At 63.5% G+C, this 55053-nt stretch carries 61 protein-coding genes and 1 pseudogene (1 of these 62 only partly in view); 39 read left to right on the top strand and 23 right to left on the bottom strand.

Translation table 11 applies throughout. From position 1 onward, the window contains the following. The 4 genes from L6Q21_RS15050 to L6Q21_RS15035 all read left to right on the top strand — a co-directional run. Positions 1–167, top strand: partial view of a hypothetical protein gene (locus L6Q21_RS15050; protein ID WP_108130986.1) — the 3' end only. It extends 598 nt beyond the left edge of the window; only the last 167 of its 765 coding nucleotides appear in the window; its start codon lies beyond the left edge, outside the window; its stop codon occupies positions 165–167. Continuing rightward, positions 164–1288, top strand: a complete 1125-nt coding sequence (locus L6Q21_RS15045) for a hypothetical protein (protein WP_108130987.1) — start codon at positions 164–166, stop codon at positions 1286–1288. The genes L6Q21_RS15050 and L6Q21_RS15045 overlap by 4 nt, the downstream gene beginning before the upstream one ends. Positions 1289–1353: 65 nt before the next feature. Continuing rightward, on the top strand, positions 1354–3270 hold the full coding sequence (locus L6Q21_RS15040; RefSeq protein WP_237831573.1) for an AAA family ATPase: 1917 nt from the start codon (positions 1354–1356) through the stop codon (positions 3268–3270). Next, positions 3215–3979 carry an AAA family ATPase gene (locus L6Q21_RS15035; protein ID WP_237831572.1) on the top strand — a complete coding sequence of 255 codons (765 nt, stop codon included), beginning with the start codon at positions 3215–3217 and terminating at the stop codon, positions 3977–3979. The genes L6Q21_RS15040 and L6Q21_RS15035 overlap by 56 nt, the downstream gene beginning before the upstream one ends. 6 nt (positions 3980–3985) lie before the next feature. On the opposite strand, the gene L6Q21_RS15030 is transcribed toward L6Q21_RS15035, so the two are convergent. Both L6Q21_RS15030 and L6Q21_RS15025 read right to left on the bottom strand, forming a co-directional pair. Then, a complete protein-coding gene (locus L6Q21_RS15030) occupies positions 3986–5755 on the bottom strand; it encodes a recombinase family protein (RefSeq protein ID WP_237831571.1) in 1770 nt (589 codons plus the stop codon). 13 nt (positions 5756–5768) lie between these two features. Beyond that, a complete protein-coding gene (locus tag L6Q21_RS15025) occupies positions 5769–5981 on the bottom strand; it encodes a glycosyltransferase family protein (RefSeq protein WP_237831570.1) in 213 nt (70 codons plus the stop codon). A 297-nt stretch (positions 5982–6278) separates the two neighbouring features. On the opposite strand from L6Q21_RS15025, the gene L6Q21_RS15020 reads away from it, so the two are divergent. The 5 genes from L6Q21_RS15020 (at position 6279) to L6Q21_RS15000 (ending at position 10958) form a co-directional block, all read left to right on the top strand. Beyond that, complete coding sequence (locus tag L6Q21_RS15020) at positions 6279–6578, top strand: type II toxin-antitoxin system TacA family antitoxin (protein ID WP_237831569.1); 300 nt, start codon at positions 6279–6281, stop codon at positions 6576–6578. Between the two features lie 3 nt (positions 6579–6581). Beyond that, positions 6582–7109 carry a GNAT family N-acetyltransferase gene (locus tag L6Q21_RS15015; protein ID WP_237831568.1) on the top strand — a complete coding sequence of 176 codons (528 nt, stop codon included), beginning with the start codon at positions 6582–6584 and terminating at the stop codon, positions 7107–7109. 188 nt (positions 7110–7297) lie between these two features. Further along, positions 7298–8521, top strand: coding sequence for an ABC-three component system protein (locus tag L6Q21_RS15010; RefSeq protein ID WP_237831567.1), 1224 nt, complete (start codon positions 7298–7300; stop codon positions 8519–8521). Next, on the top strand, positions 8518–9006 hold the full coding sequence (locus L6Q21_RS15005) for a three component ABC system middle component (RefSeq protein ID WP_237831566.1): 489 nt from the start codon (positions 8518–8520) through the stop codon (positions 9004–9006). Before L6Q21_RS15010 ends, L6Q21_RS15005 begins: the two co-directional genes overlap by 4 nt. Next, a complete protein-coding gene (locus tag L6Q21_RS15000) occupies positions 9003–10958 on the top strand; it encodes a DUF3732 domain-containing protein (RefSeq protein ID WP_237831565.1) in 1956 nt (651 codons plus the stop codon). The genes L6Q21_RS15005 and L6Q21_RS15000 overlap by 4 nt, the downstream gene beginning before the upstream one ends. Positions 10959–11163: 205 nt before the next feature. Here L6Q21_RS15000 and L6Q21_RS14995 read toward each other — a convergent pair whose 3' ends face one another. From L6Q21_RS14995 to L6Q21_RS14965, 7 genes are all read right to left on the bottom strand, one after another. Continuing rightward, entirely contained in the window at positions 11164–12951 is a 1788-nt protein-coding gene (locus L6Q21_RS14995; protein WP_237831564.1) for a recombinase family protein, read from the bottom strand. Between the two features lie 13 nt (positions 12952–12964). Further along, entirely contained in the window at positions 12965–13192 is a 228-nt protein-coding gene (locus tag L6Q21_RS14990; protein ID WP_237831563.1) for a hypothetical protein, read from the bottom strand. Positions 13193–13343: 151 nt separating this feature from the next. Then, positions 13344–14231, bottom strand: coding sequence for a LysR family transcriptional regulator (locus L6Q21_RS14985; protein WP_237831562.1), 888 nt, complete (start codon positions 14229–14231; stop codon positions 13344–13346). Positions 14232–14368: 137 nt separating this feature from the next. Beyond that, positions 14369–14992, bottom strand: a complete 624-nt coding sequence (locus L6Q21_RS14980) for an ATP-dependent Clp protease proteolytic subunit (protein WP_272492468.1) — start codon at positions 14990–14992, stop codon at positions 14369–14371. Between the two features lie 45 nt (positions 14993–15037). Next, the gene (locus L6Q21_RS14975; protein WP_237831561.1) at positions 15038–15397 is read right to left on the bottom strand and encodes an SRPBCC family protein; all 360 of its coding nucleotides are present in this window, start codon (positions 15395–15397) and stop codon (positions 15038–15040) included. After that, entirely contained in the window at positions 15394–15708 is a 315-nt protein-coding gene (locus tag L6Q21_RS14970) for an ArsR/SmtB family transcription factor (protein ID WP_025292337.1), read from the bottom strand. The genes L6Q21_RS14975 and L6Q21_RS14970 overlap by 4 nt, the downstream gene beginning before the upstream one ends. Positions 15709–16769: 1061 nt before the next feature. Further along, positions 16770–17069, bottom strand: a complete 300-nt coding sequence (locus tag L6Q21_RS14965) for a DNA -binding domain-containing protein (protein WP_237831560.1) — start codon at positions 17067–17069, stop codon at positions 16770–16772. 359 nt (positions 17070–17428) lie between these two features. Between L6Q21_RS14965 and L6Q21_RS14960 the strand changes: the two genes are divergently transcribed. The 22 genes and pseudogenes from L6Q21_RS14960 (at position 17429) to L6Q21_RS14865 (ending at position 32954) form a co-directional block, all read left to right on the top strand. Continuing rightward, positions 17429–18067 carry a DNA methyltransferase gene (locus L6Q21_RS14960; RefSeq protein WP_418895832.1) on the top strand — a complete coding sequence of 213 codons (639 nt, stop codon included), beginning with the start codon at positions 17429–17431 and terminating at the stop codon, positions 18065–18067. A gap of 71 nt (positions 18068–18138) precedes the next feature. After that, the gene (locus L6Q21_RS14955) at positions 18139–18429 is read left to right on the top strand and encodes a hypothetical protein (RefSeq protein ID WP_237831559.1); all 291 of its coding nucleotides are present in this window, start codon (positions 18139–18141) and stop codon (positions 18427–18429) included. A 268-nt stretch (positions 18430–18697) separates the two neighbouring features. Continuing rightward, positions 18698–18946 (top strand): helix-turn-helix domain-containing protein, encoded by a 249-nt coding sequence (locus tag L6Q21_RS14950; protein ID WP_237831558.1) that lies wholly within the window; start codon positions 18698–18700, stop codon positions 18944–18946. Positions 18947–19068: 122 nt separating this feature from the next. Next, on the top strand, positions 19069–19329 hold the full coding sequence (locus L6Q21_RS14945; RefSeq protein WP_237831557.1) for a DNA -binding domain-containing protein: 261 nt from the start codon (positions 19069–19071) through the stop codon (positions 19327–19329). Between the two features lie 137 nt (positions 19330–19466). Next, entirely contained in the window at positions 19467–19787 is a 321-nt protein-coding gene (locus tag L6Q21_RS18260) for a transcriptional regulator domain-containing protein (protein WP_418895830.1), read from the top strand. Next, positions 19741–20229 (top strand): DUF2285 domain-containing protein, encoded by a 489-nt coding sequence (locus tag L6Q21_RS14940; protein ID WP_237831556.1) that lies wholly within the window; start codon positions 19741–19743, stop codon positions 20227–20229. Before L6Q21_RS18260 ends, L6Q21_RS14940 begins: the two co-directional genes overlap by 47 nt. Positions 20230–20364: 135 nt before the next feature. Then, positions 20365–20646, top strand: a complete 282-nt coding sequence (locus L6Q21_RS14935; protein WP_237831555.1) for a helix-turn-helix transcriptional regulator — start codon at positions 20365–20367, stop codon at positions 20644–20646. Positions 20647–20664: 18 nt separating this feature from the next. Next, a pseudogene (locus L6Q21_RS14930) lies at positions 20665–21486 on the top strand (replication initiator protein A); the annotation flags it as partial. A 278-nt stretch (positions 21487–21764) separates the two neighbouring features. Then, positions 21765–22283 (top strand): DUF2840 domain-containing protein, encoded by a 519-nt coding sequence (locus L6Q21_RS14925; protein WP_237831553.1) that lies wholly within the window; start codon positions 21765–21767, stop codon positions 22281–22283. Beyond that, complete coding sequence (locus tag L6Q21_RS18035; protein WP_255696929.1) at positions 22280–22402, top strand: hypothetical protein; 123 nt, start codon at positions 22280–22282, stop codon at positions 22400–22402. The genes L6Q21_RS14925 and L6Q21_RS18035 overlap by 4 nt, the downstream gene beginning before the upstream one ends. After that, positions 22381–23022, top strand: coding sequence for a hypothetical protein (locus L6Q21_RS14920; RefSeq protein WP_237831552.1), 642 nt, complete (start codon positions 22381–22383; stop codon positions 23020–23022). Before L6Q21_RS18035 ends, L6Q21_RS14920 begins: the two co-directional genes overlap by 22 nt. Before the next feature lie 391 nt (positions 23023–23413). Further along, positions 23414–24394 carry a P-type conjugative transfer ATPase TrbB gene (gene trbB, locus L6Q21_RS14915; RefSeq protein ID WP_237831551.1) on the top strand — a complete coding sequence of 327 codons (981 nt, stop codon included), beginning with the start codon at positions 23414–23416 and terminating at the stop codon, positions 24392–24394. After that, on the top strand, positions 24391–24723 hold the full coding sequence (locus tag L6Q21_RS14910) for a TrbC/VirB2 family type IV secretion system protein (RefSeq protein ID WP_237831550.1): 333 nt from the start codon (positions 24391–24393) through the stop codon (positions 24721–24723). Before trbB ends, L6Q21_RS14910 begins: the two co-directional genes overlap by 4 nt. Beyond that, positions 24723–25004, top strand: a complete 282-nt coding sequence (locus L6Q21_RS14905) for a VirB3 family type IV secretion system protein (RefSeq protein ID WP_237831549.1) — start codon at positions 24723–24725, stop codon at positions 25002–25004. The genes L6Q21_RS14910 and L6Q21_RS14905 overlap by 1 nt, the downstream gene beginning before the upstream one ends. Before the next feature lie 10 nt (positions 25005–25014). Continuing rightward, positions 25015–27453 (top strand): conjugal transfer protein TrbE, encoded by a 2439-nt coding sequence (trbE, locus tag L6Q21_RS14900; protein ID WP_237831548.1) that lies wholly within the window; start codon positions 25015–25017, stop codon positions 27451–27453. Then, entirely contained in the window at positions 27450–28211 is a 762-nt protein-coding gene (gene trbJ / locus L6Q21_RS14895; RefSeq protein WP_237831547.1) for a P-type conjugative transfer protein TrbJ, read from the top strand. The genes trbE and trbJ overlap by 4 nt, the downstream gene beginning before the upstream one ends. Before the next feature lie 11 nt (positions 28212–28222). After that, positions 28223–28507 carry a putative entry exclusion protein TrbK-alt gene (gene trbK-alt / locus L6Q21_RS14890; RefSeq protein WP_237831546.1) on the top strand — a complete coding sequence of 95 codons (285 nt, stop codon included), beginning with the start codon at positions 28223–28225 and terminating at the stop codon, positions 28505–28507. Positions 28508–28510: 3 nt separating this feature from the next. Continuing rightward, on the top strand, positions 28511–29872 hold the full coding sequence (gene trbL / locus L6Q21_RS14885; RefSeq protein ID WP_237831545.1) for a P-type conjugative transfer protein TrbL: 1362 nt from the start codon (positions 28511–28513) through the stop codon (positions 29870–29872). Further along, complete coding sequence (trbF, locus tag L6Q21_RS14880; RefSeq protein WP_237831544.1) at positions 29869–30558, top strand: conjugal transfer protein TrbF; 690 nt, start codon at positions 29869–29871, stop codon at positions 30556–30558. The genes trbL and trbF overlap by 4 nt, the downstream gene beginning before the upstream one ends. After that, complete coding sequence (gene trbG, locus L6Q21_RS14875) at positions 30555–31511, top strand: P-type conjugative transfer protein TrbG (RefSeq protein WP_237831543.1); 957 nt, start codon at positions 30555–30557, stop codon at positions 31509–31511. The genes trbF and trbG overlap by 4 nt, the downstream gene beginning before the upstream one ends. A 65-nt stretch (positions 31512–31576) precedes the next feature. Then, a complete protein-coding gene (locus L6Q21_RS14870) occupies positions 31577–32698 on the top strand; it encodes a TraB/TrbI/VirB10 family type IV secretion system protein (protein ID WP_237831602.1) in 1122 nt (373 codons plus the stop codon). Between the two features lies 1 nt (position 32699). Next, a complete protein-coding gene (locus L6Q21_RS14865; RefSeq protein WP_237831542.1) occupies positions 32700–32954 on the top strand; it encodes a DUF2274 domain-containing protein in 255 nt (84 codons plus the stop codon). Here L6Q21_RS14865 and L6Q21_RS14860 read toward each other — a convergent pair. The 3 genes from L6Q21_RS14860 to L6Q21_RS14850 form a co-directional block, all read right to left on the bottom strand. Next, positions 32949–33896: a LysR family transcriptional regulator gene (locus tag L6Q21_RS14860; RefSeq protein ID WP_237831541.1), complete on the bottom strand. Its 948-nt coding sequence runs from the start codon at positions 33894–33896 to the stop codon at positions 32949–32951. The two genes, L6Q21_RS14865 and L6Q21_RS14860, sit on opposite strands and share 6 nt — an antisense overlap. Positions 33897–34114: 218 nt before the next feature. Then, positions 34115–34504 carry a tautomerase family protein gene (locus L6Q21_RS14855; protein WP_237831540.1) on the bottom strand — a complete coding sequence of 130 codons (390 nt, stop codon included), beginning with the start codon at positions 34502–34504 and terminating at the stop codon, positions 34115–34117. A 30-nt stretch (positions 34505–34534) separates the two neighbouring features. After that, the gene (locus tag L6Q21_RS14850; protein ID WP_237831539.1) at positions 34535–35203 is read right to left on the bottom strand and encodes an FMN-dependent NADH-azoreductase; all 669 of its coding nucleotides are present in this window, start codon (positions 35201–35203) and stop codon (positions 34535–34537) included. Positions 35204–35449: 246 nt separating this feature from the next. Here L6Q21_RS14850 and L6Q21_RS14845 point away from each other — a divergent pair, with 246 nt between their 5' ends. Then, positions 35450–36304: a LysR family transcriptional regulator gene (locus L6Q21_RS14845; RefSeq protein ID WP_237831538.1), complete on the top strand. Its 855-nt coding sequence runs from the start codon at positions 35450–35452 to the stop codon at positions 36302–36304. 52 nt (positions 36305–36356) lie between these two features. On the opposite strand, the gene L6Q21_RS14840 is transcribed toward L6Q21_RS14845, so the two are convergent. Together L6Q21_RS14840 and L6Q21_RS14835 are read right to left on the bottom strand one after the other, a co-directional pair. Then, on the bottom strand, positions 36357–38126 hold the full coding sequence (locus tag L6Q21_RS14840) for a cytochrome c biogenesis protein DipZ (protein ID WP_237831537.1): 1770 nt from the start codon (positions 38124–38126) through the stop codon (positions 36357–36359). A gap of 76 nt (positions 38127–38202) precedes the next feature. Then, a complete protein-coding gene (locus tag L6Q21_RS14835) occupies positions 38203–39216 on the bottom strand; it encodes an alpha/beta fold hydrolase (protein WP_237831536.1) in 1014 nt (337 codons plus the stop codon). A gap of 435 nt (positions 39217–39651) precedes the next feature. On the opposite strand from L6Q21_RS14835, the gene L6Q21_RS14830 reads away from it, so the two are divergent. Together L6Q21_RS14830 and L6Q21_RS14825 are read left to right on the top strand one after the other, a co-directional pair. After that, entirely contained in the window at positions 39652–39918 is a 267-nt protein-coding gene (locus tag L6Q21_RS14830) for a type II toxin-antitoxin system Phd/YefM family antitoxin (protein WP_237831535.1), read from the top strand. After that, positions 39918–40340, top strand: a complete 423-nt coding sequence (locus tag L6Q21_RS14825) for a type II toxin-antitoxin system VapC family toxin (RefSeq protein WP_237831534.1) — start codon at positions 39918–39920, stop codon at positions 40338–40340. Before L6Q21_RS14830 ends, L6Q21_RS14825 begins: the two co-directional genes overlap by 1 nt. A 31-nt stretch (positions 40341–40371) precedes the next feature. Here L6Q21_RS14825 and L6Q21_RS14820 read toward each other — a convergent pair whose 3' ends face one another. After that, a complete protein-coding gene (locus L6Q21_RS14820; RefSeq protein ID WP_237831533.1) occupies positions 40372–40560 on the bottom strand; it encodes a hypothetical protein in 189 nt (62 codons plus the stop codon). Between the two features lie 325 nt (positions 40561–40885). After that, positions 40886–41776, bottom strand: coding sequence for a LysR family transcriptional regulator (locus L6Q21_RS14815; RefSeq protein ID WP_237831532.1), 891 nt, complete (start codon positions 41774–41776; stop codon positions 40886–40888). A gap of 174 nt (positions 41777–41950) precedes the next feature. Here L6Q21_RS14815 and L6Q21_RS14810 point away from each other — a divergent pair, with 174 nt between their 5' ends. After that, the gene (locus L6Q21_RS14810; protein WP_237831531.1) at positions 41951–42427 is read left to right on the top strand and encodes an MFS transporter; all 477 of its coding nucleotides are present in this window, start codon (positions 41951–41953) and stop codon (positions 42425–42427) included. Then, positions 42361–43203 carry an MFS transporter gene (locus tag L6Q21_RS14805; RefSeq protein ID WP_237831530.1) on the top strand — a complete coding sequence of 281 codons (843 nt, stop codon included), beginning with the start codon at positions 42361–42363 and terminating at the stop codon, positions 43201–43203. Before L6Q21_RS14810 ends, L6Q21_RS14805 begins: the two co-directional genes overlap by 67 nt. Before the next feature lie 284 nt (positions 43204–43487). On the opposite strand, the gene pnp is transcribed toward L6Q21_RS14805, so the two are convergent. From pnp to L6Q21_RS14775, 6 genes are all read right to left on the bottom strand, one after another. Further along, on the bottom strand, positions 43488–45785 hold the full coding sequence (pnp, locus tag L6Q21_RS14800; protein ID WP_237831529.1) for a polyribonucleotide nucleotidyltransferase: 2298 nt from the start codon (positions 45783–45785) through the stop codon (positions 43488–43490). Between the two features lie 167 nt (positions 45786–45952). Then, entirely contained in the window at positions 45953–46222 is a 270-nt protein-coding gene (gene rpsO / locus L6Q21_RS14795) for a 30S ribosomal protein S15 (RefSeq protein WP_237831528.1), read from the bottom strand. A gap of 10 nt (positions 46223–46232) precedes the next feature. Continuing rightward, entirely contained in the window at positions 46233–47126 is an 894-nt protein-coding gene (gene truB, locus L6Q21_RS14790; protein WP_237831527.1) for a tRNA pseudouridine(55) synthase TruB, read from the bottom strand. Then, the gene (locus L6Q21_RS14785) at positions 47123–47890 is read right to left on the bottom strand and encodes a YbaY family lipoprotein (RefSeq protein ID WP_237831526.1); all 768 of its coding nucleotides are present in this window, start codon (positions 47888–47890) and stop codon (positions 47123–47125) included. Before L6Q21_RS14785 ends, truB begins: the two co-directional genes overlap by 4 nt. Next, positions 47887–50688: a DNA polymerase I gene (gene polA / locus L6Q21_RS14780; protein WP_237831525.1), complete on the bottom strand. Its 2802-nt coding sequence runs from the start codon at positions 50686–50688 to the stop codon at positions 47887–47889. The genes L6Q21_RS14785 and polA overlap by 4 nt, the downstream gene beginning before the upstream one ends. Before the next feature lie 53 nt (positions 50689–50741). After that, positions 50742–51782, bottom strand: a complete 1041-nt coding sequence (locus L6Q21_RS14775; protein ID WP_237831524.1) for an aspartate-semialdehyde dehydrogenase — start codon at positions 51780–51782, stop codon at positions 50742–50744. Positions 51783–51974: 192 nt separating this feature from the next. On the opposite strand from L6Q21_RS14775, the gene gspN reads away from it, so the two are divergent. Next, positions 51975–52751 (top strand): type II secretion system protein N, encoded by a 777-nt coding sequence (gene gspN, locus L6Q21_RS14770; RefSeq protein ID WP_237831523.1) that lies wholly within the window; start codon positions 51975–51977, stop codon positions 52749–52751. Positions 52752–52792: 41 nt separating this feature from the next. After that, complete coding sequence (locus L6Q21_RS14765; protein WP_237831522.1) at positions 52793–53377, top strand: HdeD family acid-resistance protein; 585 nt, start codon at positions 52793–52795, stop codon at positions 53375–53377. A gap of 25 nt (positions 53378–53402) precedes the next feature. Here L6Q21_RS14765 and L6Q21_RS14760 read toward each other — a convergent pair whose 3' ends face one another. Next, a complete protein-coding gene (locus L6Q21_RS14760; RefSeq protein WP_237831521.1) occupies positions 53403–54461 on the bottom strand; it encodes an AI-2E family transporter in 1059 nt (352 codons plus the stop codon). 76 nt (positions 54462–54537) lie between these two features. Between L6Q21_RS14760 and L6Q21_RS14755 the strand changes: the two genes are divergently transcribed. Continuing rightward, positions 54538–54921, top strand: a complete 384-nt coding sequence (locus tag L6Q21_RS14755) for a GtrA family protein (protein ID WP_237831520.1) — start codon at positions 54538–54540, stop codon at positions 54919–54921. Positions 54922–55053: the final 132 nt, after the last annotated feature.

The raw sequence follows: 55053 nt of genomic DNA, 5'->3' as shown, positions 1-55053 counted from the left end.
GCGATGCCTCGATCACCTTGCCCGATCAAATTCGCGACGACATGCGACGCTTCCTTGACCTGGCAGCGGCGGACGACACTCTTGATCCAAAAGCGCTCAACGTGCCGTTTACCCGCGACGAGGCGATTGCCCTTCTCAGGTCTGTTTACAAGTTGGTCGATGCATGAGTCGAACCTTCATCTACAGCTTTACTCCGCCATCGCTGGACCCAGCCCCCGGGGCGACCATCACATTGGACGTCTCCGAGATCGAGGATGCCGGCATTCGCGAGGTGCTTCAAACGCCGGGCGCCGCTTACGGCGCATGGTCGATTCTCGATGCGCTGCTATCGCCTACCGGCATAGGCACGCCTTTCATCTTCAAGCAGCCGCTCGGGCAAGCTCGTGAAGTGAAGGTCGCGTTATCGGGTCTGTTCGGCAGATTCGTCGCCCGCGCCTATCTTGAACGCTACTTTGACCTCTCCATCTTTGCCCATCTCGGTAATCGTGTCGTCGATCTTGATCGACGCAAACGCGCCAAGATCGAGCGCCTCGCGCGAGGCGACCTACCCGACTGGATCGCGTGCAAATCCGATCTGACTTCGCTCACGATCGCAGAGGCCAAGGGCTGCCACGACCCAAGCGGAACAGCGAGGGCGCTTTCCCGCGCCTGGACACAAGCCGGACGGATCGACCTCACGGTCAAAGGCCGCAAGGTTACGGTGAAGAGGATCGCTATTGCCACGCGCTGGGGCGTGGCGAGTCCCAGCCCGGCCGACGCATATCTTTCCGTTCACGATCCGGTCGACATGGGCGAGGCCATCGACCCGCAAGACAAGGACGCCCCTTTCGTAGGCCTGCTTCGCTTGCATGTCGCCAGCATGATCGAACACCTCGGCCATGCAGAACTCGCCCAAGCGCTGCGTGATCTGACACGGCAGGCCCTCCCGCGTGCCTTGCAAAACACTTCGGCCCGAGCCCGCGCCACCTTGGACAATGCGGTGATTAGCGAAGTCGAGAAGGACGGCGATATCGGCGGCCTGGTTGGCGGGATCGTCACACGCGCGGGTCCGATCACCGATGCAAGCGCCAGCGCCGTCGATCAGGAGGCGTTGGCCCGGCTTAACCTTCGTCCGGTTTTCGTCGGCATCGATCGGGATCTGGTCCGCGCGGCAATCGATGGCGAAGCGGACACCATTCGCGGTCGTTTGGCCGCGAAGGCCAGTCCTGATGACTTTGCGCGCCGCGACGGCGCAGGCGGCTGGATCATTCCGCTTGGCGCGGAAAAACGCATTGTCGGCGGCGCATGACGGGGTGGCGACAATAGAACATCAGATGGCAGACCGCTGAAGACGGAGCCATGGGGGACCGAACGATGGATCAACAGAAGACTGACCTCTCGAACGAGGCTGCGGCGCTTGCAGACATACTGAAATGGTCAGTCGACCTGCCCGGCTGGCAGCGCGACGCCTTGCGTCGGCTGTGCGGCCAGACAAAGCTAGAACCTGCCGATGTCACGGCGCTCGTTGCGGTCTGCAAGGGCGGCACTCCCGCAGCTCCGCTGGATGCCACCCACATCCGTGACCCTGCCGCAAGCCATGCGGTCGTCAACCTCGGATCCTTGCATGGATTGTCGAATGTGAACGCGCTCGCGCCAGGCGAGCGGCTGTCCTTCGGCAAGACCGGCCTCACCGTGATCTATGGTGACAACGGTGCTGGCAAATCAGGATATGCCCGCGTCCTCAAGCAGCTTTGCCGGGCACGCTCACCGAAGGGTGATGCCATCCTTCCAAATATCTATGCCGGTGCAGGCGGCGTACCGACTGCCAGCATCGACTTTTTCATCGGCGGCCAGAAGCGAAACGCGACGTGGAATCAGGGCGGAGCAGTCGATCCTATGCTGTCCGCCGTCAGCGTCTTCGACTCCCGGACCGCCAATGTCCATGTTGAGAACACCAACGATCTCGCCTATACGCCCCTTCCTCTCCGCATTCTCGCCGGTCTCGCGCAGGCGTGCCAGGATGTGAAAGCCGAACTTTCGGCCGAAATCCATAAGCTGCAACAGCAAACGCCCGCCGTCCTCTCAAAACCCGAATGCAAGCCGGATACGGCGGTCGGCAAGATGATCGCCGGCTTGTCCGGAAAGACCAAACCCGACGCAATTGAGAAACTGGCTGGCCTGAACGCGCAGGAAGACGCGCGGCTTCAAACCCTCATTACCGATCTCGCTGGCGATCCAGCCCGGACCGTCCGTCAACTCCAGACTCAGGAAACCCGCATCAATGCAGTGATCGAACAGATCGGCAAGTTGACCACCGCCGCCTCTGAGCAGAACCGGACCGCGCTCCGTGAGGCTCATGGGCGTCTTGCAACTGCGCGAGCGGCGGCATTGGCTGCATCCGACGATCTTTTCGCCGCGGAACCTCTGCCGGACATTGGCTCGGATATCTGGAGAGCCCTCTGGGAAGCTGCTCGAACCTATTCACGCGAAGCGGCCTATCCAGAAAAGCCTTTCCCCGTGACAGGCCCGGATGCCCATTGCGTCCTGTGCCAACAGCCGCTCGGCGAGGAAGCCGTCAAACGACTGAGCAGCTTCGAAGCCTTCGTCCAAGACGAAAGCAAGCGCCGTGAAGAGGAAGCTGGCGTGGCTTATGACGATTTGCTGGAGGAGCTATCGTCGCAAAGTTTCCCCATGAAGGATCTGCCTTCATTCCTCGCGCTGATCCGCGACGATATCGGCCACGACGAGTTGGCTAAGATCCTTCGCCGCCAGATCGTCCAACTGTCCTGGCGGCTACGGGCGGTACTTCGAACCCACGCAAGCGAGGTTTTGCACACATTGCCGCCGGACGCGATCTCTGCGCCAGAGGAATTGCGTGATGTGCTGGTCGGGATTGCGACGCGGATCGAAGGCCTGGAATCGGAGGTAGGCTCTCCCCAACGTGCCTCCCTTATCATCGAGCGAGACGGCCTGGCCGACCGGAAATGGCTCGGCGTCGTGCAAGCCGACGTCCTTGCCCAAATTGAACGCTGCAAATCCATCGAGGCCCTGGAAAAGGCCAGTAAGGAAACGACCACAAACAAGATCACGACGCAGAGCGCCCGTATCGCGCAGGCTCTTGTCACCAATCGCCTGCGTGGCCGCTTCGCGATTGAAGTCGACAAGCTCGGCGTTGCCGGCCTCGCCATCGAGCTTCAACAGGCGAAGACCTCAGCGGGGGGTGCCCTTCTTTCAGGTGCGTCTCATCAACAAGCCGAGCGAACCCGTCGGCAAGGTTTTGAGCGAAGGTGAGCATCGATGTGTAGCGCTCGCCGCTTTCCTCGCCGAGCTGTCGACCATCGACGCGCAGTCGGCGATCGTTTTCGACGATCCCGTGTCCTCTCTTGACCACCTGCACCGTGATAGGGTCGCCGCACGCTTGGCCGAAGCGGGCGAAACACGGCAGGTGATTGTGTTCACACACGACATGGCCTTCTTGCTTCTACTTGAGGAGGCCTGCCGGGCAACCAAGGACCGTGAAGCAACGCCGATCGCCTACCGGCTCATCAGTCGTGGCGCCGACAATTCCGGCTTCTGTCATCAAGACCCGCCAGCCAGCGTCATGCCGCTCGATAAAGTGATAGACGGAATGAAGGCACACCTTACGAATGTGAAAATCCACCACGAGCGCGGTGATCAGGCGAAATGGTTGCGGGAGGTGACATCCTTCCAAGACCAGCTTCGCACCTGTTGGGAACGGGCGGTAGAAGAGGTGGTCGGACCGGTGATCCGTCGCCTGTCACGCAAAGTCGATACGACCGGCTTGATCAAGCTTACCATCCTCACCGATACCGATTACGCCACGATGCGTGAGGCCTTCGGCCGTTGCTCCGCGCTCCTTCATAGTCAGCCCGGCGAAATCAATCCCCGCCTGCCCTCAGCGGCGATGATCGAAAGCGAAATCAGCGCGCTAGCGAACTGGATCACTGACATTCGTACCCGCCAGGAGAGGGCCGCATGATGTCCATCAAACCGCTATTTCTAATGAATGTCGGTATCGGTAGTTGCGTGCTCCCGCAACCATTTTTACCGGCGTCGATTGCAAGTTCTGATCGACGTCGGTCCCCGCAACCATCTTTGCTTGCTCGGGCCGCAAGTGAAGATCATAGCTTGCCCCCGCAACCATCTTTACTTGCGACCCCGCTGCATCCGCTGCGGGGTTTTTGCGTTGGACCGAAAGCGTAAGGATGCCAGCGAGATCGCCACGAACGTCGATCTCAATCTTGCCGTCAACCGGCGTCAGCACGATGTCCTCGACCAGCGAGCGCAGCACATCGGCCGCCTCGATCCGCCGTTCCTCGGAATCATCCTGTAGCGTCTCGTAAAGCTGCTGCACGCGGATGCGGTATTGCTGCGCCATCGCCGGGTGCAGCAACGGGGGCGGCTCGTCCGCCGTCGCCAGGAAGGATTCCAGCTCCGCCTTGCGGTGCTTGAGCCTGTCGCCGCGTTCCTTCACCGCGCCGATCGAGATGGCCTCCTTGAGATAGAGGTCCATCAGTCTCTCTTCCTCGCGACCGACTCGTGCGATCTCCGCCTGCGCCGCGTCGATGTTGGTTCGGGCCTCCATGCGCAGGCGATTGGTCTCCTGCGTATAGGCGTCGCAGAACGCGGCAAAAATCTTCGGATCGAGCATCCGGTTGCGCAGCGCGTTCAGCACGCGCGATTCCAGCTCGTCGCGGCGGATGTTGACCCGGTTGTCGCAGGTGCCCTTGTTGCGCGCCGTCGAGCAACCGATGAGCGTCGCCGAGATCATCGAATAGCCGCCACCGCAGCAGGCGCATTTGGTCAGCCCGGAAAACAGATATTTGGGCCGGCGCCGGGTGTTGACCCGCGCGACATCGGGCTGCCCCTTGGCGTCAGGCTCGATCCTGTTACGGGCCTGACGCGCCTTCACCACCTGCCACAGATCGTCATCGAGAATGCGCAGCTCCGGCGCTTCCTGGGTCACCCATTCGGATTCCGGGTTCGGTCTTGCCTGCCGCTTGCCGGTATCCGGGTCCTTGATGAAGCGTTGGCGGTTCCAGACGATCTTGCCGACATACATCTCGTTGTTGAGGATGCCGTTACCGCGCTTCGGATTGCCGTTGATTGTGCTGAACCCCCAGTCGCCGCCGGTGGGCGCGGGGATGCCGTCGCGGTTCAATGAAACGGCGATGGTCTTGGCCGACTTGCCGGCGGCATAGTCGCGGAAGATACGGCGCACGACATTGGCCTGCGCCTCATTGATCGTCCGGTCGCCCCGGATCGGTTCGCCATTGGCGTCCAGCTTCCTGACGACATCATAGCCATAGGCATTGCCGCCACCGGATTTGCCGGCCTCGACGCGCCCACGCTGGCCGCGCCGGGTCTTGTCGGCCAGGTCCTTGAGGAACAGCGCGTTCATCGTCCCCTTGAGGCCGACATGCAGATGCGTGACCTCACCCTCGGACAGGGTGACGATCTTCACGTCCGCATAGGACATGCGCTTGAAGATGCCGGCGATGTCCTCCTGATCGCGTGACAGCCGGTCCATCGCTTCCGAGAGGATCACGTCGAAGCGGCCGCGCGTGGCGTCCGAGATCAGCGCCTGAATGCCCGGCCGCAGCAGCGACGCGCCGGAGATCGCGTGATCGGTATATTGCTCAACGATGTGCCAGCCCTGCTTCTCGGCATGCAGCCGGCACAGGCGGATCTGATCCTCGATCGAGGCGTCACGCTGGTTGTCGGAGGAATAGCGGGCGTAGATCGCGACCTTCATCGGGCATGGCTCCTTACCGGGAGCCTCGCCCCCGCCTGTGCATCTGCGCCTCGAAGTTCTGACGCGCCATCTGCCGGCCGAGCAGCCGGGCGAGCTGGACGAGGCGGGGGTCCGGGTCGCCGCGCGGCGTGAAGGTGAGTTCCGGCACGTCGACGAGCATCGCTTCGAGCAGTTCTTCGCGCTCGCTGCGTGATATCGTCGTCGATGGGCGTGCCTTTTGCGTCATGGAACGAAGAATTGACGCCACAAGATATATAAACAACTGGAATCAAAGGCAGAAAACCGGCGCTGAAAGGCACGGTCAAGCGCATGGGAGCGAACGCCAGCGAAGCATGGCGTGCTTCGGCATAGCGAAATGACTGGTCCGAAATCTGTGAAACCGGCTCGAAGTGCATGGTAACTCCTCGGCGACGGCGCCTCGATACCATTATTTTAGGATAAAGGATTGCGTCGTCAGCACCAGCCATCATAGCGTATTGCATTTGACGCTACAAGTCGCTATGTTGCAGCCAAGGAGAAAGCCATGGCCAGCACTGCGGAACGCAAGGAATACCCGATCTCGATGCGCCTGCCCGAGGCGGACGTCGCGATGATTGATCGCGCCGCCAGCCTGCGGGGGCGCTCCCGCACCGACTTCGTGCGTGATGCCGCCGTGCGCGCGGCCGAGGACGTGCTGATGGAGAACCGGCTGATACGCATGAGTCCCGAAGGGTTCGCGGAGTTCATGGAGGTTCTGGCCGCACCCGCCGCGCCGGTTCCCGAGATGGTGGAACTGGCGAAGCGGCCTGCGCCCTGGGAAGCCGGCTTTGAGCCGAAGCGCTGAGCCGTGGCGCTCTCGGTTCCCGAACCGCTGACCGCGGAACATGATGTCTCGGCCTTTACCTGCGGCAAGCCGACGCTCGATCACTGGCTGAAGACGCGGGCGCTCTCCAATCAGGAGAAGGGCTTCACCGCCGTCCTCGTCGTGCATGAGGGGGGGCGTGTGGTCGGCTACTACGGTCTGGCGCCGACGGCCGTGGTTCCGGCCGTGCTGCCACGCTCGGTCCGCACCGGCCAGCCGCCCGATCCGGTCCCCTGCCTGCTGCTCGGCCAGCTCGCCACCGATACGGCATGGGCGGGCCAAGGTATCGGCACTGGCCTGGTGAAGCACGCGCTCCAGCGCTGTGTTCAGGCCGCCAATCTCATCGGTGGGCGGGCGCTGATGGTGAACGCCGTGGATGAGGAAGCGGCGCGGTTCTGGCAGAGGCGCGGGTTCACGCCGTCAAAAGACGATCCGCTCGTCCTGTTCCGTTCCATCGCCGCAATCGCTGCGTCGCTCAAGGAGGGGGGAAATTGTAAGCCAGATGAGGGGTGATGGCCTTCGCCGAGAAGGCCCTTCGCCCTTCAAGCGTATTACGTCTACGCTTTCAAAGCATTGAAGTATTTATTGATTAAGTTAAATCTGTCAGATTAGGTAATCACAGTTATCTGAAATGGGAACGGTCTATCTGGGTAGGACATCCGTCGGAATCGCACTCCGATAATTAGCGCAAGGACTTTGAGATGGCGGAGGCGCCTACAGATAAGTATTCGGCTGGTGAACAGGGCCTAGGGTACATTTATCAGGCACGTCTTGCCCTGCTACAGCTGCTTCAATTGCCGGAAGATACTGCCATCTTCCTAGAAAAGGACGACGACCTCGACTTTATTGACGGCGATGGTGGCAAGTCCTTGGCCTCACTCAAACACAAGGCTATTGGCGATAGATTGACGGACCTGTCGTCGGATTTCTGGAAGTCCGTCAACATCTGGCTGGCGCGGTACAAGCGGGATGGCCGCGCTGCATCGAACCTGCGGTTCTTTCTGTTCACCACAAGCACGGTATCGACCGGCTCGTTCCTTGCGCGTCTTCTCCCAGATCAGACCGTCGCCTCCGGCGATGCGAAAACGCTGACAGAATTGGCCGATGCTGCGCTCGCCGAGTCGAGATCAAAACTCATCGCGCCAATCACCACGGCCTTCAACGAACTGAGCGACCCCGAAAAGCAGGATTTCCTCGAACGCATTCTGATCCTCGATGGTAGCCCACGCATCGGCGACATCCCGGCGCTCATCAGGGACAAGCATATGCGAAGCATTCGGCGCGAGCATCGCGAGTCTGTCTTCGAGCGGCTGGAGGGCTGGTGGACGGATGCTGTGATCAAACAGTTGACTGGTGCTGAGGCGGAAGGGATCTTCGGATACGAAGTCTCAGATAAGCTTTCGAACTTCTCTGAAGAATACAAGATAGACAACCTGCCTATCACCTTTCGTGGAAAGATGCCCGCCGATGAAATTGACACTGATGCCGATCCGCGTCTGTTCGTGGCACAACTTCGCGAGATCGGCATTTCTTCTAATCGGATTAGAAGCGCGATTCTCGACTATTACCGAGCATTCGAACAACGATCAGCGTGGGCGCGTGAGAACCTGCTTATATTGGGAGAGGTCGAGGAGTACGAAGATCGCCTCACCGATGAGTGGAGTCGCTACAAGGATGTCGCTTTCGAGAAGCTGAAGGACGACAGCGCGGAAGAGGCACTGCGGGATGCTGGCACCAGTCTCTACAACTGGGCAGAATTTGAGACTGGCAAAATCGAATCCTTGCGCATTCGCGCGCGGGTGACAGAGCCTTATGTCCTTCGCGGCAGCTTCCACATCTTGGCGGATGCCACGCCAGAACCCAAGGTCTACTGGCATCCCAGATTCCTCGACCGCCTTGGCCAAGTGCTGGGGGTAGCCTCGTGAAGCGATGGGATCAGCGCCCCTTCGAAATTCGAAACCTGTTCAACCCAGCATTTTGCGGCTTGGTTCTGTTCCGCGCCTTGCATGGTTACGAAGAAGAAGACGCCCGCGGCATGCCCTTCTCGCTGTCGCTGCTTGTGCTGCCCCTCTGTTTGCACAAGGATTCGCGTGAGGTGATCGCCAGCAGTTCACGCAGCTATCTGCTCAAGACGGCGGAGAAGAACCAGCAAATCATGGTGGGCTTCGGCGACCGGGTCACGCAGATGCTGCCGTATGCCTTCGAAGGGTTTGGCCTACTGATGGAAAGTGGTTGCATCACCGTCGGGGACGACGGTCGCATCCAGACCGTACCCAAGAAGGTGCGTAAGACCGTCAATGGAACCGCCGAAACTGTCGCTTGTCAGAAAGTGGCGCGTATCGTCGGAAAGGAATTTGCACGCATCGCCGATCGGGCGACCGTTTACACGACTTTCGGGATTCGCCCATGAAGATCAGATCAATCCATATCTACAGCCATGACGGCCAGCGCCGTGACCTCCAGTTCAAGGTAGACGGTCTCAACATCATTACCGGTCGTTCCTCAACCGGCAAGTCCGCGCTCTCAGAGATCATCGAATACTGCATGGGACGCTCCTCGTTCAACGTCCCTGAAGGTATCATCCGCGACAAGGTGGCCTGGTTTGCCGTGATCTATCAGTTCGAGAAAGAACAGGTGCTGATTGCCAAGCCGACTCCGCCCGGTGGCGGGGCCAGTTGCAGCACGGCAATGCTGCGAAGGGGTACCGAATTACAGGTACCCGAGTTCAACGAACTGGCGGTCAACACCGATGACGACAGCATTGTCGAGCTGCTATCTCGCTTGCTCGGCATTCCCGAAAACCGCACCGAGGTCGCGCTTGAGCACAGCCGCGCCAGCTACGATGCGAACGTCAAGCACACGTTTTACTATCTGTTCCAGAAGCAGGGGTTGGTCGCCAACAAGGACCAACTGTTCTATCGCCAGAACGAGCAGTTCCAACCGCAGGCAATCCGCGATACGCTGCCAATACTGCTCGGTGTTTCCTCCCAAGATCGCTACGAGCTGGAATCCAAACTGCGAATAGCGCAGCGCGATCTGAGAATTAGCAACAAGAAGCTGGAGCAAGCGCGCGACGCCGTCGACACGTCGCATGAACAGGCCATCGGCCTCTACTCGGAAGCAAAGACGGTGGGGGTCATCGGCAACACCGATGAGAACCCGAATGCCGACGGGATCATCGACGCACTGAGGTCGGCGCTGTCGTGGAAGCCTGAAACGGTGCCAGACGATGACGGCAGCCGGGTTTCGCTTCTGGAGGATGAGTTGGCCCAGTTGCGTCAGGATCGCCGTGACGCTCAGAGCCGCATCGACGCGGCACGACAGTTCGCCAAGCGGGCGGGTGGCTACGAAAATGAGGCCGCCGAACAGATAGACCGCCTAGCCTCGATCAAGGCGTTGCCGAAGAATCCCGACAGTGGTGAATGGCAATGGCCGTTCAGCGAGAAAAACTTGGCGCTGGAAACTCCGGTTGCTATCGTTCTACTCAAAGAGTTGGAGTCGCTCGAAAAGGAATTGCGCATCGCTACCGGCCAGCGCCCCAAACTCGAAGCCTACCTAGCTGAACTGACGGACAAGCTAGATGGGATCGCAGGTGATATCAAGCAAAAGGAAACAGAACTGTCCGCAGCCATCTCGGCCAACGAAGTCATTGCCCAGATGGGGACCCGCAACAACGCGGCTGCGCGTGTGGTTGGTCGCATTAGCCTGTTCTTGGAAAAGCTCCTCCCGAATGAGGATATTGCCAAACTGGAAGCGGAAAATCGTCGCCTCGGTAACAAGGTCAGGCAGCTAGAAGAACAGATTGGTGACGATGATAGCAACGAACGTCTGACTTCGATCCTGAACAATATCTCCGCACAGGTGTCGCGGTACATCCAGAGATTCAACGCCGAATTCGGTCCTTACCCTGCGCGGTTTAACCTGTCACAGTTAACAATAATCTTCGATCGACCAGAGCGTCCTGTGCCGATGAGCAGGACCGGCGGCGGCGAGAACCATCTTGCCTACCATCTGTCGGCACTGCTCGCCCTGCATCTATTCGCGGCACAGAACAACTGTCCGATTCCGCGCTTTTTGTTGATCGACCAACCAACCCAAGTCTACTTCCCCTCTGAGCAGATCTACAGGGATGCTGATGGCTCAGTGCAGAAGACGGAAGCCGACGCCGACCTCAATGCGGTGCGCCGGCTGTTCGAGTTGTTGCTGAAGTTCACCCAAGACGATGTTCCAGGCTTCCAATTGATAGTCACTGAGCATGCGAACCTGCGCGATGAGTGGTTTCAGGACGCACTGGTCGAAGAACCTTGGGCCAAGCCGCCCGCACTGGTTCCTGAAGATTGGCCAGAAGATAAGGTCACCTGATTTTTCAATCCATCTGCAACTGTACATGTTGGTATCATCTTAAGGTCGGCCTCGTGGCGTAGTTCTGGCCTTTGGTCTGCGCAGCGCTCCCTTGTGCTGGAATATTCCTTTTGGCTGGTGTTGACCACCGGCACCACCCGCTGCTGTCTGAAAGCACCCAGTCGAAACAACCAAAAAAGGCTTAGGGCGCCGCCCTCAGCGCACTTCAAGAGGCTTCCGCCCGGCTTCCTCCACGCGCAGGCGCGTTCCGTGCAGCCGGTTCCCCGCGAAGCCTCTTTCCGTTTGCACACCCGCTGCTCGCCCATGTTTTGACCGGCGTAGACAATCGGGATGAGGCGATGTCGGGATCGGGCGTGTAGCCGGGTTTTCCGGTGCGCTCGATCCAGTCGAGGATAGCGCCAAGCTCACCTTGCAGGGTGACGCTGTAGCTGCCGCGTCTCTTGCCGGGAGTGATGACGATACGGTCGATGACCTCGCGGATGGCGTCGGCCGCTTCGAGCGCGTCGTCGGGATGGTCGAGCGCAGCAGTCAGCCGCTCGATCCTGCGCCGAAAGGTTTCCGCGATGCCGGGGTGAATGTCGGGAACGTCCTGCGGCGTGTCCGACAGGCGGGCGGTGGTGAGGCTGTCCTGTTTCGCTTCAAGCTCGGTCAGCCGGTCGGACAGGGCGCGGTGCCAGCCGCCCTGCTCAATGACGCGCACGATCTCGGCAATAGCCTTGGCGGTGTCGGCAAGCTCGCGGCGGGTAGTTTCGGCGGTGATGCGGCGCTCGCGGTTGAGGCGGTTGGTTTCCTCGGCATAGACGCGCATGGCTTCCGCCGCCATTTCCGGGGTCATCATGTGCTCGCGCAGGCCGGTCAGGACACGGGCTTCCAACGCCTCGCGCGGGACGGTGCGGGCATTGTCGCAGCCGTTGCCGAGCGCATGGTTGGTGCAGGTGTAGCGGTCATGGCCGCGTCGCCGGTAGGTGCCGCCGCAGCAGCCGCAGAACACGAGGCCGGACAGCATGGTGCGTGGCCGGTGGGTGGCGTTCAGCCCGCCGTTCTTCGCCATCATCTCGCGCATGGCGGCGCGGGAATGGTCGATCTGCCTTTCATAAAGCCCGGTCAGTTGGTCCTGCCGCGCCTTGGCGGCGTCCCAAAGCTCTTGCGGGATGATGCGCAGTTCCGGCGCTTCGCCGAAAACCCATTCGGATTTCGGATTGAGGCGATAGGCATAGCGGCCCGTGTCGGGGTTCTTCACCTTGCGCTGACGGTTCCAGACCAGGCGGCCGACATAAAGCTCGCAATTGAGGATGCCGGAGCCGAGGACGCGATTGCCCCGAATGACGGTATCGCCCCAGCGTTTGCCGGTGGGGCTGGGGATGCCGTCGCGGTTGAGATCGGCGGCGATGCGCTGCGGCCCTTTGCCCGCGACATATTCTCGGAAGATGCGCCGGACAATCTCCGCCTGTTCCTCGATGATGGTGCGTTCGCCCCGGATTGGCTCGCCGCGCGCGTCGAGCTGGTGGGCGACGCGATAGCCAAAGGAGTTGCCGCCACCGATCTTTCCGGCTTCCACGCGGCCCCGGATGCCACGATGGGTCTTGATGGCAAGGTCTTTGAGGAACAGGGCGTTCATGGTGCCTTTCAGGCCGACATGAAGTTCGCTGATCTCGCCTTCCGACAAGGTGAAGATCGTCACGCCCGCAAAGCGCAGGCGCTTGAACGCGCCCGCCACGTCCTCCTGATCTCGGCTGATGCGGTCGAGTGCTTCCGATAGCAGAATGTCGAAACGGCCCGCCTGCGCGTCGGCGAGAACGGACTGAATGCCGGGGCGGATAAGCGATGCGCCGGAAATGGCGCGGTCGGAATAGCTTTCCACGATGGTCCAGCCCTCGCGGGCGGCGCGTTCGCGGCACTGGCGCAACTGGTCTTCGATGGAAGCGTCACGCTGATTGTCGGATGAATAGCGGGCGTAAAGGGCTACGCGAGGCGCTGGACGGGCAACATTCATGGGAACGGTCCTTTCAATCGGTGTCGGCCCCGTCCTCCGTTTCCTTGGGCGCAATGGGCCTGTTGTCGTTTGCGGCGGTCAGCCGCTCGAAATCCTCCCGCGCCATACGGCGGGCGATAATGCGCACAAGCGTCAGTGCCGTATGGTCGATCCTGCGCCACGTCTCGGCGTCCGGCTCACCGTTCGGGCCGCTATTGTCGTTGGCCGGTCTGAACCGTTCCGGCTCGGTGTCGTCTCCCATGCCGCTGCCTGCAAGTTGTTGGACTCAAACAGGCATGAAGCAGCTTCAAGAGTAGAATAAGAAACGAAATCGCAGGCCGTGCGGCCATAGCGAAGTATCGGCGGCAAATAGGATGGGTTTCTATAGTCGCTCATCTTCGCCTCCCTATCAATCACGATCCCGATTCTCGCTGCATCCGACCTGCAAGATCCAGCATATTGCGCAGGGTTTGGCTCTGGTTATGCGGCGACCAGATGGCGGAGAAGGCAACGGCCTCCTGTTCGTCGGCAATCTCGCGAGCGACGATAGCGGATGGCACAAGCCCAAGGTTTTCGGCGGTGAACAGGGAAATACCCTGTCCCGCCGCGATCATCGCCAGCAGGGAATCCCGCCCCACGTTGCAACGCGAGATAGTGGGAACCGGCCACTTTCCCGCCGCGCGCAACACGATAAGATCATGAACCTGCGGGCCGGTGCCGCTCTCGCGCACAAGGAAGGTTTCCGGCGCAAGGTGTTGCCATTCGATATGGTCTTGCCGAGCCAGACCATTCGTTTCTGGCATCGCGACCATGAGCCGGTCGCGCCAGATTACGCGGGAACGCAGATCGGGGATTTCATGGGTGCAGGCTATGAAGGCCACATCCAGCTGATCCTCCCGCACCTGTATCTGCGCATCGCGGGCCGTGCTTTCCGTGATGTGCAGCGACACCCCGACATGAAGGCGGCGGAAACGATTCAGCAGCCGGTCGAGAAAACCGCCCGCGACAAGGCCATGAACACCAATGCGAAGCGCGCCATGTTCGCCCCGCGCCACCATGCCAGCGGTCTTCACGGCGCGGTCCAATGTCTCCAGCGCGCCGCCGACCTGCGCAATGAAGCTACGTCCAGCCTCGGTAAGCCGGACGCCGCGCGTGTTTCGTTGGAACAGCAGAACGCCAAGTTCTTCCTCAAGCGCTTTCACGCGGGCGCTGACGCTGGATTGGCTCGTGCCGAGCGCCCGCGCGGCACGATGGAAGCTGAGATATTCGGCAACCGCAAGCGTTTGCACCAAGGCCGCCATGGGGATGCGTCCGCGCAGAAGTGCGGGGGATTGAGTCGACTCGGTGTTCTTGTGAATCCGCCTTCTCATCGCCGCATACTTCGGTCAGGAAGTGCCGGTTATCGCGTCGGCGGACGCGCGAATTTCCCAACGGGCCGTCATGTGGTGACTTCCGGCGATGCAACTATTTCGCGCTCAGTCAGGATGCGATCAATCAGCCCCCATTCCAGCGCTTCCTCTGCCGTCATGAAGCGGTCGCGGTCCATGCCTTGCTCAAAATCCTCATAGGAGCGTTTGCAATGTTGGGCATAAAGCCGCGTCATACGCTGCTTGGTTTTCAGGATTTCTTCGGCATGGATCAACATGTCCGATGCCTGTCCTTGGAAACCGCCTGACGGCTGGTGAATCAGGATGCTGGCGTTTGGCAGCGCGGCGCGTTCGCCGGCTTCGCCCGCCATCAGCAGGAACGACCCCATTGAACGGGCCGTCCCCATGCAAAGTGTATGAACCGGGGCGCGGATGTAGCGCATGGTGTCATACATGGCGAGGCCACTGGTGACGACGCCACCGGGGGAATTGATGTAGAGTTGGATTGCCTTCTTGGGATTCTCGGCTTCCAGAAACAGCAACTGTGCGCAAACGAGCGCAGAAACCGTGTCGTTGACCTCGCCGTTCAGGAAAATGATCCTCTCGCGGAGAAGGCGGGAATAAATGTCGAAAGAGCGTTCGCCACGGCTGGATTGCTCAATGACCATAGGGACGAGTTGCATCGCTTCGCGCATGGGCGAACTCCTGTAGGTTAGGATTTAAGGTGACTGGCTAAAGCGTCAGGCGGCGCGCATCAGCCAGGGCGCATTGTTATTCGCCGCTGGCGGCATCCGCGGAGTCAGCCTCGCATCCGTCAACCCGTGAACGATCCTGAGTATCGTGCCGCCATTGGCATCGGGTCTGACCTGAAACGTGACGATGCTCTCAAGAAAGGGAGGTTCACCGTCCCGCATCCTGTAGCTAACTTCCTCGCCCTGTGCCGTGGAGACTGGCTCGGTCTCGGCCAACTCCTGCTTGGGCAACCATGCCTCCCGAAAGGTGGGATTGCTGACTGCCTGCCAGACCTTCTCCGGCGGTGCGTCGAGTTCGTATTCAAGCACCAGATCCTTTTCCTGCCTTTCGGCCTCCGTATCGCTCATTGGTCCATGTCCTTCAGTAAAGCCTTCAACGCATCAATTCGGGCTGGCCAGTAAGCCCGATACTTCGCCAGCCAACCGGCTATCAGCGCGAGTCCGTCTGGATCGACCTCGTAGTTCACGAAGCGCCCCCGTCGTTCCTCGCGGACCAGCCGCGCGCTGCGCAGGACGGAAAGGTGCTGGGACATGGCCGGTTGGCTGATGTCCATGCCGTCACGCAGGGCGCTGGCGTTCATGCTGCCGCTCGCCAGCTTCTCGAAGATCGCGCGGCGAGTCGGGTCGGCCAGAGCTTTGAAAATCTCGTTCTCGATCATGCCGACAGATAAGCACACACTTATCTGATTCGCAACGCTGCTGTCTGGCTGTGGTGGCGACAGTCACCGCAACCGTTGACCGATCGAAAAGTATGAAAAACGCCGAAAATCTGCCAATGGTGCCGGATAAGAAGCATAATAAACAAATGGTTATGAGAAAGCGCGGCACTATGGGGGGCAAAAATGGGGTGCCGCTTGCGCACCACCTAACCAGTGTGCAGACAATAATAATTTTCAGAACATTGGCGACGTAGTGCCATGTTCCTTTATCTTGCCCTTGTAATCGGCTCTACTTTCACAACTGTCTTGCTCATCTTGATACATCCTTTTTCCTCATCATGATCTGCACACTGTCTGTTCGCAAGAGAGCATCCGCAAGCATGAGTTCTGGCGCGCCGTGCACTTGTCCGCACTCTGTGACGGGGTGGTCGGGCTGCGTTTGAACGGCAGCGCTTTGTCCGTCACGGTGCATTTTGCCATCGGATTCACGGGGCACATCACAGGCACTCCGGCGCGGCCCGGCCGTCTCTCGATCGGCGCGGCCGCAGGCAAGATAGCGTGCTTCCCGTCATTCCTCGTCTGCACCAGTCCTCATCCGCTCGCGCGGATTCCTCTGTTCAGTTTGCGGCCGTCACCGTGACGGCCGCGGCGTTATCATCAGCGCTGTCGCGATCATGCGTGCGCCCCCAGAAGCTTGCGCTCTTAAAATCCCGCCCTTTCCGCCAGAAACGCCAATTTCTAGTCTTGCTCTGAACGCGCCGATTTCTTGCATGGACACTGCAAGAAAAGCTCTGCCGAGGCGGCGCGACTACTGCCGCCGATCCGCAATCCTGCTGCTGGATTCGCCCACGATCCGGTGCGTATTCGCCGTGCGACGTGCAGCAGCGCAGCGGCCTTTCTGCGTCACCACAGGCGCGACGGTGGAGCGGACGAGCGGCCCGCCGGAGCGGCCGCCAAGAGTCTGGCGCAGGCGGGCCGCTCGTCTGCGGGGCGCTGCGATGGCAACAATCACTCTGCGATGGCGGTGCAACCCGGCTGCCGCCAATGTGCAGCTCCACCGCTCAATGTGGAGCGTTACCCTGCTCTGCGACGGCCTTTTCCAGTATCCGCCGATAGCCGATCTTGGTCATCCATTTCGCGCGGGCAAGGTGGCTTTCCCAGCAGCGCCGCGTCCGCGCCAGATCGGATGCGGGGTCACGATGCAGCACGATCCATGCAACCTCGGTCCAGTTCGCACCCTCCGCATCGGCGTCCAGCAGGCGCAGATAGGTGACATGATGCTGCTCGTCGTAGGCGGTGATGGTGTCGCCGGTCGGTGCTTCGTCGTCCACATCGGGGTCGAGTTCGATTGTCGGTTTCATGCGCTGGCGCTCCCTTCGTCATGAAGATCGTGCGCGCGCTTTCGTGCCGACTGTCGCGTCTCGAATATCTCCCGGTCAGCAGTAATCGCGTTCGACGATCCGCTGACAACCTTACGCCACAATGCTGAATTTGTCGCGCTGTTCATTCGGTCGCGCAAAAGGAAAGGCCCGGCAAACCTGCCGGGCCTCTGTCGTTGCACCAATGAAAGCCGCCTCAAACCTCCACAGTCAGCAAATGTCTGCCTCGGTCAAAACCTGCCGCGAGGCAGGGTTTCAGACGCGCCCAGAAGGGCAGTCGAAACCCATGCCAATGAAAGGAACGAGCCATGACCGGCAACGCAAACACCCCTCGCAATCTCATCATCAACGCCGATTGCATCGACGCCATGCGGTCTTTCGACCGGGGAGCGGTGGACCTCATTCTGACCGATCCGCCCTATGTGACCAACTTCCGCGACCGGCAGGGCCGCACCGTTGCCAATGACGACAACGGCCGCTGGCTTCGCCCCGCCTTCAACCAGATGCACCGTGTCTTGAAGGATGGCGGTTTTGCCGTTTCCTTCTACGGCTGGAACAAGGTTGACCTGTTCATGGAGGCATGGAAAGCGGCAGGGTTCCGTGTCGTCGGGCATCTGGTGTTCCGCAAGCGTTATGCTTCATCGGCGCGCTTCCTGCGCTATGAGCACGAACAGGCTTATTTGCTGGCAAAGGGCAATGTTTCCCTGCCCGAGCATCCCATCCCCGACGTTCTGGACTTTCCCTATACCGGCAACAAACTGCACCCGACGCAAAAGCCCGTCGAGGCATTGCGCCCGCTGATCGAGGCTTTCACGAAGCCGGGCGATCTGGTGCTGGACCCGTTTTGCGGTTCCGGTTCCACCCCGACAGCAGCGCAGCAGCTTGGCCGCGACTGGATCGGCATAGAGCTGGACAGCAACCATTCCCGCACGGCCAGCAAGCGTCTCGCATCCCTGCAACGTCACCGGGCGGCGGCATAAGCCGCCCCTTCGCCGGCGCCCGTCAGCGCGGCGGGCGCCGCTGTCCCAGCTTTGCACGAAAGGATTTCAATATGCGCTGGATTGTTACGGTTGACCATCATGGTGGCTGCATCGGCCTGGGCGAAGATGCGAACGGCGCTCCCGTTCGCGGAATCCCTGAACAGGGTGAGGCCCTGCCGATGGAGTTCCGGCTTTATGATGCAAGCGGCGATCTTCTCTTCGAGGGCCGTTGCGGCGACATTGACGCCGACTGGTGGCATGGCTTCGAGCCGCTGAATTACTTATGGCAGCCATTCCGTTGCCGCCGCCTTTCGTATCGGCGGGCAGGAACGGACGAGATGTGGCGCTGGCTTCGCCCATGAGGCAACCACACGGCTGAAATCGTCGCCGCCGATCCCCGCCGGATCGGCGGTCGTCGCGCGTCCCGAGGACCGCGCGACCAGGAAAATCGCGCTCGCCGGGCGGCGCCCGGCTCGCCGATCACAATGCGCGCATTGTGAAAAGCAATAGAATCATACGGGTTGCTGTAAGAGCAAGCTCTGTCCGTTTCCTCTGGTCACCAACGTCAAGAACGACTAAAATAGTCGTAGTTTTGGCGTGCGCTGATGTCGGTGTGGGAGGTGATCATGCATGATCACCGCCCGACAATCACGGGCCGCGCGCGCGTTGCTGGGTTGGACGCAGGAGACGCTCGCCGACAAGGCCCAGGTATCGCTGACCGCGCTCAAGCGCCTCGAATCCGAAAACGGACTGGAGGTGTATGAAACGACGCGCGATCAGGTGCGCAGGGCGCTCGAAGGCGCGGGCATCGTCCTGCTTTCGACCGAGCGAGGTCAGGGAGTGCTGCTCGTCAATGATCGCGGAGAAAAGCTGCGCTGATCTGTTCCGCCCGGAAGATGTCGTTTCAGCATCGCGCGATGCTGCGGCAGGAGGCTCCATGTTCTGTCGATTCTGCGACAATAGGCTTTCACGGCCCGGCTTGCGGAAGATGGAGGTGGCATATGACACCGGCGTTTGAGGATATGGCCCCGGACAGCGCGGACCTGACCGATTACGACCGCGCGCATATCAAGCTTTACATGCGTCTGCTCGACGCCGCGGCGGATGGCGCGGACTGGCGGGAGGCCGTGGAGGTGCTGTTCGGCATCGACCCGATCCGGGAGCCGACGCGTGCGCGCAAGGTGCATGAAAGCCACCTGGCGCGTGCCCGATGGATGACGCATACCGGCTACCGGCACCTTTTGCGCGACGCTTCCGACTGACCGCCCGGCCGAGACTTTTCAGTTGCCCGCAATGCCGCGCCGGCATCGGGCGATGCCGGTGAACCGGCTTCCTTCAACTGTCGATCACTGGAATCAATCTTCGCTCGACTTGCGCGTTATCTGCGAGGAGTTGAGCCATGAGGCCGGATACTTCCAGTTGGCGGATTCATGAGGGTTATGACTATTTCGACGGCCTGCCTGTCGAAGGTCTTGCCTGGGAATGCTTGCGCCGTCAGGAACCCTACCAGGCGCATTACCGCAGGCTCGTGACGGCCGGCGCCGAAGCGGTCGCGCTTTCAACGGAGGCGGAAAGCCGGTGGGGGCTGCGATTTCGCCGCGCGACCGAGTCTCTCCGCCATCACGCAGGATGTTCTCTGGTCTCCCGTCATCGTCCCGGCGATCATCACCCTCATGGCCGCGCCGGCCCATCTTGCCGAAATTGCTCAACCGCTGTCTGACGATCCGGGCGTCCTGCATGATGGTCCCGAAGGGGCTTACGCGATCTATCGTGACACCTGGACCCAGTTGCTTCTGCTTCCCGGCGCCGATCCGCGCGGCAGGTTGGTTGCCGTGATCCCTCTCGACCCGGAAATGCCCGGTCGCCTTGAGGCCCTTACCCGCTTGTGGCGTTCGCTTCACGGTCGGCCCGTGCCTGCCGACACACGCATGACGCCGCTGCAACGCCGCCGCCTGCGTCTCATGCTTCAGGCTGTCGACGGCCATACCAACGGCGCCAGCTACCGCGACATTGCGATCGCCCTCTATGGCGAGCGGCGCGTCGCCGCCGAGCCATGGAAAACGTCACCCCTGCGCGATTCCGTCATCGGGCTGGTCAAGGGCGGTCTGGCCGTCATCGGCGGCGGTTATCTCAACCTGCTTCGTCATCGCCGCCGACCATAGCCGTTTTCGGCCTTGGGGTGGGGATTTCAGGCCCCGAAAGTTCCCCATCCCTCCTGACGGCCTTTCTTCGCCACCGTGGTCGCCATCCGCCGCTGAACCGAAGCGGCGGCCTTCAACCCCACGGAGGCCCGATCCATGCGACCTGACGCCGTCATTCTGCCGCCGCGCTTCCTGCGCACCAAGGAAGCCGCCGAGTTTCTCAGCCTTTCCGCCCGCACGCTCGAAAAACACCGCACCTACGGGACCGGCCCCGCTTACCACAAGCTGGGTGGCCGCGTGGTTTACGGGATCGACGATCTCGAAGCCTGGGCTGCGCGCGGCGCCGTCACCTCGACCTCCGACCCACGCGGGCGGGTGTTGCCGGCGAAACGCCAGACATTGCCCGCCGTGCCGCAACCTGGCCGCTACGCGCGCTGATCGCGGGCGGTTTCCCGAATGACGGCGCGGCATCGTCCATCTTCGGCGCAGGGGCAGCTTGATCTGTTCCGGGCGCTCCCCGGCGATTTCGCGCCACGAGACGCGCAGGATCTCATGGCCTATCCGTTTTTCTCCCTTTCCAAATCCCGCCGCATCGCGCCGATCGATTTCCGCGTCGGCGATGTGTCGATCCGGGTCGAGGCCGTGCCCGACCATGGCATGGCGACGATCTGGGACGCCGACATCCTCATCTGGGCCGCGAGCCAGATCGTCGAGGCGCGTGACGCAGGCTTGCGCACCTCGCCGTTCATGGCGGCGACGCTCTATGAAATTCTCCGGTTTGTTGGTCGCGGCACCTCGGCGCGCGATTACCAGCGGTTGAAGGCGGCGCTCGACCGGCTCCAGTCCACCACCGTCGCGACCAGCATCCGCCAGACCGTGGAGGGGCGCCGTCATCGCTTCTCCTGGATCAACGAATGGAAGGAGCGCACCGACCGCCACGGCAAGGCCGACGGGATCGAGATGATCGTGCCCGACTGGTTCTATCGTGCGGTTCTCGACGACGCGCTGGTGCTGACCATCGACAGGGCCTATTTCGGCCTGACGGGCGGTCTGGAACGCTGGCTCTACCGGATCGTGCGCAAGCATGGCGGACGTCAGCCCCGAGGCTGGCGTTTCGACTTCCGCCACCTTCACCTGAAATCCGGCAGCCTTTCCCCGTTCAAACGCTTCGCCTTCGAGCTGCGCGACATCATCAGCCGCCAGCCGTTGCCGGGTTACGCGCTGTTCCTCGAAATCGAGGTCGGCGGTCGGGCGCTGCTCGCCTTCGAGCCGAAGCCGCCCTGTGGAAAAGCTGTGAATGGCGTCGTGCCTTCAGGAACCCGGAGAGACGTGCCATCGGGAACCGGGGTCGCGTGCTATCGGGAACCAAAACAGGGTGTAAACTACGGTGATAAAACAGGAAATCGCGCCCTTAACTTAGAGTCTAACATTGAATCTAACCCTGAAGAGCGCGCGCGTGATGTGGAAAACCTCATCCGGCAGGCCGCCAGAAGCCTCGGCACTGCATCGAACAGGATCGTCACGGCGCACGGGCGCAAGCCTGAAGGAGGGGGGCGATGACCACGTCTCCTCACATCCCGCAGGGCGACCAGAACCCTTCCGCGTCTCTCAAGGATAATCTCACCCATGTCGAACTGACGTGGATCAAGAAGAAGATCGAGTTCTGGATCAGGTTTGGTCCCGAGGCCGAAGAACAGATACTCGATCGCCGTCGCCGTGTGGTTTCGTTCCGGCCGGACAGCGTGTTCGCCTTCGTGCGCTGGGCCGCCAACGACCATGGCACGATCATTTCCTGGATCGACATCGTGCGCGCGGTGGTGGCGGGAGAGCCTTATCAGACCTTGCCGTTCGTCCGGCCCGGCGGCGAAATTCTGCTGCGCGTCACCGGCTGGCCGAAGGTCGAACAGGTGCTCACCGCGATCGATGCGATCGAGGCCCTCGGCATTGAAGCGATCGAGGTGGCGCCGGATCATTGGCGGCACCTGCACAATCGCCTTGCCGTCAATGAACCCTTCCGCGCCTATTCGCGCGAACAGCACCGCGCTTGGCTGCGTCGCCGCGAGGTGACGACATGATGCGCGCGCTCGATCTGTTCAGCGCGGCGGCCGGAGGCTGGTCGCTCGGCCTGCATCGCGCCGGTTTCCTCACCATCGCCGCCTGCGAAATCGTCGAATGGCGGCGCATCCTTTATTGAAAAACCTTGCAGCGACCTATCGCAATCCTTTCGAACAACGCATGTTCAGTCAGTTGATGCGGTTTTCTGTCCTTTCCGATGTCGTCACCGACAAGGATCAGATCGACCGGTTCTTCGAACATAACAAGCAGGAAACGCAAATCAGGAGAATGCCACTTTTCTGGTTGCAATGGCACATGGCCAAATGTGTGGCAGGCGATCTTCCCGTCGCCGAGAAGCTACTCGAACAGGGATATCGTGAAGCCAACGAGTTCGAACGCCGTACCGGAAAAACTTTCGACCGACGCCAACTCGACGACCGGCGCTCAAAATTTCTGATGTTGCGGGCAGAAAAGACCAAGCGCACCGGGGCCGATCTGTTCAGGGATTTCAAGGAAGCAATTGAGCTTACTAACAAGATCCTTCGCCAGAATGACCCGCAGCATTATCCATTCGAGACAATTGCAGAGGTCGTGCAAGCATATCGCGTGGTGGGTCACCACTTGGACCATGGGCTTAAAGCACTGATCGATAACTGGCTGGATCAGCTCGTAATCTATGCTCACAAGCGAATCGGCGTGCTTGCCTCAGCATATCAAAGGGATAAAGCTCAATCGGCGCTCGATAATGTTGGCTCTTGATGGTCAGAGAGCGGATGTGAATTGGCACGAGATTTTGTCTTCATCTACGATTGGAGTCCGCTCCACGGTAATCTGAAATCTGTTTTGGGCCAACTCTTGTTGAAGGGCTGACCACAACCATCCCTCCAATAAAGCGGTCTTCGCGCCAGCCGCAGAGAACGACTGCTTACCGCCCAAAACGTCGATTCGTTTTACTATAGTGGTCGTTTCTGATGCTCACTGAGGAGCATCTTTCAGATTCTGTGACCCAGTATATCCTCCGCCGTTCTCCTGTATTTGCGCGCTACACTACTACTACGACAAAAACCTGTTGAACCGACCCAAAATCAGGTTCTTTTAATCATCCCCGTCAGGGGGCCGTTTGTCGCGTCCCCGCCGAAACGGGGACGATATGGCGACCACGCACCTCAAACCGGAGGCGATCCAGCGCGGCGCGCGCATGTTGCGCACGGCGCTCGGGACTTCCATCGCCCGGTTTCTGGAAGACGCCGGCATCGTCGAGGTGATGCTGAACCCGGATGGCCGGGTGTGGATCGACCGCCTCGCTGAAGGCTTGGCCGATACCGGCGAAGTGCTGTCGGCCTCTGATGGCGAGCGCATCATCCGGCTGGTCGCCCACCATGTCGGCGCGGAAGTTCATGCCCGCAGCCCGCGTGTCTCGGCCGAACTGCCCGAAACCGGCGAGCGGTTCGAGGGCCTGTTGCCGCCCGTCGTAGCCGCCCCTGCCTTCGCCATCCGTAAGCCCGCCGTCGCGGTGTTCACCCTCGACGATTACGTCGCGGCCGGCATCATGTCCGCCGGCCAGGCGCAGGTGCTTCGCGAAGCCGTTGCGTCCCGCGCCAATATCCTTGTCGCGGGCGGCACGTCCACCGGCAAGACCACGCTGACCAATGCACTGCTCGCCGAGGTGGCGAAGACGCAGGATCGCGTCGTCATCATCGAGGATACGCGCGAGCTGCAATGCGCCGCGCCCAACCTCGTCGCCATGCGCACCAAGGACGGAGTGGCGACGCTATCGGATCTCGTCCGCTCGTCGCTGCGCCCGCGCCCCGACCGTATCCCCATCGGCGAGGTGCGCGGATCGGAAGCCCTCGACCTGCTCAAGGCGTGGGGCACGGGACATCCCGGCGGCATCGGAACCATTCATGCCGGTAGCGCGCTCGGCGCGTTGCGCCGTCTCGAACAGCTCATCCAGGAAGCCGTCGTCACGGTCCCGCGCGCCCTGATCGCCGAAACCATCGACCTCGTGGCCGTCCTGTCCGGGCGCGGTTCCGCGCGCCGGCTGGCCGAACTCGCGCGTGTCGAGGGCCTCGGTCCCGACGGCGACTACCGCGTCACCCCAGCAACTACCTCAAAAGGAAAAGCCCAATGATCCGAACCCTCTCGCGCGGCTGCCAGACCATGGCGACGGCCGCGACCGCCATGACCGTCAGCCTCATGCTCGCCCCGGCGGCCCATGCCTCGGGCTCGTCGATGCCGTGGGAAGCGCCGCTCCAGAGCATCCTTCAGTCGATCGAGGGGCCGGTCGCCAAGATCGTCGCGGTTATCATCATCATCGTGACGGGCCTGACTCTGGCATTCGGCGACTCGTCGGGCGGCTTTCGCAGACTGATCCAGATCGTGTTCGGCCTGTCGATCGCCTTCGCAGCATCGAGCTTCTTCCTGTCGTTCTTCTCCTTCGGCGGCGGGGCGCTGGTCTGATGGCGGCGATCCTCCAGCAGCTCGACGAGGTGCCGGGCTTCGTCGTCCCGGTTCACCGGGCGCTGACCGAGCATATCCTGCTCGGCGGCGCTCCGCGCTCCATCGCCATCATGAACGGCACACTGGCCGGGGCCGTGGGCCTCGGCCTGCGCCTCTGGCTGGTCGGCCTCGCCATCTTCGCCATCGGCCATCTCGCCGCCGTCTGGGCGGCGAAGCGCGATCCGCTCTTCGTCGAAGTCGGCCGGCGGCATCTGCGCATTCCCGGCCATCTGTCAGTTTGAGGGCGCGCGCATGATGAACCTCGCCGAATATCGCAATCGCAATGCCAGACTGGCCGATTATCTGCCCTGGGCGGCGCTGGTCGGCCAAGGCGTCGTGCTCAACAAGGATGGCTCGTTCCAGCGCACGGCACAGTTTCGCGGTCCCGATCTGGATTCCGCCGTTGCCGCCGAACTGGTCGCGGTCGCCGGGCGGCTGAACAATGCGTTCCGCAGATTGGGGAGCGGCTGGGCGATCTTCGTCGAGGCGCAGCGCTTCGAGGCCGCCACCTATCCCGACAGTCGGTTTCCCGATCCGGCTTCCGCCCTGCTCGACGCCGAGCGCAAGGCCGGGTTCGAGGAAGCGGGCACGCATTTCATCTCCGGCTATTTCCTGACCATCGCCTGGCTGCCGCCGGCCGAGGACGCCGCGCGCGCCGAGACCTGGCTCTACGAGGGCCGCGAGCAATCGGGCGTCGACCCGCATGAAGTCTTGCGCGGTTTTGTCGACCGCTCTGACCGGATGCTGGCGCTTCTCGACGGCTTCATGCCTGAGTGCCGCTGGCTCGATGATGCCGAGACGCTGACCTATCTGCACTCGACCGTCTCGACCACCCGCCATCGCGTGCGTGTGCCCGAGATGCCGATGCACCTCGATGCGCTGCTGGCCGACCGGCCTCTGACCGGCGGGCTGGAGCCGCGCCTGGGTGAGGCGCATCTGCGAATACTCACGATCGTCGGTTTTCCGACCGCCACCACGCCGGGGATTCTCGATGAGCTGAACCGGCTCGCCTTTCCCTATCGCTGGTCGACGCGGGCAATCCTGCTCGACAAGACCGACGCCACGAAGCTGCTGACGCGCATCCGCCGCCAGTGGTTTGCGAAGCGGAAGTCGATCGCGGCCATCCTGAAAGAGGTGATGACCAACGAGGCAAGTGCCTTGGTGGACACCGACGCGGCGAACAAGGCCCAGGACGCGGACCTCGCGCTTCAGGAACTGGGCGCGGACTATGCCGGACAGGCTTACGTCACGGCGACCGTCACCGTCTGGGATGAAGATCCACGCATCGCCAACGAGAAACTTCGCCTCTTCGAGAAGGTCATCCAGGGCCGTGACTTCACCTGCATGGTCGAGACCATCAATGCGGTGGACGCCTGGCTCGGATCGTTGCCCGGCCATGTCTATGCCAATGTCCGGCAGCCGCCGATCTCGACGCTCAATCTCGCCCACATGATCCCCCTCAGCGCCGTGTGGGCGGGGCCGGAACGGGACGAGCATTTCGGTGCGCCCTCCTTGCTTTACGGCAAGACCGAAGGCTCGACCCCGTTCCGGGTTTCCTTGCATGTCGGGGATGTGGGCCATACCCTCGTCGTCGGCCCGACCGGCGCCGGCAAGTCCGTGCTGCTGGCGCTCATGGCCTTGCAGTTCCGCCGATATGCCGACAGCCAGGTCTTCGCCTTCGACTTCGGCGGCTCGATCCGCGCGGCATCGCTCGCCATGGGTGGCGACTGGCACGACCTCGGCGGCGGACTGACCGAAGGGTCCGACGCCTCGGTCTCGCTCCAGCCGCTCGCCCGCATCGACGATACCTATGAACGCGCCTGGGCCGCCGACTGGATCGTCGCCATCCTGATGCGCGAGGGCGTGACGATCACGCCGGAGGTCAAGGAGTATCTTTGGACGGCGCTGACCTCGCTGGCGTCCGCGCCGGTCGAGGAACGCACCATCACCGGCTTGAGCGTGCTGCTCCAGTCGAATGACTTGAAGCAGGCATTGCGGCCCTATTGCGTCGGTGGTCCCTATGGCCGGCTGCTCGACGCCGAGACCGAGCATCTTGGCGGGGCTTCGGTGCAGGCGTTCGAGACCGAGGGGCTGATCGGAACCGGCGCCGCGCCGGCCGTGCTCAGCTATCTCTTCCATCGCATCGGCGACCGGCTCGATGGGCGGCCCACCTTGCTGATCGTCGATGAAGGTTGGCTGGCGCTCGACGATGAGGGTTTCGCGGGTCAGCTCCGCGAATGGCTGAAGACGTTGAGGAAAAAGAACGCCAGCGTCATCTTCGCCACGCAAAGTCTCAGCGACATCGATGGCAGCGCCATCGCGCCGGCGATTATCGAAAGCTGCCCGACGCGGCTGCTCCTGCCGAATGAACGAGCGATCGAGCCGCAGATCACGGCCATCTATCGCCGCTTCGGCTTGAACGACCGCCAGATCGAAATCCTCGCGCGGGCCACGCCCAAGCGCGACTATTACTGCCAGTCGCGTCGCGGCAACCGCCTGTTCGAGCTGGGTCTCAGCGAAGTGGGCCTCGCGCTCTGCGCCGCATCGTCCAAATCCGACCAGACCGCCATCGAGCGCATCGTCGCCGAGCATGGTCGCGACGGCTTTCTCTCCGCCTGGCTGCGCCACCGCGGTGTCGATTGGGCGGCCGACCTCATCCCCGACCTCAGCAACCTGGAGACACAATCATGAAAACCCGTCGCACCCGCGCGGCGCTCGTCGCCGCGACCGTCCTCGCGTTCCCCGCAGCCCTCGCGCCGGTGTTCGCGCCGCCCGCCGCCGCCCAATGGACCGTCTTCGATCCGAGCAACTATGCGCAGAACGTGCTCACAGCCGCACGCACGCTGCAACAGATCAACAACCAGATCACCTCACTTCAGAACGAGGCGCAGTCACTCATCAACCAGGCCCGCAATCTGGCGAGCCTGCCCTATAGCTCGCTCCAGCAGCTTCAGCAGAACGTCCAGCGCACCCAGAACCTCTTACAGCAGGCGCAGAACATCGCCTTCGAGGTCAGCCAGATCGACCAGGCGTTCCAGAGCCGATACGGCAATATCTCCCTGTCGGCGACCGACCAGCAGCTCGTGGCCGACGCCCGCACCCGCTGGCAGAACACGGTCGGCGGCCTTCAGGACGCCATGCGTGTGCAGGCCGGCGTCGTCGGCAACATCGACAGCAACCGCACCGAACTGTCGGCGCTGGTCGGTCAGAGCCAGAACGCCACGGGCGCGCTGCAAGCCACCCAGGCCGGCAACCAGCTCCTCGCGCTCCAGGCGCAGCAGCTTTCGGATCTCATCGCGCTACTCGCCGCCAACGGCCGCGCCACGGCGCTGACCGAAGCCGAGCGGGCGACGGCCGCCGAGCAGGGCCGCGTCCAGCGCGAGCGGTTCCTGACGCCCGGTTCCGGCTACCAGCCGGGCAACGCGCGGATGTTCCCCGGCGGCAATTGAGGACATCGCTCATGGACACCAAGCTGCTGGCCCGTCTGGGCGCCATCGTCTTTGTCGCCATCGCCATCACGGCGACGGCGATCGAGATGACGCGCAAGGAAGAGCCGCCGGTCAGGACCGCGCCGGCGCTCCAGCCCCCGGCCGATCCGTTGCGCGCGTCCTTGCGCCGGTGCCAGCAGCTTGGACAGAGGGCGGTCGATGATCCCGACTGCCTCGCGGCCTGGGCGCAATCGCGCGACCGTTTCCTTGGCCGCACATCGGCGCCTGCCGCCCCGCAAATCAACGAAGGACCATGACCCATGGGCGGCGCCGGCGTCATCGACAATTTCCTCTCCGTCTTCACCAGCTATATCGACAGTGGCTTCGGCCTGTTGGGCGGAGAAGTGGCGTTCATCGCCACCACTCTGATCGTCATCGACGTAACCTTGGCCGCCCTGTTCTGGGCCTGGGGCGCCGATGACGACATCATGGCGAGGCTCATCAAGAAGACCCTTTTCATCGGGGTCTTCGCCTACATCATCGGCAACTGGAACAATCTCGCCCGCATCATCTTCGAGAGCTTCGCCGGTCTCGGCCTGAAAGGTTCCGGCACCAGCTTCACCGTCGCCGACCTGATGCGCCCCGGCAAGGTGGCGCAGGTCGGTCTCGACGCCGGTCGGCCACTGCTCGAATCCATCTCCGACCTGATGGGCTGGATCGCGTTCTTCGAGAACTTCATCCAGATCGCCTGCCTGCTGTTCGCCTGGGCGCTCGTCATCCTCGCCTTCTTCATTTTGAGCGTCCAACTGTTTGTGACGTTGATCGAGTTCAAACTGACCACCTTGGCCGGGTTTGTCTTGATCCCCTTCGGCCTGTTCGGGAAAACAGCCTTCATGGCGGAGCGGGTGCTGGGGAACGTCATCTCCTCCGGCATCAAAGTCCTGGTCCTGGCCGTCATCATCGGCATCGGTTCGACGCTGTTCTCGCAGTTCACCGCCGGTTTTGGAGGCACAACCCCGACAATCGACGATGCGATGGCGATCGTGTTGGCGGCGCTGTCGCTTCTGGGATTGGGGATATTCGGCCCCGGTATCGCGTCCGGCATCGTCTCCGGCGGGCCGCAGCTCAGCGCGGGCGCCGCCGTGGGCACCGGCCTTGCGGTTGGCGGTGCGGCCCTCGCCGCAGGCGGTGGCGCGGCTCTGGCCCTGAAGGGTGGTGCGGCTGCACTTGGCGCCGGAGTCGCAACTGTGCGTGGTGGAGCCGCCGCAGCCGGTGCGGCTTCGACCGCCTATAGCATGGGTTCCATGGGCCAGTCCGGCGCCGCCGGTGTCGCCTCCGGCCTCGGCGGCGTGGGCCGCGCGGCCGGCTCCGCCGCGATCTCGCCGCTCAAGCGCGCGGCCTCAAAGGCTTCGGAAAGCGTCAAGTCCAGCTTCTCCGATGGCGCCAGGGCCGGTTTCCGCGCCACCGGCGGCACCTCGACCATGGGCACGGTCAGCGGTGAGGCTGGCGCAGCCGCGTCATCGCCGGCCGCCGCGACCGATGGCCCGCCCGCCTGGGCGCAGAGGATGCGGCGCAGCCAGGCCATCAGTCACGGCGTCAGTTCCGCCGCCCATGCCGTGCGCTCTGGCGACGGCCATGGTTCCGGCTCTTCCGTCAATCTTTCAGAGGGGGATCGCTCATGAGCTTCTTCAAACGACCCGCCGCGCATTACGGCAAGACTCCACAACCCGAAACGCCTTACCAAAAGGCCACGCAGGTCTGGGACGAGCGCATCGGTTCCGCCCGCGTGCAGGCGAAAAACTGGCGGCTGATGGCCTTCGGTTCGCTGATCCTGTCGGCGGGTTTCGCTGCAGCGCTGGTCTGGCAGTCGGCGCGCGGCACCGTCGTGCCCTGGGTGGTGCAAGTCGATCGGCTCGGCCAGGCGCAGACGGTCGCGCCGGCGACGGCCGATTATCGTCCGACCGATCCGCAGATCGCTTTCCACCTCGGCCGCTTCATCGAGCAGGTCCGCGCCATCCCGGCCGACGCCATCATCGTCCGCCAGAACTGGCTGCGCGCCTATGAATGGACGACCGATCGCGGTGCGGCGGCGCTCAACGATTATGCGCGATCGAACGATCCGTTCACCAGGGTCGGCCGCCAGCAGGTTGCCGTCGAGGTGTCGAGCGTCATCCGCGCCTCGCCGGACTCGTTCAGGGTCGCCTGGGTCGAGCGACATTATGAGAACGGTCAGCTCTCCACCACCGAGCGCTGGACCGCGATCCTGACGATTGTCGTCCAGACGCCGCGCGACGCCGAACGGCTGCGCGCCAACCCGCTCGGCATCTACGTCAATGCCATCAACTGGTCGCGGGAGTTGGGACAATGATAGCGATTGTCCGTAAACCCGTCTTTGCGGCTTTGCTGCTTTCCGGGCTCTCGCTGGCCGGCTGCGCGACCTACAAGCCGCCCGAGATCAGCTATGACGCCGACGTCCCGCCCTTGCCGGCGGTGCCCACCGCCGTCACCGAAGATCAGCCGCGACCGCTGCATACGCCGCCAGCCTGGACGGTCGCGCGCGGCGGCACCGCTGCCGGGACACCGACCGGCCGCGTCACCAACGCCAACGCCGCCGCCCGCGTCGAGCCGCGACGCGAGGGCTATTACAACTCGATCCAGATTTATCCCTGGTCGGAGGGCGCGCTTTATCAGGTCTATGCCGCCCCCGGCCAGATCACCAATATCGCGCTGGAGCCGGGCGAGAGCCTGACCGGCGCCGGGCCGATCGCCGCGGGCGATACGAGCCGCTGGATTATCGGCGACACCGAGAGCGGATCGGGCGCAACCCGGCGTGTGCATGTGCTGGTCAAGCCCAGCCGCGCCGACATCTCCACCAACCTGGTCATCACTACCGACCGGCGCATCTACATGATCGAGCTGCGCGCCGGCGACAGCCCCTACATGCCCGCCGTCGCCTGGGCCTATCCGACGCCGCCGGCGAGCCAGCGGCAGACCGTGCCCGCCACGCCAATCATCCCGGCCGCTTCCGCTCGCAACTATCGCTATGGGCTGACGGGCGACAATCCGCCGTGGAAGCCGGTCGCGATCTATGACGATGGCCGCCGCGTCTATATCGAGTTCCCACGCGGAATCGCACAGGGCGAGATGCCGCCGCTGTTCGTCATCGGCGCCGATGGCGAGGCGCAGATCGTCAACAGCCGCATTCACCAGCATATCCTGATCGTCGACCGCATCTTCGCCGCCGCCGAGCTGCGCCTGGGCAGCGGCCAGCGCCAGCAGACTGTCAGGATCGTCCGCACCGACGGGAGGCCCGCGTCATGAGCGATACCGACAAGAAAAACGACGACGACATCGCCCTGACCGGCGCTCCCGACACGGCCGCGCCCATGCGGCTGCGCGCCGAGTCGCCGCGGGTGACGCGGCTGTCGCGCAAGATGCTCGCCAGCCTTGGCGTCGTCGCCTCGCTCGGCGTCGGCGGGGCGCTGATCTACGCGCTCCAGACTCGTGAGGCGGGACCGGGCGGGCAGGAACTTTATTCGACCGAGAACCGGCCTACGGCCGATGGCCTCGCCGGCCTGCCGCGCGACTACACCGGGCCGGTGCTGGGGCCGCCGCTGCCCGGCGATCTCGGCCGCCCGATCCTCGACGCCCAGAACCGCGGCCAGCCGGTCGCACCGCCGCCCGTGGCCACACCGGCCGTCGATCAGGCTGAACAGCGCCGGCTCGCCGAGGAAGAAGCCGCACGGCTGAGCCGCGTCTTCTTCCAGACCGCGCCCGGCGGCAGCCTAGGGGCCACGGCCGCACCCGGCGGCGCGACGCCCAATCTCACCGGCCTCGGACTGCCCGGCCAGCCGGGCACACCCACGGCGCAGGATCGGCAGGCAGCGTTTCTCAACGCGGCCGCGGATCGCCGCACGGTCGCGCCCGATCGCGTCATGGCGCCGGCTTCGCCCTATGTTCTTCAGGCGGGCGCGGTCATCCCGGCCGCGCTCATCACCGGCATCCGCTCCGATCTTCCGGGCCAGATCACCGCCCAGGTCACGGAACATATCTACGACAGCCCGACCGGCCGCATCCTGCTCGTTCCCCAAGGCACCCGCATCATCGGCGAATACAGCAACGATGTCGGCTTCGGGCAGCGTCGTGTGCTGCTCGTCTGGACCCGGCTGATCTTCCCCAATGGCCACTCCATCGTTCTCGAGCGCCAGCCCGGCGCCGACACGCAAGGCTATGCCGGCCTTCAGGATGGCGTCGATTATCACTGGTGGGATCTCGCTAGGGCCGCCGGCCTGTCGACGCTGCTCGCGGTCGGGGCGGAACTGGCCGTCGACGACGATGACTGGCTCCTGCGCGCCATCCGGCGCGGCGGACAAGACACCGTCAACGATGCTGGCCAGGAGATCGTCCGCCGTCAGCTCAACGTCGCCTCGACGCTGACCATCCGGACGGGCTTCCCGGTCAGGGTCATTGTGACGCGGGATTTGATCCTCGAACCCTACGGAGGCTGACATGGCGAAGTTGAAGCTCGGGCCACTGGCCGACGACAAGCCTGTGAAGGTAACGGTGGAACTGTCCGCCGCGCTGCACCGCGATCTGACGGCCTATGCCGAAGTGTTGGCCTGCGAGAGCCGCCAGCCCGCCGCTGATCCCGTCAGGCTGATTGTGCCGATGCTGGAGCGATTCATCGCCACCGATCGCGGCTTCGCCAGGGCGCGGCGTGAGATGCAGGTTGCGTCGAAAACCGGCCAGCCGGGCGATCTATGATTTGCGCGCTTGCGCTTTCGCCATGCTGAGCAATCGCCGGAAGGCGGGATTATCGTTCCTGGGCGACCACACCGCGCTGAAGGGCAGCACCTCACCGACGATGGGCCGGTAGCAGATGCCGGGGAAATGCGCGGCGGTCGTCGCCTCACTCGTCACCGTTAGGCCCCGACCGAGCGCGACAAGTGGCAGCAAATTGTCCTGCCCGATATATTGCACTTGAATCTCCGGCTGGCAGCCGGGTCCGGCCAAGCGTTGTACCAGATAGTCGTGAATTTCGCGCCCGGACGCCGTTTCGCTGACGATGAAGGCTTCGTTGGACAGGTTGTCCCAGTCCAATACCTCTTTCGCGGTAAGAGAGTGGGCTTCCGGCAGGACAACAAACATCCGCTCCGACCACAGATGCGCAGTGTCGCAATCCAGCCAGTCGCGCGTGCCGGTGACGAACGCCACGTCGAGCTGGAAGTCTCGGATCGCGGCGACGTGCTCAGCGGGATCACCATCGACGAGTTCGATGCAGATGGATCGCGAGCCGCTGAAATCACGCAGCAGCTTGGCGAGGAAGCCGGAAGCAAGCGACGACAGGATGCCTATTCTGAGGCAACCTTGGTCGGCACGTCCTATCGCCGCGACGTCGGCTGCGCCCTCGCTAAGGTGCCTGAGCGTTCTGCGGGCTCTTGGCAGGAAACGTTTGCCGGCGAAGGTGAGGCGAACCCCGCCGCTGTGTCGATGAAAAAGCGACGCGCCGATCCGGTCCTCAAGATCATGGATGCGGCGACTGAGTGCGGATTGCTGGATGCCGAGCGCCGCACCCGCCTTGCGGAAGCTTCCATGCTCGGCCGCTGTCACGAAATAGCGCAGATGACGAAGCTCGATGAAAGGAAGCGTGCTCCCCAGCCAGGAGCTATGATCAGAATTTGGAAATGTCTGGTCATGTTCCAGCATCCGCCGACACCTTTATGTCGGTGGGAAGCGCGGCAGTGCATGCTCTGCCCGTTCGACCAGAACATGCCCCGCGGGCCGCCGGCGCGGCGTGAGATCGAGAGCGACGTGCGAGACGCCTTCGTCCTGCTGCCGCTTCCAAAGCTCGGTCAGTGCTTCGCGATCAGTGCACGTGCCTTTGTCCGGCCAGCCAGCCGCCTTAAACCTTGGTGCTGGCAGCACTACAATTCCCCTGTGAGGAATTGGGCTTTGCCATGACCGAAGCTCCAGTCCGCATCGCTGTTCTCGACACAGGAAATCACGACATCTTCCGGTGGAACGCTGCAACGCTCTTCGAGTGACTGGACAAGGTTTCGGTAAAAGCTCTGCTTTTCTTCCTCGCTTCGTCGGCGAGTTGTCATGTGAATTAAAACAGTCTTGTGGGAGCGCTCGAACCCGAGGCCGGTATCCTCAAGGATCATTCGCCCAGCATCATGTTCCGTCAGCACCTGATAGCGATCCCGGTCTGGAACACGAAACGACAACACCATCGCGTCGTGGATAGCTTGGAGGAGCGTTTTCAACTCTTCCTCTGAACGCCCCTTGATGACGTCAATTCTGAGTAACGGCATAATTTTCCTCGCAAATTCCAATGTATCGTATCATTCGCCCCGACCAAGGATGACGGCTCGCGGCGGCTCCTGGTCGATGTTGCGCGCCAGCAGTGCCGCTTCGTCGCTTCCGTGGGCGACGACTTCGGCGCCTGAAGGGCCGAGTGTCTGTTCGGCGACGATGCTGTAAACCGTGCTGATGCCTACAAACCGAAACCAGGCGTCGAGATAGGGCTTCTCCAGCCCAAAGGCGTCGTCGGGCGTCTGGGAGCCGGACCCATAGCCCAGCCCGCGCGTATAGATCGCCACAGCCCGGCGACCGCCGAGCATCCCGCCCAAGCCACGCTCATCGAAGGTGAATAGAATCCCTTTATGCGAAATGGCGTCGATCAGATGCTTGAGTTTGTAGGGGATTCCAAAGTTCCACAGCGGCACGCTGAACAGCAGCGTATTCGCACGGTGAAACCGTTCGGCGAGCTTCCTGATCTGATCCCAGGCGGCTTCCTGCTCGGGCGTCAGGGCCTCGCCTGCAAGCCCTGCGTATTTGGCGGCCAGCAAGTCCCCATCGACTTCCGGCAGTTCGCATTCCCATGGATCGAGACGATCGACCTCAATCGCCTTCCTTTCGGCAAGCGCGGTCAGGAAGGTTTCGGCAAACCGGGCGGAGACAGACCGCTCGCCTCTGGGTGAGGCAGAGATGTGAAGAACGCGCTCAACCATGGCGCTTCTCCCGAACGATGGTCGGAAATTCATGGGGCGGTTTGGGCTGGAAAGGCATTTTGACTTCCTGAATCAAAGAGATGGTCGGAACGCTCGCTTCCTCGAAAGCGGGCGCGGGAAAGCTCGCGAGCACCGGGAGGGGAGACGGCGCGATAGCCGGAAGTGGCACTGTCATATATCATTTAATGCTGATAACGATGGAAATGATATTTTATCGCCTTATTAAGTGTGATATGTCATTAATCTATGTTCGACACCACTCTCTTGCGTAGCCTGCTTGCCGTTGCTGATACGGGGGGATTCACCCGTGCAGCGGAGCGGCTGAACCTTACCCAATCGGCGATCAGCGCCCACATTCGCCGGCTTGAGGTGGAAGCTGGCCATAAATTGCTGGAGCGGACCACGCGGTCGGTTTCCTTGACACCGGAGGGCGCGCGCCTGGCTGGCTATGCTCGAACCATTCTCGCACTCCATGATGATGCGCGCGCGAGCCTTGGCGCGAGGCGGCGGCTGTCTGGCTCGGTTTCCGTGGGGATGAGCGAAGAAATGGCGAAGACCGCGGTGATCGACTGTCTGCGGCGGTTCTCGACCGCGCATATAGAAGTCGAGGTCGGCTTGAAGATTGGCCTGACGGGCGAATTGCTCTCCCAGATGCAGTCCGGCGAAGTCGACATTGTGCTGGGGAGCCGATGCAACGGCGATGAGCGGGGCGAATTGCTATGGTCGGAGCCAATGGTCTGGGCTGCGGGGCCGGTCTTCACCCCGGACGATGATGTCTCCGCGCCGCTGCCGCTGGCCGTGTTTCCCGATTCCTGTCCGTATCGCGCAGCGGCGATCGAGGCCCTGGCGCGTGCTGGACGACGCTGGCGTATCGCGTGTCAAAGCCCGAGTGCCGAAGGACTAACAATTGCCGTCACGGGCGGACTTGGCATCACCCCTATTACCCGTTCCGTCGCCGTTGCGGCCGGTCTTACCGAGATCACAACCCTGCCAGAACTGCCCGACGCGCAGTTTCTGCTGATGACGGGGCCAAAGCCAAGGCGCATTGCGACCGCGCTCATAAGCGAACTGCGCAAATGTGCTTCGAGGCGCGCTGCTTGATCGATCGCATCACGGTCAATCGGTAAGGAAGTATCCAGTGACGAACATGGCGTCATCCGAATGTGAAGGAAAACGCCTCGACGCCAGCGTCAAAGAAACGAATCTCGAACGTCCTGTCCCGCACCTCATCTGCTTGGCGGATGAGTTGATAGAGCCTCGGCGCCGTGACCCTGCCATTGCCTTCGGCGTCAATATCCGTGCCGTGATCGCGGCCCGGCGCACGACCATCAATCATCACTTGAAAGCGGATTGGCCTACCATCCTCCGCCGGCCCCAGCACGACATGCACGTCGCGGGCGCTGAACCTGTAGGTGATGGCGCCGCCGGGCTGATTGAGCGTGGCGTGTTCGCTGCCGACAGTCCAGTTGCCGCTGAGACCCCACTGATTCAGGCGCGGATTCCCGACCGTGTAATCCTGCGGCCTGTCCGCCGCCACCCTTTCCGGGGAGACGAAGTTCGATGCGCGGGAAAAGCCGATATAGGTTTCGCCCGAACGCAACCGGCGGAGATCAGGCGGCGCCTCTGCGCCCCGCGCATCGGGCGTCACCAAGGTCACGTCTTCGCGGCGGGCGCCAGCCGCTTCGGCAAGCAGTTCCTGGATCACGCGCTCCGAGCGCTCATATCCGCCTTCGCCGAAATGCTCGTGCCTGATCCGGCCCTGAGCGTCGATGAAGTAGTGCGCCGGCCAGAAGCGGTTCCGAAAGGCGCGCCAAATCCGGTAATCGTTATCGACGGCGACGGGATAGGTGATCTCCCGATCACGCACCGCGCGGCGGACATTCCCGATCCGCTTCTCGAAGGCGAACTCCGGCGCATGAACGCCGATGACCACAAGCCCCTGATCCGCATATCTTTCCGCCCACGCTCGGACATAGGGAATGGTTCTGGTGCAGTTGATGCAGGAATAGGTCCAGAAATCGACGAGCACGACCTTCCCGCGAAGTTGCTCCACGGTGAGCGGCTCGGAGTTGATCCACGCCACCGCGCCCTCAAGCGAAGGAATATGCCCGCGGATCGGCAGGGAGCTTCGATAACTGTTCGCCTGCGCCTGGGCGACCAGCGTGACGGCATCCGAGCCTATTCCCGACGCCACGGCTTGCGCCTCCGCGTCGCCGATCGTGCTGAGAAGCCGCTGCTCGATGCTTGTGGTGCTTGAATAGGAGAGCCGGGCGAGCAATCCCGTGTCGAGGCCGAGGGCGATCATCGCGACACCAGCGACCACCGCCACGCCAAGGCCCTGACGAATGCGTTCACCCGCGCCGAGCGACCGCTTCAACGCCGCAAACACCTTGCCACCTGCCATAACCGCCAGAGCGAGTGAAAACGCGGCGCCGACCGCATAGGCGGCGAGCAACAGGGTCGTTTGCACATTGGCGCCGTTGAGCGCTGCGCCCGTCAGAACCAGGCCGAGAATCGGCCCGGCGCAGGGCGTCCAGAGCAGACCCGTTGCAACGCCGAGCAGAAGCGATCCGCCGAACCCGTGTTGTTCTCCGTCGGTGCGGCGCGCCAGTCTGTCGCCCAGCGCCACCGCAGGGCGACTGAAGAAAGCAGCAATCCTTGGAGAGAGCAGGGCGATGCCGAAGGCCGCGAGCAGGACCAGCGCCGCAAACCGGCCGATCTCATTGGCCTGCACGGCCCATGCGCCGCCCACTGCTGTAAGAGAGGCGACGAGAGCGAAGGTTGTCACCAAGCCGAGCAGCATGGGCAACACGCTTCGCGTGAAGGGCTGTCCAGCGCGCGTGAACACGAAGGGTAGCACCGGCAGGATGCAGGGGCTTAGAATCGTAAGCACACCGGCCAGAAAAGCGATTGCGATCATCATGTCCTCCTTGGGACGGCGGATCGACGGGTTGGATCAACCGAATGCGCGACGTCGCCGGGGCGAGAAAACGCGCATCTCATGCGTCGACGCTCTTCCAGTTCACGCGCGATCCTTCAAAGAAGGTCTGGATTTCCCGCGACGCGGCATCGGGACGTTCATAGTTCACGAAATGGCCGCCATCCTCGCAGAAGCTCAGATCGAAATCCGAAAAGAACTCATCGAGCCTGTCCGTCCATTCGGCCTTGATGCTCGGATCGAGACGTCCCCAGAAGAACTTCGTGGGCGTGCGAATGACGGGCACGGCCGACGCGCGTCCCTGTATGGTGGCCTGGCGTCCGGGATTGGTGGAGATATACCAGTTGAAGCCGCCCTGGAGATTATGCGGGCGCATGAAATTATCGACCCACTGTTCGACCACGACGTCGAAAGCAGCGGGATTCCCGGCCGACCAAGCCTTGAGGAAATGGCCGATATAGTGTCGGCAGGCTTCGCGGGATGATCCAACCAGCTTCGCGGCGAAGGGTTGCTGGTTGAAATACTGATACCAGGTCTGGAGCAGATGCGGAGCATCCGCCCATCGGTTGCCGATCCCGTTATAGGGACAGTTGAAAAAGAACAGACCCGACAGGCGTTCCGGGTGCTGCCGCGCAAAGGTCTGCGCCACATAGGCGCCGACATCGTGAGACACGATTCCGAATGTCTTCAGACCGAGGCGATCAGCAAACGCCAGTAAGTCGGCAGCCAGAATATCGGGGCCGCAATTGGCGGCTGGCTCGTCCCCGGCAGGCTTGTCGCTCTTACCGAAATTGCGGAGATCAGGGGCGATCAGGTCGAAACGTCCCCTCAGACGATCCATGACCGGGCGCCATTCCTCGCTATAGGCGGGCCAGCCATGCAAAAGCACGATGGGAGGTCGCGTCGCGCGATAGCGAAGATAGTGGACGCGAATCCCGTTGACGGAAACATAGTTTCCATCCGTCTCTTCCGCGGTATTTTCCTGTGCGATTGCAGAGCTGGTCGCGACTGGCAATGTTGCCGCGAGCATTCCCGAGAGCATTAATCTTCGGTCGAGTGTCATTTCGTCTTGCATTGGTCATCTCCAAAATTGAGGCCAGTCGGATGTGGACATCATGCCAATCGTCGGATCGCCTCGGATGACCAGCAGAACCAGCACGTCGCCTCGACTTCACCTGCGAAGCCCGCGACAGCGTCTGTCATTTACGATTGCAATGGAAACAATGTTTTGTGACCATATTCATTATAAAATGAACTGAATTGCCCTATCTGAGGGCCACTTATCTTGTCGGTTTGGCTTCGGCGATGAACTGGCCGAACCACATGAAAACTTCGGCGAAGCGTGCGCCTCTGTTGTCCACGTTTTCAGGCCGGTGGATGTCGATTGCACAACATAGAACGCCAGACCCCGCAACGCCGTCCATGTCGGACAAGAGCGATGAAGCCATGTAGCTACATGATATTGTCAGTGATGCGCATATGTGGTAACGTAGCCACATTGGAGGATTGTATGATGGTCACCACGGTCAGCAGCCGGGATTTCAATTCAGATGTCGGTGGCGCCAAGAAGGCGGCGGCGCACGGTCCTGTCTTTATCACCGACCGAGGCAAGCCCGCTCACGTCCTCCTGTCCATCGAGGAATACAAACGGCTGCGAGGTGTCCGCAAGATGAGCCTGCTGGAATCGCTCACGCCAAGCCGTGGTGCCGATGAGATGGATGACGAATTCGAGTTCCCCAAGCTCGGCAGCATCACCCGGTTGCCGGACTTCGATTGATGCACCTGCTCGATACCAATGTGATCTCGGTTTTCCGCCGGATCGACAAAGCGCCCGCGCAGGTCATCGAATGGGCTGCATCGGTGGATGCCGAGGACTTCTATCTGTCGGTCATAACCATCCTTGAGATAGAGCAGGGCATTCTTCTCAAGGCTCGCCATGATGAACATCAGGCTGCGCTTTACCGAGACTGGCTCACCAATGACATCTTACCGCGCTATGAGGACAGGATATTGGCGGTCGATCTGCCCGTGGCTCGCCGTTGCGCCCAGCTTCATGTGCCCGACCCAAAATCCGAGCGTGATGCCTTGATAGCCGCCACCGCACTCGTGCATGGAATGACGCTCGTGACGCGTAATGAAGCAGACTTCAAGGCGACCGGCGTTCCGCTGATCAATCCTTGGCTCTACGGTGGGCGCTGACCTCTCTGAAAATAGTTGATGCGAGGCACCATCACGCGGCCGCGCGTATCAACTGAGCGTGTGGCAGCGTGTCATTCAAAGAACGGATAATCTCCATCACCTTCGCCGGCAGATCGCCATTCCAGGCTAAGGCTGGTCCCGGATTGGAGCCTGCAATCATTTTCGCTTGCTTGTGACGCAAGCGAAGATTTGATCGCCCTCCCGCAACCATTTCTGTCATGAAATCTGGAAACCGAAGCCTGACCAAGCCGTTGGGCATTTCCGATCATTCTGGATCGTATCTGCGCGAGGCGAAGTGGTCTGCGCGTTCGGCTGGCTGGAAGTTGCTGGCCAGTTGCCGATGATTCCGTAAACTGCTGACGGTTCGCGCTCCCGCTTTGCGGAGCACTGCGCTGAGCCGAGGGTGCGCCCTTTTGATTGGATCGAAGTCGGAACCGTGGGGCGGCGGGAAGCATAGGTTGCGCCCGCGGCCACGTTTCTTTCGCATATTAAGCCGCGTCTCCGCTTTGGCGATACGCGCTTCATTGTGACGCAGGGCGGCTGCCTCAGCCGGCTTTGAACAGGTTCTCGGTCATGAAATCCACGAAGACGCGGAGCTTGGGCGAGAGATGCCGGCTCGACGGCCAGAGGATGCGGAACGTGCCGCTGTGCCTGACCGCATCGTCGAGCACGCTCACCAGCGATCCCCTGGCAAGCTGGTCGCGGATGGCGAAGTCCGGCAGGCAGGCAAGGCCGAGCCCCTGTTCGGCCAGATAGATCAGCGGCTCGATGGCGCTGGCGACGGCGGCGGTCGGAATGTTGACGGGCGTGGCGTTGCCCTTGCCGTGTAGCGGCCAGTCCTCGATCTTGCCTGTGCTCGGATAGAGATGGCGCAGGCCGCGATGCCCTGACAGATCGGCCGGCGTCTTCGGTGTGCCATGCTCGGCGAAATAGGCCGGCGAGCCGACGAGCTTGTGGCGGAACGTGCCGAGCGTGCGGGTCATCAGTCGGGAGTCGCTGGCCTCGCCCGTGCGCACCACGGCGTCGAAGCCTTCCTCGATCACCTCCACCAGCCGGTCGGTGAAATCCAGATCGAGTTCGATTTCGGGCCATGCCCGCATGAAGGCGGCGAGCGTCGGCATCATCAGCATGCCGACCAGCGGCAGGCTCACCCGCAGTTTGCCGCGCGGTGCGCCACGGGTCTGCGATAGTTCCAGTTCGGCCGCCTCGATCTCGCAGAAGATGCGCCGGCAGCGTTCGAGGAACAGCGCGCCCTCCGGCGTCAACGTGACCGTGCGCGTCGAGCGGTGGAAAAGGCGCACACCGAGCCGTTCTTCCAGCCGCGCCACCGCCTTGCTGATCGCCGACGACGAGACGCCCAACTTCTGCCCGGCAGCGGTGAAGCTGCGCGTTTCCGCCGCCTGCACGAAGGCGTTGAGCGATCCGAGGCTATCCATTGGCACGGCTCCATTGCTGATAGATAGGTCAGAAGTCTTTTGAACTGTAGCCTGGTTCTCCACAAACGGGAACACGCCTAGCTTCTGGACAATGCCGTTATCGGCGGATCGCGCCGGTCTTTCCCGATCGCCTCATCCGTCGGCGGCTTTTCAGACAAAGGCTCAGGCGGACCAATGACCACGACGACCAGCAGCGACACGACTCCCCTTGAGCAGGCCGATGTGCCTTCGGCCGCAGACAGCCGGCTTCCGCTGGCCGCGCTGCTGGCGCTGGCCATGGCCGCCTTCATCACCATCCTGACCGAAGCCCTGCCGGCGGGATTGCTGCCGCAGATGGCCGAAAGCCTTGCGGTCTCCGAGGCGCTGGTCGGCCAGCTCGTCACCATCTACGCGGTCGGATCGCTGGTCGCGGCCATTCCGCTGACGAGCGCCACGCAAGGGTGGCGGCGCCGGCCGCTGCTGCTCATCGCCATCGGCGGCTTCGCCATCGTCAACATGGTGACGGCGATTTCCGATAGCTATGCGGTCACGCTGGTCGCGCGCTTCTTCGCAGGCGNACGCTGGTCGCGCGCTTCTTCGCAGGCGTGTTCGCCGGGCTGCTTTGGGCGCTGGTCGCCGGCTATGCCGCGCGCATGGTGCCCGAGCATTTGAAGGGCCGCGCCATCGCCATTGCCATGGTAGGCACCCCTTTGGCGCTCTCGCTCGGCATTCCGGCCGGCACCTTCCTCGGCGCGGCCTTCGGCTGGCGCTTGACCTTCGGCCTCATGAGCGCGCTGACCGTCATCCTCGTCTTCTGGGTGCTCGCCAAGGTGCCGGACTTCCCTGGACAGGCGCGCGGCAAGGGCTTTGCGCTTCGCGCGGTCTTCGCCCTGCCGGGCATCCGGCCGGTGCTGTTCGTCACGCTTGCCTATGTGCTCGCCCACAACATCCTCTACACCTACATCGCGCCGTTCCTCGTTCCGGCCGGCCTTGCGGAGCGCATCGACCTTGTGCTGCTCGTCTTCGGCGTCGCGGCGCTTTTCGGCATCTGGATCGTCGGCGCGCTGATCGACCGATGGCTGCGCGAACTGATGTTGATCAGCACGGCGCTGTTCGGCCTGGCGGCGCTGGCGCTCGGCCTCGCCGGCACCGTGCCGGCCGTCGTCTATGCGTCCGTCGCCCTATGGGGGCTGGCCTTCGGCGGGGCGGCGACGCTGTTCCAGACCGCATCGGCCAAGACGGCCGGCGAGGCGACCGACGTGGCGCAGTCCATGATCGTCACCGTCTGGAACATCGCCATCGCCGGTGGTGGCATCATTGGCGGTATCCTGCTCGAAACCTTCGGCGTCGCCGCCTTTCCGTGGAGCATGCTGGCGCTGCTGGTCGCCGCGCTGGCAGTCGCATGGGCCGCTCGTGGGCACGGTTTCACGCCGGTCCGCCGCCCCTGACCTGGGCGCTGCTGGCACGATCCCGCTGGGCTGTGCACGGGTGTGCCACTCTTCATTGTCATTGCCTTGGGGGGCGTGAAGCGGTTGGAACTCTGGTCAGCGGCTGACTGCCCCCAGTGCCTGTCGATCCGGGCTTGGTCCGGGGCGAGCCTGATTCTCAACCCCTTGACCCTTGGAAAAGCTGGACCCCGGGTCAAGCCCGGGGTGACGAGGGGTGTGGGTTCGATTGAACTGGCCTGCTATCGGCCACAAAAAAGGGGGCCGGTTGGCCCCCTTTTTCCGTATCAGTCGTCGTTGCCGGTCAGGAACGCCGGAAGGCCGGTGTCGCCTTCGGGCTCGGCCTCGCGTTCCCGGCGCGGGCCGCGATCCCGGCCGCCGTCGCGGCGGGGGCCCCGGTCACGTCCGCCGTCGCGGCCACCATCCCGGCCGCCTTCGCGGCGGGGGCGGTCGCCGCCTTCACGCGGTTCGCGCGGCGGGCGGCTGTCGGGCAGTTCCTCGCCGGTTTCCTGATCGACGAGGCGCATGGAGAGCTTCACCTTGCCGCGATCGTCGACGCCGATCACCTTCACCTTCACCTGCTGGCCTTCGGTGAGAACGTCGGAGACCTTCTGCACGCGCTCGTTCTGGATTTCCGAGATGTGGACGAGGCCGTCCTTCGCGCCCAGGAAGTTCACGAAGGCGCCGAATTCCGGCATGCCGACGACCTTGCCCGAGTAGATCTTGCCCACTTCCGGCTCGGCGATGATGCCGATGATCCACTGGCGGGCGGCCTCGATCTTGTCGAGGTCGCTGCTGGCGATCTTCACCGTGCCGTCGTCCTCGATGTCCACCTTGGCGCCGGTTGTGGCGACGATCTCGCGGATCACCTTGCCGCCGGTGCCGATGATGTCGCGGATCTTGTCCTTGGGCACGCTCATCGTCTCGATGCGCGGGGCGTGGGCCGACATTTCGGTGCGGGTCTCGGTGATGGCCTTGGCCATTTCGCCGAGGATGTGGGCGCGGCCGTCCTTGGCCTGCGCCAGCGCGACCTTCATGATCTCCTCGGTGATGCCGGCGATCTTGATGTCCATCTGCAGGCTGGTGATGCCTTCCGAGGTGCCGGCCACCTTGAAGTCCATGTCGCCCAGATGATCCTCGTCACCCAGAATGTCGGACAGGACCGCGAAGTCCTTGCCTTCCAGGATCAGGCCCATGGCGATGCCGGCCACCGGACGCTTCAGCGGCACGCCCGCGTCCATCAGCGCCAGCGAGCCGCCGCAGACCGTCGCCATCGACGAGGAGCCGTTCGACTCGGTGATGTCGGAGAGCAGGCGGATCGTGTAGGGGAATTCCTCCTTCGTCGGCAGCATCGGGTGCAGCGCGCGCCAGGCGAGCTTGCCATGGCCGATCTCGCGGCGGCCCGGCGCGCCGAAGCGGCCCACTTCGCCCACCGAATAGGGGGGGAAGTTGTAGTGCAGCATGAAGCGCTCATACTTCAGCCCGTCGAGGCCGTCGATCATCTGCTCGGAATCGGCGGTGCCCAGCGTCGTCGAGACGATGGCCTGGGTTTCGCCGCGGGTGAACAGCGCCGAGCCGTGCGTGCGGGGCAGGAAGCCCACTTCGCCGAGGATCGGGCGGACCGTCTTCGTGTCGCGGCCGTCGATGCGCTGGCCGTGCTTCAGGATGGCGCCGCGGACGATCTCGCCTTCCAGCTTCTTGAAGAGCTTGCCGGCCTTCTGCTGCGTGGCGGCGTCGGCTTCGGCGTAGAGCGGCTTCGCCTTCGCCTTGGCGTCGGAAAGGGCGGCGACGCGCGCGGCCTTCTGCGTGATCCTGTAGGCGGCCTCGATATCGGCGCCGACTTCGCGGCGGATGTTGGCGAGCATGTCCGAATCGTCGGCGATCTTCAGCTCCCACGGCTCCTTCGCCGCCTTTTCGGCGAGGCCGATGATCGCCTGGATAACCGGCTGGATCGACTTGTGGGCGAACATCACCGCGCCCAGCATCTCGTCTTCCGAAAGCTCCTGCGCTTCGGATTCCACCATCATCACCGCGTCATGGGTGCCGGCGACGACGAGGTCGAGGCGGCCTTCCTTCAGCTGCTCCTTGGTGGGGTTCAACTGATATTCGCCGTCCTGGAAGCCGACGCGGGCGCCGCCGATCGGCCCCATGAAGGGCACGCCCGAAAGCGTGAGCGCGGCGGACGCGGCGATCATCGCCACGATGTCGGCCTCATTCTCGCCGTCGTAGCTCAGCACCTGGGCGATGACGTTGATCTCGTTGTAGAAGCCTTCGGGGAACAGCGGCCGCACCGGGCGGTCGATCAGGCGGCTGGTCAGCGTCTCATGCTCGGTGGCGCCGCGCTCGCGCTTGAAGAAGCCGCCCGGGATGCGGCCGGCGGCCGAGAATTTTTCCTGATAGTGAACGGTCAGCGGGAAGAAGTCCTGCCCTTCCTTCACCGACTTGGCGGCGGTCACGGCGCACAGCACGACGGTTTCGCCATAGGTGGCGAGAACGGCGCCGTCCGCCTGGCGGGCGACGCGGCCGGTTTCGAGGGTCAGCGTGCGGCCGCCCCATTCGATCGATTGTTTGGCGATATTGAACATCAGATACACTCTCCATGCCTCTGAGCCCATATGCCAGAGGCGTTCCAACGATGAGGCGGAAGCCTCGCTCGCGAATTGCCCCGGAACGGGGCGGCGCCGCGCGCGCCTCCCGGATTCGCCGGGCCGAGATGGAAGAAAGGGCGCCCTTTCGGGGCGCCCTCCCGGGATTATTTGCGGAGGCCCAGCTTGGCGATCAGAGCCTGGTAGCGGGCTTCGTCCTTGCGCTTCAGATAATCCAGAAGCGAGCGGCGCTTGTTGACGAGCATCAGCAGGCCGCGGCGCGAGTGGTTGTCCTTCGCGTGGGTCTTGAAGTGCTCGGTGAGATTGACGATGCGCTCGGTGAGGATGGCCACCTGGACTTCAGGGCTGCCAGTGTCCCCGCTGGCGCGGGCATTGTCGGCGATGAGCGCGGTCTTGCGCTCGGCAGTGATCGACATCGGGTTTCTCCTACGGCAGGTTGAATCCCCGGAGGACTTTCACATCCTCGTTCGAAAGCTCGACCAGCGCCACCGGAACAGACCCGCGGGTGGCGATATATTGGCCGGGGCTCTCATGGGGCCGGTGGAGGCGTTTGCCCTGCTTCAGGGCGGCTGCCTCGTCCGGGTCGACTGCCAGGGCCGGGATGTCGTCCAGTCCGGCAGTCAGCGGCAAAAGGGCCTGTTCAGGCGCCGGCCCTTGCACCAGTTCCACGCATTTGTCCAGCGAAAGCGCCTGTTCGAGGCCGAACGGCCCCGCCGCCGTGCGCCGGAGGAACGCGACATGGCCGACCGTGCCCAGCGCCAGCGCCAGATCGCGCGCCAGGCTGCGGACATAGGTGCCCTTCGAGCAATGCACGTCGAAAGTGGCGCTTTCGGCCGTCGCTTGCACCAGTTGCAGCGAATGGATGCGGATTTCGCGTTCCGCCAGTTCCACGGCCTCGCCCGCGCGGGCGCGGGCATAGGCGCGCTCGCCATCCACTTTCAGCGCCGAATAGGCCGGCGGGCGCTGGCGGACGGGGCCGGTGAAGGCCGGAAGCGCGGCGCGAATCGCCGCCTCGTCCGGGCGGACGGCGCTGGTCGCCACCACTTCGCCTTCGGCGTCGTCGGTGCTGGTCGCCGTGCCGAAGCGGAGCGTGAAGCGATAGGATTTCGGACCGTTCAGCAGATAGCCCGTCAGCTTCGTCGCCTCGCCCAGGGCAATCGGCAGCACGCCGGACGCCAGCGGGTCCAGCGTGCCGCCGTGGCCGATCTTCACCTTGCCATGGCCGCCTTGCCGCAGCGCCCATTTCAGCTTGCCGACGACCTGCGCGCTGGTGGGGCCGACCGGCTTGTCGACCACCAGCCAGCCGTTCAGTCCCGTCATTTGCCGCCGGTGCGCACCAGCTTCAGCTCGATCGGGGAGGGGGCCGCCGAACCGTCGTTCGGGATCGGGTTCGCCGTGTCGGTGATGTACATCAGCTCACCCTTGGCGGTTTCGATCCGCGCCTGCAGGCGAGGCGAGGCTGGATGCTGCGTGCGGGCCACGTCGTAGTGGACGAGGTAATGCAGCGGCACTTGGTTGCCCGTCGTCTCGATCTGGAACGAGCCCAGCTCCACGGCGGGGGCGTCGGCGCGGGCGGCGTCCACCAGCAGCACCTTGGCGCGGGTTCCGGCCGGCAGCGCCATGCGGTCGAGCTTGACGAGCGTGCCCCAGACCGCGCCGGCTTCCGGCACGGCGGGCAGGCGGTGGCAGCTTTGCTCGGCGACGTTCTTGCCCCGGCGCAGCTTTGCCTTGTCCCCGTCGATCTCGACCGAATCGGAGCCGGTCACGAATCGCGCCGGCGTGTAGCCGACCTGTTCCTGCAGCGTGAACACCTCGCCGCCGCGAATGGCGCGGAGGATCCCGGCCGGCTGGTCATGCTCGATGGAAACCAGCTGTCCGTCGCCGCAGATGAAATTCTGCGCGTCCCTGAGCGGCAGCACCGGCTTCTGGCCGCCGGGGCTGGCTTCCGGCGGAACGAAAGCGGGCGCCGTCTGGGCCGGCTCGGCCACGGCGGGCGTCTGCGGCGCCGGCTGGGCTTCGACAGGCGGGCTTCCGGCGCAGGCGGCGGTCGCCGCCAGAAGAACTGCAAAAATGACGGGCTTCAATGGGCTGCTCCCCAGTTGGGCCCCGTCCCGACTTCCACCCCCAGCGGAACGCTGAGGCGGAGCGCCGGGGCGGCGGCGGATTCCATGACGCTTCTGATCGTTTCGGTGGCCTTCGACACTTCCGCGTGCGGAACTTCGAACACCAGTTCATCGTGCACCTGCAACAGCATCCGCGTGCCCGTCAAGCCGGCCGCGGCCAGCGCCGGCTCCATGCGGATCATCGCCCGCTTGATGATGTCGGCCGCCGTGCCCTGGACCGGCGCGTTGATGGCCGCGCGCTCGGCGCCGGCGCGTTCGGACTGCACCTTGGAGCGGATGCCCGGCACATGCACGCGGCGGCCGAACAGCGTGGTGACGAAGGCGTCCTCCTTCACCTTGGCGACCGTCTCCGCCATGTAGCGGCGGATTCCGGAATAATGGTCGAGATAGCGCTCGATGAACTCCGCCGCTTCCGCCCGCGAAATGCCCAGCCGCTGGGCGAGGCCAAAGGCGGATATGCCGTAGATGATGGAGAAGTTGATGGTCTTCGCCCGGCCGCGCAGCTCCCGGTCCACCGGCGCGCCGGCCGGCAGGCCGAAGATCTGCCGCGCGGTGAGAGCGTGGATGTCCTCGCCGCTGGAATAGGCGGCCTTCAGTTCCGGCACTTCGGCCATCTCCGCCATCAGCCGCAATTCGATCTGGTTGTAGTCGGCCGACAGGATCACATGCCCTTCCGGCGCCACGAAGGCGTCGCGGATGCGCCGGCCCATCTGCGTGCGGATGGGGATGTTCTGCAAATTGGGGTCGGTCGACGCCAGCCGCCCCGTGGAGGCGACCGCCATCGAATAGCTGGTGTGGACGCGGCCGGTGTCGGGGTTGATCTGCTGCTGCAGCGCCTCGGTGTAGGTGGAGCGGAGCTTGGAGACCTGCCGCCAGTCCAGCAGCTTCTGCGACAGATTGGCGACATCCGAGCCGGGGGCGAGCGCGGCGAGGCGTTCGAGCTCGGTCACATCTGTCGAATATTGCCCGCTCTTGCCCTTCTTGCCGCCCGGCGCGCCGAGCTTCTCGAACAATATCTCGCCGAGCTGCTTCGGGCTGCCCAGCGTGAAGGGCTGGCCGGCGATCGCATGCGCCTCGCCCTCCAGCCGCGCCATCTCGCCGGCGAATTCGGTGGACATGCGCGACAGTTCCGCCCGGTCCACCAGCACGCCGGCGCGTTCCATGCGGGCCAGCACCGGCACCAGCGGCCGGTCGCACCATTCGTGCACGCGGGTCACCCTGGAGCGCCACAGCATCGGGCGGAATTTCCGCCAGAGCCGGAGCGTCACATCGGCGTCTTCCGCGCCATAGCGGGTGGCCCGGTCGAGCGGCACGGCGGCGAAGCTGATCTCCGCCTTGCCGCTGCCCGCCACCTCCTTGAAGGCGATGGGCGTGTGGCCGAGATGGCGCCCGGAAAGCTCGTCCATCCCATGGCCGTGCAGCCCGCCGGCCAGCGCGTAGGAGAGCAGCATGGTGTCGTCGAAGGGGGCGATGCCGATTCCGAGGCGGGCCATCACCAGCATGTCGTATTTCAGATTCTGCCCGACCTTCAGCACGCCGGGGTCTTCCAGCAGCGCCTTCAGCCCCGGCAGCGCCTGGGCCGGCGAAAGCTGCGCCACCGGCTCGGCCAGCAGCCCCTCGCCCGAGACATGGCCGACCGGCACATAGCAGGCCTTGCCCGGCGCGATCGCCAGGCTGAAGCCGACGAGATCGGCGCGCATCGCGTCCAGGGCGCTGGTCTCGGTGTCGAACCCCACCACGCCTTCGTGGCGCGCGGCCTGCAGCCACCAGTCCAGCCGCTCGGGCGTGGTCACGCATTCATAGGCGTCGAGGTCGAAGGGGGCTTGCGGCTCTTCCGCCTCGGCCGGCTCCGGGCGGGCGATGGTTTCAGCCGCGGCGCGGCCCTTCTCCCCCAGCTTCGCCAGCAGCGAGCGGAAGCCATGCTTCGCCAGGAAGGCGGCCAGCCGGTCGGCGTCCTCGCCATTGTCGCTGAGCTTCAGCGACGCCAGCGGTGGCTCCAGCGGGCAGTCGCGCTTCAGCTCCACCAATATCCGGCTGAGCCGCGCCGCCTCGGCATGGTCGAGGAGATTCTGCTTCAGCTTCGGCCGCTTGATCTCGCCGACATGCGCCAGCACCTCCTCGACCGTGCCATATTGGTTGACGAGGTCGGCCGCCGTCTTCGGCCCCACGCCGGGCACGCCCGGCACATTGTCGACGCTGTCGCCCATCAGCGCCAGCACATCGGCGAGGCTGGCCGGCGGCACGCCCCATTTCTCCAGCACCTGCGCCTCGTCGAAGCGCTTGTTCTGCATCGTGTCCAGCAGCGTCAGGCCGGGGCGGATCAACTGCATCAGATCCTTGTCGGAGCTGATGATCGTCACTTCCATCCCCTGTGCCAGCGCGGCTTCGGCGTAGGAGGCGATCAGGTCGTCCGCCTCCAGCCCCGGCTTCTCGATGCAGGGCACGTTGAGTGCGTTCACCGCGTCGCGGATCAACGGGAACTGCGGCAGCAGATCCTCGGGCGGCTCCGGCCGGTTCGCCTTGTAGTCGGGGTAGAGGTCGTTCCTGAAGCTGCGCTTGCCGGCGTCCAGGATCACCGCCAGATAATCGTCCTCCGGCGATTTGCGCGCCGCCTCGATCTGGTTCCACAGCATGGAGGTGAAGCCGAACACCGCGCCGACCGGCGTCCCTTCCGGGTCCGTCAGCGGCGGCAGGCGATGGTAGGCGCGGAAGATGAAGCCCGAGCCGTCGATGAGGGTGAGATGCGGAGGCTTCGTCATGAGGCCCTAGTAGACGAGCCGGACGCCCGCGCCCAGCCCGCCGTTCACGCGCCTCAGGCCTTCTTCAGGTGGCGGCGGCCCAGCAGCTCGGCGATCTGCACGGCGTTCAGCGCCGCGCCCTTCCGGAGGTTGTCGGAAACGCACCAGAGCGTCAGGCCGTTCTCCACCGTCGGGTCTTTCCGGACGCGGCTGATGAAGGTGGCATAATCGCCGACGCATTCCACCGGGGTGACGTAGCCGCCGTCCTCGCGCTTGTCGACCAGCATCACGCCGGGCGCCTCGCGCAGGATGGATTGCGCCTTCGCGGCCGAGATCGGGCGCTCGAACTCGATGGAGACGGCTTCCGAATGGCCGACGAACACCGGCACCCGCACGCAGGTGGCCGACACCTTGATGTCAGGGGAGAGAATCTTGTTCGTCTCCACCGCCATCTTCAGCTCTTCCCTGGTGTAGCCATCGTAGCCGGTGTCGGCGCCGACGAACACGTCGATGTGCGGGATGACGTTGAAGGCGATCTGCTTGGTGAACTTCTCCACCGTCTTGTCCTCGCCGACGAACACCGAGCGCGTCTGGCTGAAGAGCTCGTCCATCCCCGCCTTCCCGGCGCCCGAGACCGACTGGTAGGTGGAGACGACCACGCGGGTGATCCCGGCCTCGTCGTGCAGCGGCTTCAGCGCCACCACCATCTGCGCCGTCGAGCAATTGGGGTTGGCGATGATGTTGCGCTTCCTGTAGCCGTCGATCGCTTCCGGGTTCACTTCCGGCACGATCAGCGGCACGTCCGGGTCCATCCGGTAGAGCGACGAATTGTCGATCACCACGCAGCCGGCTTCCGCCGCGCGGGGCGCGTGGATCTTCGTCGGGCCGGAGCCGGCGGCGAACAGAGCGATGTCCCAGCCGGCGAAGTCGAAATGCTCGATCGACTGGACTTTGAGCGTCTTGCCGCTTTCGCCGAACTCGATGATGTCGCCTTGCGAGCGCGGGCTCGCGACGGCGGCGATCTCGTCGATGGGGAATTCCCGCTCGGCGAGGATGTTCAGCATTTCGCGCCCGACATTGCCGGTGGCGCCTACGACAACGACCTTGTAACCCACTTCGCGTCTCCGCTCTCACTGCCGCCAGCCCGCGGGCCGGGAGCGGGGCGGCTTGGCCCATAGCGCGCCGGCAGTCAACGCCGGAGGGAGCGGCGGATGCGTTGTGATTTGGCACACCTTCAGTCATGACGCTGCAATGAGCGGTGCTGTAAGGGGCGGCGCGGTCAGGCACGGCAGCGGAGAAGGGTCGACATGCGCTGGTATTGGTGGATTCTCATCCTCATCGCCCTTGTCGCCCTGGCGGCGTTCTTCCTGCCGCTGAGCTTCGTGCTGCGGCAGGCGGCGCCGGGCCTGGAAGCGGAACGGGTGGAAGGCTCGATCTGGAACGGCCGGCTGCGCGGCGCCAGCTATGGCGGCATTCCGATCGGCGATGTCGATGCGGGCCTGGATTTCGGCCGGCTGCTGCAAGGCGAGGCCAATGTGCGCTTCGAGCGGCTGGGGCCGCGGCTGTCGGGCCGCGCCGGCGGCACGCTGGAGGACCGGCGGCTGGAGGGGCTGAACGGCGAACTGCCGCTGTCGATCCTGCCGCAGGGGTTCCCGCCCGTGCGCCTGCAGTTCGAGGATGTGTCGCTGCATCTGGGGCGCCGCCAGAACTGCCTTTCCGCGAGCGGGGTGGTGACGGCCTCGCTGCCCGATCTGCCCGGCCTTCGCCGCGTGCCGCCGCTCTCCACCACGCCGCGCTGCGAGGGGGACGCCCTCATCGTGCCGCTGAATGCCCCCGACCAGCGGCTGGCGCTGCATATCGGGGTGGCGCCGGGCGGGGTGTGGAAGGCGGGGCTCGGCATCCGTCTGGAAAGCCCGCTGGCCGCCGCGGCGCTGGTGGCGGCCGGATTCACCCCCACCCCGGAAGGGGTGCGGCTCGATTCGAGCGGAACCTTCGACGATCTCAGGGCCCTGGAGCAGGCGGCGCGCGGCGCGGTGCAGGCGGAAAAGCCGCAGGACGCCGGCTTGACGGCGGAGCCGCGATAGCGCCTGATGCAGGGCGAAATATGGGGCGAAGGGAGAAGGCCATGGCAAATGCGGCATTCGACGACGGCAAGGCGGCGCTGAACGAGTTTCTGGAGCAGCGCTGGTGGCTGCTGGCGCTGCGCGGCCTGTTCGGGGTGATCTTCGGCATCATCTGCTTCGCCAGCCCGGCGATCGCGGCTTTCTCGCTGCTGATCCTGTTCGGCGCCTGGTCTCTGGTGGACGGGGCGTTCGGCCTGTTCGCCAGCTATGGGCAGGCGAAGCGCGGCGAGCGCTGGGTGTGGCTGGCGGTGGAGGCCGTCGCCAACATCGTCATCGGCGTATTGGTGCTGACGATGCCGGCGCTGAGCTTCGTGGCGCTGCTGCTGGTGATCGGGATCAAGGCGCTGATCTCCGGCCTGCTGTTGCTGTTCGCCTCGGTGAAGCTGGACGGCGACCATGGGCAGGGCTTCCTGGTGGTGGCCGGCCTCGTCAACCTGGCGTTCGCCGCCCTCATCTTCCTGGCGCCGGTGCTGGGGGTGAAGATCATCGTCTGGTGGATCGGTGTCTGGTCGATCCTGTTCGGCGTGGCGCTGATCGCTCTCGGCTTCAAGCTGAAGAGCTTCGCCGGGAAAGTCGCCGCTTCCTGATATGCCGTGATGGGGCGGGGGGCGTTCAGCCCTTCGCCACATCCTCCGGCTTCACCAGCCCGCCCTGTTCCGGGCCGTAGTGCACCAGCTGCTTGATCAGCGTCTGCGCGACGACCGTCAGCGGCACGGCGAGGATCACGCCCATCGGCCCCAGGATGACTCCGGCGGCGATCAGCGAGAAGATGGTGAGGGCCGGCGGCAGCTCCGCCATGCTGGACTGCACCAGCGGCGTGACGATATTGCCCTGCACCTGCTGCACGGTGACGATGGCGATGATCGTCCACACCCCCGTTTCCGGGCTGATCGAGAAGCCGATCAGGATCGCCGGAATGGCGACGACGATGGTGCCGAGATAGGGCACGAATTCGCAGATGCCCGCGACCAGCCCGATGGCCGGCGCCGCCGGGATGCCGACGAGCGACAGCGCCACGCCGGTGAAGATGCCGACGAAGATCATGCTGACGCCCTGCGCCTTCAGCCAGCTGCTGATCGCGTCGGCGATGGCGCGCAGCGTCGCCAGCGTCTTGTGCCGGGCGTGCGGCGGGATCAGGTGCAGCATCCCTTCGCCATAGAGGCGCGGCTGGGCGGCGAGGTAGATTCCGGCTACCAGCACCACCACCATGCTGGTGGCGACCGTGCCGAGGCTGCTGAAGACGGTTTGCAGCATGGCGACGATCCGCGCGCCCTCGGGCACGAAGCTGCCGGCGCGGGCCATGATCTCCTGGCCGATGGCGTTGGTCTTCAGCCAGGTCTGCACGAAGGCCAGCGCATCCGGCAGTTGCGCGAAGAGGATCGCGAACTGTTCCGCCATCAGGCTGCCGAAGGCGACGAAGACGAAGATCAGGAAGATCGTGGGCAGGATCACCGCCAGCGCCAGCGACAGGGCGAAGGGAATCTTCAGCCGCCGCTGGATGAGGCTGGTGAACTTGTAGAAGATGAAGGCGACCAGCGCCGAGGCGAGCAGCAGCAGGATGAGGTCGGTCAGCCGCCAGAGGACGACCGCGAAGCCGATGGCGGCGGAAACCACCAATGTGCGGCGGAAGATGGTGAAATCGGTGATCGGTCCCGGCCGCTGGTCCTGCATGGCGCTCTCCTGTCGCTGTTCCCATAGCCGCGACCGCGCACTTGACCAATGGGCCGGCAGGGGCTTCAGGCGAAGAATGCAGCAGAAGCGCCCCTGGATAGGTCAGTCCCTTCGGTTCGGGCTTGTGGCGCCGCTGATCTTCCTGGTGGATTTCGGCGTGCTTTCGCTGCTGGCGACGGGCGGTGTGCCGCCGCTGTTGGGGCGGCTGGGGTCGCTGGCGGCGTCGGTCGGCGTCGGGTTTTTGTTGAACCGGGCCTTCACCTTCCGCGCATCGGGCCGGGCGAGCTTCGGCGAGTTCGGCCGCTATGTGCTGGCGGCGGCGCTGGGAATCGCGGTGAACTACGGGGTGTTCGCGCTGGCGTTGCGGGCGGGCGCGCCGCATGCGGCGGCGATCGCGGCGGGGATGCTGGCGGCGGCGCTGGTGACCTTCACGCGGTTCCGGGCGATCTTTGCGCGGTGAGGGGGGCGAGCTGTATGCGCCGATGGTCCAGCTTGGGGAGCCTCCGGCGGCCAGGGCTTCGCCCTGGACCCAGCAGGGGAATGATTCCCCTGCACCCCCGATCCTCAACCAAGCGCAAAACCAACCAACTCC

Origin of the sequence: Sandaracinobacteroides sayramensis (genome assembly GCF_022014495.1) — a bacterium.
Taxonomy (GTDB): Bacteria; Pseudomonadota; Alphaproteobacteria; order Sphingomonadales; family Sphingomonadaceae; genus Sandaracinobacteroides; species Sandaracinobacteroides sayramense.
Note: the sequence above shows the minus strand (reverse complement) of the source record. Positions and strands in the feature narration are given on the sequence as shown.

Coding starts and splice junctions, on each gene's coding strand:
- L6Q21_RS15045 (WP_108130987.1), top strand. CDS start 164: ATGAGTCGAACCTTCATCTACAGCTTTACTCCGCCATCGCTGGACCCA.
- L6Q21_RS15040 (WP_237831573.1), top strand. CDS start 1,354: ATGGATCAACAGAAGACTGACCTCTCGAACGAGGCTGCGGCGCTTGCA.
- L6Q21_RS15030 (WP_237831571.1), bottom strand. CDS start 5,755: ATGAAGGTCGCGATCTACGCCCGCTATTCCTCCGACAACCAGCGTGAC.
- L6Q21_RS15025 (WP_237831570.1), bottom strand. CDS start 5,981: ATGACGCAAAAGGCACGCCCATCGACGACGATATCACGCAGCGAGCGC.
- L6Q21_RS15020 (WP_237831569.1), top strand. CDS start 6,279: ATGGCCAGCACTGCGGAACGCAAGGAATACCCGATCTCGATGCGCCTG.
- L6Q21_RS15010 (WP_237831567.1), top strand. CDS start 7,298: ATGGCGGAGGCGCCTACAGATAAGTATTCGGCTGGTGAACAGGGCCTA.
- L6Q21_RS15000 (WP_237831565.1), top strand. CDS start 9,003: ATGAAGATCAGATCAATCCATATCTACAGCCATGACGGCCAGCGCCGT.
- L6Q21_RS14995 (WP_237831564.1), bottom strand. CDS start 12,951: ATGAATGTTGCCCGTCCAGCGCCTCGCGTAGCCCTTTACGCCCGCTAT.
- L6Q21_RS14990 (WP_237831563.1), bottom strand. CDS start 13,192: ATGGGAGACGACACCGAGCCGGAACGGTTCAGACCGGCCAACGACAAT.
- L6Q21_RS14985 (WP_237831562.1), bottom strand. CDS start 14,231: ATGGCGGCCTTGGTGCAAACGCTTGCGGTTGCCGAATATCTCAGCTTC.
- L6Q21_RS14980 (WP_272492468.1), bottom strand. CDS start 14,992: ATGCGCGAAGCGATGCAACTCGTCCCTATGGTCATTGAGCAATCCAGC.
- L6Q21_RS14975 (WP_237831561.1), bottom strand. CDS start 15,397: ATGAGCGATACGGAGGCCGAAAGGCAGGAAAAGGATCTGGTGCTTGAA.
- L6Q21_RS14970 (WP_025292337.1), bottom strand. CDS start 15,708: ATGATCGAGAACGAGATTTTCAAAGCTCTGGCCGACCCGACTCGCCGC.
- L6Q21_RS14965 (WP_237831560.1), bottom strand. CDS start 17,069: ATGAAACCGACAATCGAACTCGACCCCGATGTGGACGACGAAGCACCG.
- L6Q21_RS14955 (WP_237831559.1), top strand. CDS start 18,139: ATGCGCTGGATTGTTACGGTTGACCATCATGGTGGCTGCATCGGCCTG.
- L6Q21_RS14950 (WP_237831558.1), top strand. CDS start 18,698: ATGATCACCGCCCGACAATCACGGGCCGCGCGCGCGTTGCTGGGTTGG.
- L6Q21_RS14945 (WP_237831557.1), top strand. CDS start 19,069: ATGACACCGGCGTTTGAGGATATGGCCCCGGACAGCGCGGACCTGACC.
- L6Q21_RS18260 (WP_418895830.1), top strand. CDS start 19,467: ATGAGGCCGGATACTTCCAGTTGGCGGATTCATGAGGGTTATGACTAT.
- L6Q21_RS14940 (WP_237831556.1), top strand. CDS start 19,741: ATGGCCGCGCCGGCCCATCTTGCCGAAATTGCTCAACCGCTGTCTGAC.
- L6Q21_RS14935 (WP_237831555.1), top strand. CDS start 20,365: ATGCGACCTGACGCCGTCATTCTGCCGCCGCGCTTCCTGCGCACCAAG.
- L6Q21_RS14925 (WP_237831553.1), top strand. CDS start 21,765: ATGACCACGTCTCCTCACATCCCGCAGGGCGACCAGAACCCTTCCGCG.
- L6Q21_RS18035 (WP_255696929.1), top strand. CDS start 22,280: ATGATGCGCGCGCTCGATCTGTTCAGCGCGGCGGCCGGAGGCTGGTCG.
- L6Q21_RS14920 (WP_237831552.1), top strand. CDS start 22,381: ATGGCGGCGCATCCTTTATTGAAAAACCTTGCAGCGACCTATCGCAAT.
- trbB (WP_237831551.1), top strand. CDS start 23,414: ATGGCGACCACGCACCTCAAACCGGAGGCGATCCAGCGCGGCGCGCGC.
- L6Q21_RS14910 (WP_237831550.1), top strand. CDS start 24,391: ATGATCCGAACCCTCTCGCGCGGCTGCCAGACCATGGCGACGGCCGCG.
- L6Q21_RS14905 (WP_237831549.1), top strand. CDS start 24,723: ATGGCGGCGATCCTCCAGCAGCTCGACGAGGTGCCGGGCTTCGTCGTC.
- trbE (WP_237831548.1), top strand. CDS start 25,015: ATGATGAACCTCGCCGAATATCGCAATCGCAATGCCAGACTGGCCGAT.
- trbJ (WP_237831547.1), top strand. CDS start 27,450: ATGAAAACCCGTCGCACCCGCGCGGCGCTCGTCGCCGCGACCGTCCTC.
- trbK-alt (WP_237831546.1), top strand. CDS start 28,223: ATGGACACCAAGCTGCTGGCCCGTCTGGGCGCCATCGTCTTTGTCGCC.
- trbL (WP_237831545.1), top strand. CDS start 28,511: ATGGGCGGCGCCGGCGTCATCGACAATTTCCTCTCCGTCTTCACCAGC.
- trbF (WP_237831544.1), top strand. CDS start 29,869: ATGAGCTTCTTCAAACGACCCGCCGCGCATTACGGCAAGACTCCACAA.
- trbG (WP_237831543.1), top strand. CDS start 30,555: ATGATAGCGATTGTCCGTAAACCCGTCTTTGCGGCTTTGCTGCTTTCC.
- L6Q21_RS14870 (WP_237831602.1), top strand. CDS start 31,577: ATGCGGCTGCGCGCCGAGTCGCCGCGGGTGACGCGGCTGTCGCGCAAG.
- L6Q21_RS14865 (WP_237831542.1), top strand. CDS start 32,700: ATGGCGAAGTTGAAGCTCGGGCCACTGGCCGACGACAAGCCTGTGAAG.
- L6Q21_RS14860 (WP_237831541.1), bottom strand. CDS start 33,896: ATGCTGGAACATGACCAGACATTTCCAAATTCTGATCATAGCTCCTGG.
- L6Q21_RS14855 (WP_237831540.1), bottom strand. CDS start 34,504: ATGCCGTTACTCAGAATTGACGTCATCAAGGGGCGTTCAGAGGAAGAG.
- L6Q21_RS14850 (WP_237831539.1), bottom strand. CDS start 35,203: ATGGTTGAGCGCGTTCTTCACATCTCTGCCTCACCCAGAGGCGAGCGG.
- L6Q21_RS14845 (WP_237831538.1), top strand. CDS start 35,450: ATGTTCGACACCACTCTCTTGCGTAGCCTGCTTGCCGTTGCTGATACG.
- L6Q21_RS14840 (WP_237831537.1), bottom strand. CDS start 38,126: ATGATGATCGCAATCGCTTTTCTGGCCGGTGTGCTTACGATTCTAAGC.
- L6Q21_RS14835 (WP_237831536.1), bottom strand. CDS start 39,216: ATGCAAGACGAAATGACACTCGACCGAAGATTAATGCTCTCGGGAATG.
- L6Q21_RS14830 (WP_237831535.1), top strand. CDS start 39,652: ATGATGGTCACCACGGTCAGCAGCCGGGATTTCAATTCAGATGTCGGT.
- L6Q21_RS14825 (WP_237831534.1), top strand. CDS start 39,918: ATGCACCTGCTCGATACCAATGTGATCTCGGTTTTCCGCCGGATCGAC.
- L6Q21_RS14820 (WP_237831533.1), bottom strand. CDS start 40,560: ATGACAGAAATGGTTGCGGGAGGGCGATCAAATCTTCGCTTGCGTCAC.
- L6Q21_RS14815 (WP_237831532.1), bottom strand. CDS start 41,776: ATGGATAGCCTCGGATCGCTCAACGCCTTCGTGCAGGCGGCGGAAACG.
- pnp (WP_237831529.1), bottom strand. CDS start 45,785: ATGTTCAATATCGCCAAACAATCGATCGAATGGGGCGGCCGCACGCTG.
- rpsO (WP_237831528.1), bottom strand. CDS start 46,222: ATGTCGATCACTGCCGAGCGCAAGACCGCGCTCATCGCCGACAATGCC.
- truB (WP_237831527.1), bottom strand. CDS start 47,126: ATGACGGGACTGAACGGCTGGCTGGTGGTCGACAAGCCGGTCGGCCCC.
- polA (WP_237831525.1), bottom strand. CDS start 50,688: ATGACGAAGCCTCCGCATCTCACCCTCATCGACGGCTCGGGCTTCATC.
- gspN (WP_237831523.1), top strand. CDS start 51,975: ATGCGCTGGTATTGGTGGATTCTCATCCTCATCGCCCTTGTCGCCCTG.
- L6Q21_RS14765 (WP_237831522.1), top strand. CDS start 52,793: ATGGCAAATGCGGCATTCGACGACGGCAAGGCGGCGCTGAACGAGTTT.
- L6Q21_RS14760 (WP_237831521.1), bottom strand. CDS start 54,461: ATGCAGGACCAGCGGCCGGGACCGATCACCGATTTCACCATCTTCCGC.
- L6Q21_RS14755 (WP_237831520.1), top strand. CDS start 54,538: ATGCAGCAGAAGCGCCCCTGGATAGGTCAGTCCCTTCGGTTCGGGCTT.